The sequence below is a fragment of the Paraburkholderia panacisoli genome (assembly GCF_008369935.1).
Lineage (GTDB): Bacteria > Pseudomonadota > Gammaproteobacteria > Burkholderiales > Burkholderiaceae > Paraburkholderia > Paraburkholderia panacisoli.
In genome coordinates this window covers 1-45,463 of record NZ_VTUZ01000061.1, presented here as the reverse complement: position 1 = coordinate 45,463, position 45,463 = coordinate 1, and the positions used below count along the sequence as shown (strand labels likewise).

Genomic DNA, 45,463 nt, shown 5'->3' with positions numbered 1-45,463 from the left:
GGCCGCAAGGTGTACCCGGGCTTTTTGCAGCACACCGGTTTTGTCGCGATGAATCCGGAACGTCATGCGGCCTCGCACTGGGACTTCTACCAGAGCCTGCTGCGCGGCGACGAAGAAGATGCGCAAGCGCATCGCAGCTTCTACGACGAGTACAACGCGGTGCTCGACATGGACGCGGAGTATTACCTCGACACGATCCGCGTGGTGTTCCAGAAGTTCCGTCTCGCCGAAGGCACGTGGGACGTCGCCGGCGAGCGGGTGAAGCCGCAGGACATCACGCACACCGCCCTGTTCACGATTGAAGGCGAACTGGACGATATCTCCGGCGACGGTCAGACCTTTGCGGCGCACGAGCTGTGCACCGGCATTCCGGAGGACAACAAGCGCCACTTCACCGCGGAAAAATGCGGCCACTACGGCATCTTCTCGGGACGGCGCTGGCGCGCCATCATCTATCCGCAGTTGCGCGACTTCATCCTCGAGTACAGCAATGCACCGAAAGCCGTGAGGGAAAAGGCCGAAGCGCAGGCGTAGTCAAGCCGCTGGCGAGCGCACGGGGCGCGGCCGCGCAAGACGCACAACTGAACGACGTGCTTTCCAGCGAGTGAAACCAATAGTTGTGTGTACATCGCTCGAAAGCAGGATGCTCACCCGGCCATATCTGCCGGTAGCCCGACGGGGCAATCTGCAAGACCTTGCAGATCGGCTCGACCCCGAAGGCGTCGCGATGCTGATCAAGTTGGCGATGAAGCGCAAGCAGTTCTCGGTGGAGCAGATCGTCGCGGCGCGCTGCTAACGCTCGGACGAGGCTGAGTGGCGATAGCAGCCAGACAAAAGCGTGACGAGCTTGTCCCGGTCGCCGCCGCAAGCACGCGTGAGCGCATGTGTCGGACCGTGGATGAATTTGTTGGTGAGCGCCTGCGACAGGGCTTCGAGCACCGCCGCAGGGTCGTCGCCGCGAGCGAGCATTTTCTGCGCACGCTCGAGTTCGATGCGCCGCAGCGCGTCGGCCTGCGTGTGCATATGGCGGATCACCGGCACCACGCTGCGCTGCTCGAGCCACTGCATAAACCCTTGAACGCGCGTCTCGATGATTGCTTCGGCCTGGGCAACTGCGGCCTGACGCATTGCGGTGCCTTCGAGCACGATTGTGCTGAGATCATCGACCGTGTAAAGGAAGACGTCTTCGAGTCGCCCGGCTTCCGGTTCGACGTCGCGCGGCACTGCGAGGTCGAGCATGAAAATCGGCCGGCGCTTGCGCGCCTTGATTGCGCGCTCGACCGCTCCGAGGCCGATGATCGGCAACGAGGACGCGGTGCACGACACCACGATGTCGAACTCGTGCAGCCGCTCGGACAGGTCCGCAAGTGGAATCGCCTGACCGCCGAAGCGTTTGGCGAGCCTGCTGCCGCGCTCGGGGGTGCGATTCGCCACCACCAGAGCGCGCGGCGCCTGAGCCGAAAAATGGGCGGCGCACAGCTCGATCATCTCGCCCGCGCCGATGAACAATACGCGCTGGCTAGAGATCTTATCGAAGATCCGCTGCGCGAGACGCACCGCCGCTGCGGCCATCGATACCGAATGCGCGCCGACGTCGGTCTGGCCGCGCACTTCCTTCGCGGCCGAGAAGGTACGCTGGAACATCTGGTTCAGATACGTACCCATCGCGCCGGCTTCGGACGCGGTGCGCACGGCCTCTTTCATCTGGCCGAGAATCTGCGTTTCGCCGAGCGCCATCGAGTCGAGGCCCGACGCGACGCGCATCGCGTGGCGCACCGCCTCCGATTGCGGCAGCGCGTAGATATGGGGCGCCAGTTCGTCAGCCTCAATGCCGTGGTAAGCGGAGAGCCACGCAATTGCGTGCTCAGGCGCGGCGCGGTCATCTGTCGCGCAGTAGATTTCGGTGCGGTTACAGGTCGAAAGAATCGCCGCTTCAGACAGCGCGTCGCCGCTTGACGCAAGCCTACTCATCGCCGGCGCGGTATGCGCTGCACCGCCGCGCGGACTATTGTGCGTCTGCCACGCGGCTTTCAGTGTCTGCAGGGCGGGCCGGATCTGTTCGAGCGGGAACGCCACTCGTTCGCGCAAGGCGACTGGCGCGGTGTGGTGATTAATTCCGATCGAGAGCAGTTGCATGTTAGGACAATGAGTTGGCAGAAAGCTTGTCAGCAATACTATTGTTTGTGACACATGGCTGCAAATGGGTTGTCTTTATAGATCTGATAGAGACGGTGAGTCGTTTGCGGTAAATCGAAGCCCGCTGTCGCGGCCTCGCGAAGAACACCGCGCGCTCCTTCATCGCACTGGCGTTGAGCAACATCGACATGAGCCACGACCGGCTCATGGCACGGGTGCGTCCATAAGGGCGCAAAGCGGACCGAAAGACCTGCTCCCAGGTCCTTCGGGGCCGGGACTAAGGACCCGGTGCGCGGAACTTTTGGCGATACTGCAGAGGAGAAATACCCAGTCGACGTTGAAACGCTTTTCGCATGCGATCGGGGTCATTGAACCCGGACGCATCGGCGATCCTTTTCAATGGGGTCCTTGTGTTCTCAAGCATGCTTCGAGCGGCACTCATGCGGGCGTTCTCGACAAATTCTGCGGGTGAGATCTTTGCGTCACGCGTGAAGACACGGGCGAAGTTCCGAAGGCTCATCTTGGCAACCGAGGCCAGAGCGCTGGTCGACAGATCCCCCTTCAGGTTGTCCAACACATACTGTTGAACCTGCGTCACCGGTGAGACTTCTTGCCTGTACGGAGCCAGGTAACCGGTGAACTGGGATAGTCCCCCTGCACGCCGCATGAACACTTCGTGTCGTTTCGCGACGTTCAGTGCAACTTCGTTGCCTTTCTCCTGGGTGAGCATATACAACGAGAGATCTATTCCTGCGCTCACCCCTGCTGATGTGTAGAGTCGACCGTCCTGGACGTAGAGACGGTCGGTCTTGATCTGCGCAGTCGGACAGACAGAGGCAAGGGCGTGAGCGTAGTTGCCGTGTATTGTCGCGGTTTTCCCGTCCAGTAAGCCGGCACGCGCGAGAATGAAGGCTCCGCTACAGATCGAGCCGAAGTGCTGTGCCCGGGCGGCCGCGTGCCTTAGCCAGACGTAAACATCCGGGTCGAATTCCTGGTGAACCAGCTCGGGGCCGCCGGCTACCAGCAACAGGTCGTATGCATCGTGCGCTTCGCTGAAATGTCTGTCGGCGAGAATCGTTACTCCGTTCGAGCAACGCAGCGGACCGTGGTCGATTCCTAACACTTCGAGCTTGTAGTGCGACTCGGGCAACAGGAACCGGTTAGCTTCGGCAAAGACGTCCATAGGCCCGGCAACGTCGATCGATTGGGCGCCGGAAAAGGCGAGAAGGGCAACGTTAGTCATGAGGGTACCCGTTGGCCGGAAGCGCAATTGCGGTTGACATGTCTGCATCCTGAATCAGTGACCGATACGCTAGCCGACGTCTGAAGCCATCACACCGCGAGGTGGCCCATTCCTGAGTCATCGATTACAGGCCCGACGCGGGTGTCATCAAGTCCTTGCGTTATCATTTTCGCTGGCCGCGAGACTGCCCGCTGCCAGTACCGTGTTGTGTGTAAGGTACTTGGGAATCGCGACACAAGCTATGCAACAAAGGGATACCTCGTGCTACATCTCCGTTGGAATGGTTGATACTTTCGTCTAACCGGAGCAAACCGAGCCACGCCTTCGAGCCTGATACGTTCCGGCGCGTATCAAGGTGCTGTAGCCTCAGTCATGCAGCCAAAGGTTGTTAAGGGCGGCGTGCGAGGCCATCGTGACGACTGACTCGCGCGCCGGATTGAGGGTGACCGCGCCGATTGGCGTCCAGTTGCGTGCCGGCTGACCAACGTAAGCCAGCGACTCTGGCAAGAGACCGACCTCCGATTCGTGCCCGGGTAGGGTAGCGGTCAATCGTTGCAGGTCACGACGAGGATTTTTGCTGGCACTCATACGCTGCCTGTGAATAATTCAACAGTCGATGCACATGCAGCCCTCAGGCCATTCGCCGGCAGGACAAAGGAGAAGGATGCTCATCGCGAATTATCAGGCCCTTGAGCGGATCTGCTCGACAGCGGGTTCTGACCTCTACCGTGCCCGTCGCTTGACTGATGGCATGCCGGTGCTATTGAAACTCCCTACGGAACACGCCGACGCAGCCGTGCGCACCCGTTTGGAGCGTGAATACCTGCTGCTGCAATCCTTGAATGTCGCAGGCACGGCCAAACCACTCGCGCTGATCGAAGAGCGCGGAGCGTTAGCGCTGGTCCTGGAAGACTTCGCAGGCGAGTCGCTCGAAGCCGCTTTGGATCGTGAGCCGCATATGAACCTGGATGTTTGCCTGCGTATCGGCCGCCACCTGGCCGATGCATTGGCGGGTATCGATGCCGCGCAGGTCATTCATCGCGATATCCGAGCTGCCAATATCCTGGTCGTCCTCGAGACCGGCCAGGTTCTGCTGGTGGATTTCAGTATGGCTACGGCCCAGGGACTCAGCACGGTCTCGCCGGAGAACGTCGCCGTCCCCGTGGGCGATTGGGCGTATGTGTCCCCGGAGCAAACAGGCCGCATGAATCGTGCGATGGATTACCGGACCGATTGCTATTCGATGGGTGTGTTGCTCTATCGCATGCTGACCGGTCAGCTGCCGTTCCAGGCGAACGATCCGCTGGAATGGACGCATTGCCATATCGCCCGCATGCCGACGCCACCGGGGGAGATCGTCCCCGCAGTGCCGCAACCGGTGTCGGATATCGTGAAGAAGCTGTTGGCCAAGTTGCCGGAAGACCGCTACCAGAGCGCGTACGGGCTGCGCGCCGATCTCGACCGGTGTCTCGCGCAATGGCTGGCCTCGGGCCGGATCGAATCGTTCCCACTCGGCACGGAAGATATCCCGGAACGCTTCCAGGTCCCGCACAAACTGTACGGGCGCAGCCCTGAGGTCGAGCGGCTGCTCGGCGCTTTCGAGCGCATGGTTGCCACCGGACAGGGGGCGCTGGCAACCGTCTCCGGCTACTCGGGCATCGGCAAGTCGGCGCTGGTCGACGCGTTGCGCAAGCCGATTGTCGCGAAGCATGGCTATTTCATTTCGGGCAAGTTCGACCAGTATCAGCGCGATATTCCGCATGCCACCCTCACGCAAGCGTTTCGCGAACTGGTGCGGCAACTGCTGGCCGAAAGTGAAACGCACATTGCCGGCTGGCGGCAACAGATCCAGGCCGCAGTCGGGGTCAATGGCCAACTCATCGTCGATGTGCTGCCGCAGGTCGAGATCATCATCGGCCCCCAGCCGCCAGTTCCTGCGCTGCCGCCGACCGAGGCGCAAAACCGGTTCCGCATGGTGCTCCGCCAGTTCGTCACGGTGTTCGCGAGCGAGGCACACCCATTGGTCCTCTTCCTGGACGATCTGCAGTGGATCGATGCAGCCAGCCTGACGCTCATCGAGGGCCTGATCACACACCCGGAGACACGCTACCTGCTGCTGATTGGCGCCTACCGCGATAACGAAGTGGACGCATCACATCCGCTCGTGACCGCCCTCGAGACGATCCGCCACATCGGCGCGCCGGTGACGGATCTCAAACTCGCGCCGCTGTCGGTTGTGCATCTGAACCAGTTGGTCGCCGACACGTTCCATGCGTCACCCGGCATCTGCGAACCGCTCACGCGTCTGGTGTATGAGCGTACCGAGGGCAATCCGTTCTTCTTTGTCCAGTTCCTGGATGCATTGCACAAGGAGGGGCTGCTGCGGCGCGATGCGCCACACCGCGCCTGGCACTGGGACCTGGACCAGGTCAAGGCGAAGAACTTTGCCGACAACGTCGTCGACCTGATGGTGGGCAAGTTGAGTCAACTGCCGGTTCAAGCACAGCAAGCGCTGCGGTTGGCCGCATGCCTGGGCAACACATTCGAACTGCGCCATCTTGCGCTGGTCAGCGCGCGTGCGGGCAACGAGGCAGAGGCCTCAGCGTTGCAGCGCCCGAGCCAGGCCGAGGTTGAGCAACGGCTCGCGGCGGCCGTGCGGGCCAGTTTGATCGTGCGCACCGACGGCACCGGCAAGTTCCTGCACGACCGGATCCAGCAGGCCGCTTACGCGCTGATTCCTGAAGCGAAGCGTGCCGACGTCCATCTGCGCATCGGTCGGGTACTGTTGGCAGGCTTACCGGCAGACGAACTCGCCGAGCATGTGTTTGATATCGCGAACCAGTTCAATCGGGGTGCCGCACGGCTGATAGAGCGGGACGAAAAGGCGCGGGTGGCGGCGCTCGACCTGCGTGCCGGGCGCCGGGCCAAGTCCTCGGCGGCCTATGCGTCGGCGTGCGTGTATCTGGCGGCGGGCATGGGCTTGCTCGACGACGGCGAATGGGGTGGCCAGTACGGACTGATGTTCAGCCTGTGGCTCGAACGCGCGGAGTGCGAGTTTCTGACCGGTCGCTTCAACCTGGCCGAACAACTGATCGAGGAGCTATTGCGGCGCTGTGCGTCGAAACTCGACCAGGCGGCCATCTACCACCTGAAGGTCCAGTTGGATGTCGTCATGTCGGAAAACGCGCGGGCCGTTGACGGTGCGCTGACCTGCCTGCGGCTGTTCGGCATCGACCTCCCGGCCCACCCATCCCAGCAACAGGTTCAGGCCGAATACGAAACGGTCTGGCGCAACCTGGCCGGGCGCCCGATCGAGAGCCTGATCGACCTGCCGCTGATGACCGATCCGGAACTGCTGGCCGCGATGCGACTACTGTCGGCGCTGGTCGATCCCGCCCACTTTACCGACCTCCATTTCTTTTGTCTGCTTTTGTGCCGCATGGTGAACATCAGCCTGCAGCATGGGACGAGCGGCGATTCCGCGCAAGCCTGTGTCTTTTTCGGCCTTAGCCTCGGCCCGGTGTTTCACCGATACCGCGACGGTTACCGTTTCGCCAGGCTCGGATGCGACCTGGTCGAGAAGCATGGCTTTGTCGCCTACCAGGCCAAGGTGTATTTCGCGATGGAACTGGTTGCCGTCTGGACGCAGCCAATCTCGAGCACGAACGATTCCCATCGGGCTCTCTTTCGCACCGCGATCGAGACAGGGGCTCTGACATACGCTTGCTACAGCATGCTCCATTTCACCAGGGGCCTTCTGCTGCGGGGCGATCCGCTCGACACCGTCTGGCGCGAGTCGGAGATCGCCGAAGACTTCGTGCGCAAGGGCAGGTTCCGCGACATTGCGGACGCCATCGTATGCAACCAGCGCTTCATCGCGACCATGCAGGGCCAGACCGCGAATTTGTCCACGTTCAGCGACTCGCAGTTCGACGAGGCGGCGTTCGAGGCGCAACTGACGGAAGACCGGGTGAGCGAGCTGGCCTGCGAGTACTGGGTCCTCAAATTGCGCGCGTGTTTCCTGGCGGGCGACTACTCCGTAGCCTTCGCTGCTTCCCAACGGGCCGAACCGCTGCTGTGGGCCATAGTCGGCCAAATTCCGTGGCTCGATTACTTTTTCTACACCGCGCTGACGGCAGCCGCGCTCTACCAGAACGCGTCCGCCGACGAGCAGGCCGGCTGGCGTGACCTCCTGGCCCGGCACCGCGAACAACTGCACGAGTGGGCCGACACCTATCCGCCGACGTTCGCCGACAAGCACGCCCTCGTGTCGGCGGAGATCGCCCGCATCGAAGGGCGGGACCTCGACGCCATGCGTCTGTACGAAGAGGCGATTCAAGTGGCCCGTGAACACGGCTTCGTCCAGAACGAAGGTATCGCGCATGAGTTAGCCGCGGGATTTTGCATTGCCCGTGGATGGACGACCGCCGCCCGCGCCCATCTTGACGATGCGCGCAGCTGTTTTGCACGCTGGGGCGCCCACGGCAAGGTGAGGCAACTCGACGCGCGCATGCCGCGCTTGCGCGAAGTATCGCCGTCACGTGCCGCTGCTTCCCCCGACGATGGCGCACAACTGGATCTGCTTTCGGTCACCAAGGCCTCGCAGGCCATCTCGGGCGAGATCGTGCTCGACGATCTTGTCGACATGCTGATGCACATCGTGCTCGAAAGCGCGGGCGCGCAGAGCTGCCATTTGCTGCTGGTCCGCAATGAGAATCTGGTGCATGCGGCCGAAGCGAATGTCGAGCGACAGATGATCGACGTGCAGTGGCACTTGAATCGGGCGCTGGCCGTACCGGCGTTATCGGCAGCGGAGTTACGCGAATCGGAGGCGCCGGAATCTGCATTGTCCGGGTCGGCGTTGCCAGCATCGATCATCAACTATGTCCGGCGCAGCCATGAACAAGTGCTGCTGGCCGATGCGACGCAATCGAACCCGTTTTCGACAGACGTCTACTTCGCCCGCCGGCAACCGAAGTCGGTCTTGTGCCTGCCGATCACGCGGCGCTCTGAGCTGATCGGCCTGTTGTATCTGGAGAACCGCCTGGCCACGCATGCGTTCACGCCCGAACGTGTGACCGTGCTGGAACTGCTCGCCTCCCAGGCCGCGATCTCGCTGGAGAACGCATTGCTCTATGCCGATCTGCAGCGGGAGAACAGCGAGCGCAAGCTCGCCGAGGAGGAACTGCGCGAGCGGGAAGCCCGCATCCGGCGACTCGTCGAGTCGAACATCATCGGACTATTCTTCTGGAGCGTGGCTGGTGTGCCCACTGAAGCGAACGACGAGTTTCTTCGGATCGTAGGCTACTCGCGACAGGATCTGCTTTCAGGCCACGTCGGATGGGCCGACATGACGCCTCCGGAATATCGTGCCGCGGATGCCCATGCACTTGAAATACTTCGGCAAGGGGGGACGTGCCAGCCCTATGAGAAGGAGTACATCCGCAAGGATGGTCGGCGTATGCCGGTTCTCATTGGCACAGCGTTACTGGAAGGCTCGCAGGAAAACGGCGTGGCCTTCGTGCTCGACCTGACTGAACGCAAGAAGGCCGAGGCGGAGCTTGCAACACGGCGGTTCGAGGCGAAGCGGGCGGAAGAGCAGTTGCTGGCGTTGCAGGCGGAGCTCGCTCATGCAACGCGCGTGACAACCCTTGGGGAATTGAGTGCATCCATCGCCCACGAACTAGGGCAGCCGCTCGGGGCGATCGTGACCAGCGGCGAAGCCTGTCTGCGATGGCTCGGCCACCGGACACCGCGGCCGGAGGAGGTGCGGGCCTGCGTGGAGCATATGATCGCCGAAGGCAGGCGCGCGAGCGAAATCGTTCTGCGTGTCCGCTCGCTCACCAAAGGGGATGCCCCGCGCAAGACGCAACTGGAGCTCAACGAGGTGGTCAATGAAGTGGTGCTGCTGGTTCAGCGCGAAGTATCGAATCAGCGGATTTCGTTGCGGCTCAAGCTCGCCTCCGAATTGCCTCACCTGCTCGGCGATCGGGTACAGCTTCAGCAGGTGCTCATCAATCTGGTGATTAACGGTATCCAGGCGATGGCTGACATCGGCGGCGACGCACGTGACCTGCTGATCGAGACCCGTCGGGGTGGCGACGGGCACGTGGTCGTCGCGGTACAGGACTCTGGCCCGGGCATCGATCCGGAAAATGCAAATCGGCTGTTCGACGCTTTCTTCACCACGAAGGCCGACGGGATGGGCATGGGATTGTCGATCTGCCGTTCGATCATCGAAGCCCACGGAGGACAGCTGTGGGCATCCAGCAATGCCGGGCACGGTGCGACTTTCCAGTTCAGTCTGCCTTCGATTGGCGAGTGCACGTCGTGACGGGGGAGACTTCGCGCGAAGCAGGGCAACAATCGGCAATTCGTCTCGTGCCAGTCACCACCGAGGCAACAGGCCTGATGTCAGTGTCATTCTTTCCTCGTCTTCGGCTGTTCGGGCTGCGGGTCGCGTCCGCGTTGCACCGGCGCCCTCGTACACGCATCCGGGGGCGTCAGATAGGTCACGTCGTTGCAGCAGCACGCATAGACCGGAAATCCGTACGCATTCGTGCCGATGATTTTCGTTGGCCCGTGCAGTGGGCACACTGCGTTCATGTCGGCTCCTTAAACTCATGATCGACCGGCTCGACCTCGTAGACGCGGCTCGTCAGTTCGGGGCGGCCAAACACCGGTTCGACTCGTCGATCACGTCGGGCGAGAGGTAGCCCTTGCCGGTCCGGCGCTCGAGGAGGGCGCCTGAAAACGATCCACAGCACCATTCTACGACCCTCTCGACGTCGTGGGCACGATGGATGTATGGCGCAAAGGGTGCCCGCTCATCCATCCCAAGCGTTTTATCCACGTCGTTGCGCGGACATTTGAACGTCGGCCTCACACTGATGCTGTTGAAAGAGTCGCCGACTGTCTCTCTCCCAAGGTTTTCAGAAGCATTCTTGCCCTTACCCCGCGCTCGCGAGCGGTTTGCCGGCCGACTTGAGAGGTCAATGTTTTCACCGGCGGATTATTAATAAAGCAGAGTAGAGACTGTTTCAACGGCATCCCCTCTCAGCGGCCCTTCGTCGAACGATGCCAGCCGGCGGATCGTCGGCTTACGTGGGGATGGACACGCAATGAAGCCGCGCCCCGCGACGCTAGCAGACCGATCCCGGGAAAACCTATGGGGATCGGTCTCGCCATCCTTGTCGGAGGTCCTCTCGAATAGGGATCAATGGCCGAGGTGCTTGTCGAAGAATTGAGTGATTTCTGCGAATGCCGCTTTGTCCTCGGGCACGCGATCATCCATCTGGTACTGAGCGTGCGACATTCCGTCGAAGACTTCGAGTTGTGCATCGACGCCAGACTGCTGAAGCTTCTGGTGTACACGGACCGTGTTGCTGAGCAGCAAGTCGCGTGTTCCCGTGGTCAGAATTGCGGGCGGAAAGCCATGCATATCTCCGTAGACAGGTGAGAGCAGCGGGTCCTTAAGATCATGACCGTTCGCGTAGACAACCGCCGCGGCATGGCAGAACCCATTGGGCGACACCAGGACGTTGTCGACCTTTTCGTTCGTGTAGAACGAGTCGCCAGTCTTCGTCAGATCGGACATCGGCGTACCGGGTGCGATCGCACCCGGCATTTTCAGCCCCTCCTGCTTCGCGCGCAGCATCAGTTCGAGCACGAGCGCGCCGCCGGCCGAAGTCCCGAAAACACCCACATTCTTTGGGTCGTTCGCCTGGAGCACCGACTTGTACACAGTCTCGACGTCGTCGAGCGCCGCGGGGAAGTAAGCCTCTGGCGGCATGCGGTAGTCGACGGAAATGACCTTGTAGTGTCCAAGCCCCGCCATGATGATGGCCTCGCCCGTACCCGACTCGCCTGGGTACAGTTCATAGCAGCCGCCATGGATATGAACCAGCACCTTGTCGCGATGTTCGGGCGGAATATAGTTGGGCGTCACGATGTGCACCCTCACGCCGTTGATGATCGATGCCTGCACCGTCACGTCCAGACGCTCGCGCATGGCGGGGAGCGTTTGCATGACCTTTGCGGCCTGCGCGTCGGCAGCCGTTCTCCATTGCTCGCCCGTCGTCCACAACACGTCCCACGCGGGGTTGAGTGGCGCCGCGATCAGCTTTTGCAATTGGGGGCTGACTTCCGTCGGCACCGGAATGGTCTTCGCGGGCGCCTCGCGAGGCGCAAGCGTAGCGTCGTCGGCAAGCGCCACGCCGGAAACCGACGCGAAGGCGGCGCACGCGAGCAGGAGGAATCTAGTTAGCTTCATCGTAGAACTGTCTCCGGTTCTGGCTTAGACAGCCACCTCATAGACCTTGCGGCTGACTTCCGGCGTGACGTCGCCGTGCTCGCCCAATGCCGTCATCCCGTGCTCCGTCAGTTTCGCGATCAGCGTTTCGATGGAACCGCCGCCGATCTGGTAGTCGCGCAGGCGGGTTCCGACGGTCATTCTCTCGAAGAACATGCGGGTTGCCGTGATCGCTGCGTTGATGCGATCGTCCTCGCTGCCCTCGGTGATGTTCCAGACACGTTCGGCGTACTGCAGCAACTTCCCGCGTTTCTGTTCCTTGCGCACGGTCAGCATCGCCGGCAGCACGATCGCGAGCGTTTGCGCGTGGTCGAGTCCGTGCAACGCGGTGATCTCGTGGCCCAGCATGTGCGTGGCCCAGTCCTGCGGCACGCCCGCGCCGATCAGGCCATTCAGCGCAAGCGTCGCCGTCCACATCAGGTTGGCTCGCACGCTGTAGTTGTGCGGCTCGGCAAGCGCTTGCGGGCCGACTTCGGTCAGCGTGATCAGCAGCCCTTCGGCAAAGCGGTCCTGCACCTTTGCATCGACCGGGTAGGTCAGGTACTGCTCGACGATATGGACGAACGCATCGACCACGCCGTTGGCGATCTGCCGAGGCGGCAACGAATACGTCGTAGTCGGATCGAGCACCGAGAAGAGCGGATAGGTCGCGTCACTCGTGAAAAACAGCTTGTCGCCCTTCGCGCGGTAGCTGATGACGCTGCCATTGTTCATTTCCGAACCGGTCGCGGGCAGCGTCAGCACGCTGCCGAACGGCACCGCATCGCGCACCGGGGCCTGCCTGGCCAGAATGTCCCAGGGCTCGCCGTCGAACTTCATCGCCGCCGCGATGAACTTCGTCCCGTCGATCACCGAGCCGCCGCCCACCGCCAGCAAAAAGTCGATGTTCTTCTCACGGGCGAGCGCGACCGCTTGCATCAAGGTTTCGTAGGTGGGATTGGGTTCGATACCTTCGAATACGAACGAGGCACGCTCCCCGAGCGCCGCCTGCACTTGCGCGAGCACACCATTGCTCTTGATGCTGCCGCCGCCACAAGTGATCAGCGCGCGCGCGTTGCGCGGCACATTCGCGTCGAGCGCGGCAATCTGTCCTTCCCCGAAAATAATCTTGGTGGGGTTTTGAAACGTAAAGCTTTTCATGAAATGCCGTTCCTGTAATTTAGATGACCGGTCGTCTTAAACTTGATGAAAGGAAGGTGACGGGTCGAGACACAACGAGATCAGGGGGTTAGAGACGTTAGGGGGCGGATTTGAAAAACAGGTCGAACATCAGGTGCACGCAGGCTTTCAGCGGTTCGATCGAGTCTTCCAGTTTCATTCGCAACAGGCTGCCTTCCCACGCGTTCCAGAAGAAGTCCGCCAGCGCGTCGGCGGACAGATCGTCACGCACTGAGCCGTGTTTCTGGCCGCGGCGGAGGTACTCGGCGAAGCCGACGCGCCATTCGTCGACTGTCTGGCGCGCGGTCGTCCGGCAAAGCTCACTCGACTGCGCGATTTCGCCGGCGAAGTTGCCGAGCAGACAACCGTAGCGGTCGTCGCAAGCCTCGTAGTCTGCGACGATGCGCTCATAGATCGCGCGAAGCGCCAGCAGCGGGTCGGGTGAATCCGCTTCGCGCGAATACTGCTGCCATTCGGCTGCCTGTAAGTCCGCGTAGTGCCGCAGGATCGCTGCACCGAATGCTTCCTTGCTGTCGAAGTAGTTGTAGAACGAGCCTTTGGGTACGCCGGCGCGCTCGACGATATCCTTCACGCCAGTGCCGTGAAAGCCCTTTTCGGCAAACAGCGTGACGCCTGCTTCAAGCAGTTTGTCGGGAAAGTTTTCTGTACGGCGAGGGCTCATGCCGACAATTATATGACCGGTCGTCTCGAATGGGCAACCAGGAGGGGCGAGTCGGGATGCCTGGCTTTGTCGTCCACAAGCTCTCTCGCACGGAAAAGTGCAGGTCGGTATCGGGCGCTGGCGAGCGGCCGAGGAACTCCAGTATCACCAGCGCCGACACAGGCGTGATCGCCATCAGGATGTGAAGCATACGGAACGCACTGTCGTCTGCCCGAGTGAGGAGCGACTGCCCGCCGATACCCGGTAGCAGCGACTAGATGTCGCATGTTGCCGGTTGCCACGCGTCGCGCGGCTTCGGCGAGTTCATTGGGCGATTCGTGGCGATAGTTTGTTCGAGAACAATCGGCACACCGTCATCGCTTGGACGCAAAGTATAGCGACGATCGCAACCTGTCGAGATCGACTTGACCCGCTGATCGATCTCCTCGAAGGCAACAGGATGGACGCTCCAACAAGGCTTGTGCCCCCTTCGAGTGGACTGCGACAAAGCGCATTCTGGGCCGTTCTAACGACCATACACGGTAGCAACTCAAGCATGGATGCAGACAATTCGAGCATGCGCGCGCCGTCAGCTGCAGTCCTTCGCGCAAGAACGTGTGCCGATTGAAAGTACGGCCGATGTCAAATGCAAGCCACGCACCCCGGTCTGCCGGGTCACGCTTGATCGTGACAAAAAAACGGGTTGTTGAGCGACGCAACCGACGCGCGCACCACCCTCGCTACAGGCTCACACCTCGGACATGGTTGCCGATATGCCGCTACACTCGTCACCCTTTGCCAAGGAGAACACCGCATGTCCGAAATCCGTGTAGTCGCCGTCGTTCAAGGTAAACCGGGTACTGCTGATGCGATCGAGCAGGCGCTATTGCGTTGTGTGGCGCCGAGTCGTGCCGAGACGGGCTGCCTGCTCTATACGCCGCACCGCGACCTCGATCGGGCCGAGCGTTTCGTTTTCTTCGAGCGCTGGGCAAGCCGCGCAGCGCTCGCCGAGCACGAGCGCACCGAGCACTTCAAGGAACTGGTTCGCGAACTGGCACCGCTGGTCGCACAGCCGCTCGACGTGACGATACTCGAGGCGCTACTCGACGATTGAGCAGGTTCCGTCGCCCGAGAGTGATTGGCTCGTTGGGCAACTCGACGTGCCTCCCGTTCAACAGGACTCAGCGCACCGATGGACTGTCGCGGTCGCGGTGACAAGGCACACGTCTTCCTGGTCCACCGGATGCGATGATCTCGAGACATCGACTCTCCGCGTGGCGCCTTCAACGCGATTGCCGCGAATCTCGTACACTCGGACGCCACCGCGGTGGCGCATCGATCTGTGGTCCGGCAGCACGTGCTGCGTTACGTTGGACGCCATCGCGTGGACCGCTCTCTCACGGAAACTTCAAGCATGGGTAACAACCAATCTACCAGCATTACTCTTCAACAAAGCCGGGTCGTGGTGGCCGGGGGCACGTCAGGAATTGGCTTTGCCGTAGCCGAAGCCGCGGCGCATTCCGGAGCTGAAGTCATCATCGCCTCGAGCAGGCCGGAGCGCGTCGCGGCCGCGCTTGAGCGCCTACCTCAAGGCACGCGCGGCGAGTCACTCGACTTTACCGACGAGCAGCAAGTGCGCGCGTTTTTCGCACGCATCGGTGCGCTAGACCACCTCGTCTACACGGCTGGGGAATCACTGTTCCTGCAAACACTCGCTGAGCTTAGTATCGAAGCCGCGCATCGGGCCTTCGAGGTGCGCTATTGGGGTGCGCTCAAGGCCGTCAAATATGCGGCTCCGCTCGTTCGCGCGGGCGGCTCCATCACCTTGACGAGCGGAGTGGCCTCGTCACGTCCGTTGCCTGCGTGGACCATCCCGTCCAGTATTCTGGGGGCGATCGAGTCGCTCACACGGACACTGGCCGTCGAGCTTGCGCCGCTCCGTGTGAATGCCGTGGCGCCTGGCGTCTTGCGTACCGCGCTGTGGGACAACATGAGCAACGCCGACCGCGAGAGCCTCTACGACCATATCGCCGGGAAGATGCCGGTACAGCGGGTCGGGGAGGCGAGCGATGTCGCGCAAGCGTATCTTTACCTGATGCAGCAGGGCTTTAGCACGGGGCAGGTCATCGTTGTCGACGGTGGTCACGTGCTGGTTTAACGGTCCCGGAGACATAAACATGAGTTTCGATTTCAACGGTAAACGCGTCGTCGTCGCGGGGGGCTCGCGCGGTATCGGCCGCAGCATCGCGCTCGGGTTCGCGCAGGCAGGCGCCGCCGTGTCCGTCTGTGCACGCAACCTGGAAGGATTGAAAGCGGTCGAGGCCGAGTTGTCCGTCTATGGCCGTCCGGTCCATACCGCAGCTTGCGATCTCGCTGACGGCGAGGCGATCACCGCTTACATTGCGAGCGCCGGCAAGGCGCTCGGCGGTATCGACGTTTTGATCAACAACGCGTCCGGTTTCGGGAGCGGGGACACCGAAGCCGGCTGGGAGGCCGGCATCCAGGTCGACCTCATGGCAACGGTGCGTGCAGGTCATGCAGCACTTCCATTCCTGCGGCAGTCGGCCAACGCCGCCATCGTCAATGTGACGTCCATCTCAGCGCTGCGTCCGTCGACACGCACCCAGTCTTACGCGGCGATCAAGGCAGCGGTCGTGCACTACACGGCTTCCCATGCATTGACACTCGCGCCGGATCGGATCCGTGTCAACGCGGTTGCGCCCGGCTCGATCGAATTTCCCGGTGGAGTGTGGGAACAGCGCAAGACATCCGATCCCAAGCTGTATGAGCGGATACTGCGTTCGGTTCCGTTCGGCCGGCTCGGGACGCCCGCGGAGGTCGCGAGTGCGGTGCTGTTTCTCGCCAGCTCGCACGCGGGCTGGATCACCGGCCAGACCTTGGTGGTCGATGGCGGCCAGGTGTTGACGTAAGCACCCACGCGCACGGGGAGAGGCCGCGCGCCCGACCAACCGCTGCAGCCGGCGTTGCCCGGACGATCTACGCAGCGGCCCTGCCGACCCGGCGCTTGCGCTTTGGCAGATCGGGCGTCGCCGCCAGGGCACTCAGCGTATCGATTATCTTGCCGCGCAGCCAGGTGCTGGCCTCGTCCTGTTCACTGCTGCGATGCCAGTACAGGTGCCATTCCAGCTTCGGGAGCTGGAACGGCAGTTCGAGAATGCGCGCTTCGTGGCGTTGCAGAAGCTGGATGGGGGCGGTCAGCGCAAGGTTGGTGCGCAGGGCCACGAGCGGCGCAACCATGTAATGCTGCACACGCATCTGAATTCGCCTCTCCTTGCCGAGCTTCCTGAGCTCCGCATCCACGAAGCCGCTGCCCTGGCGGCGGCTCGATACCTGGAGATGGCCGAGTGCCAGGTAGTCGTCGATACTCAAGGTGTCGCCCCCGAACGGATGGTCGTGGCGCAGCATGCAGGCATAGCGGTCGCTGCCGAGCGGCGCCTGATGCAGTTGCGGGTCGTTGATGAGTGGCACGTCGATCGCGAAGTCGATCTTGCGCGTCGCGAGTGCGGAGGACACTTCGTTGCGCGGCGTGAAATAGCTCTCGATGCTCATGCTGGGCGCCTGCTGCTGAAGCACTTCGCCGAGTGCGGGCAACAGAATCGCCTCCGTCAAATCGGGCATGCTCAGGCGAAACGTGCGCCTGGATGTGGCCGGGACGAAGAGATCGCCTTCGGACGCGCTCGCCTCCAGCAATTGCAGCGCTTCGCACACGCGGCCGATGATGTTTTCGGTGAGCGGCGTGGGCACCATGCCAGACGGCGTGCTCACGAAGAGGGGATCGTTGAAGGCCCTGCGCATGCGCGCAAGCGCATTGCTGACCGCGGGCTGGGTGATGGACAGCGCCTCCGCCACGCGGGTCAGATTGCGCTTTTCGTAGATCGACTCGAATACGACGAACAGGTTCAGATCCAGCTTCGGTAAACGCATCGCACAGTCTCCGTTTGCACCACATCATAAGCGAGCGGCGCCGTGACGATGCGTTAACCTGGGGCCAGTGGCTTCAGTCTCGCGGCGGGATGTTTAGCCAGGCCGCCTTCGAGCCGAGCCTTTCCTTGCCATGCGCGATTTCCATGCGCGCAATGGCTTGCAAATGGACCTCATCGGGGCCGTCCGCGAAGCGTAATGCGCGGGCCCAGGTCCAGTGGTCGGCGAGCGGCGTGTCCGGGCTCAGACCCATGGCGCCGAAGACCTGCATCGCACGGTCGCATACCGCCGCATAGACTTGCGGGACCAGCGCCTTGATCATTGAAATTTCTTTACGCGCCGCTTTTGCACCCACTTCGTCGAGCAGCCACGCCGCCTTCAGCACGAACAGGCGGGCCTGATCGATTTCGATTCGTGATTTCGCGATCCATTCGCCGACCGTGCCGTGCTGATGGAGGAGCTTGCCGAACGTCTTGCGTTCCAGGGCGCGCTCGACCATCAGTTCGAGCGCGAGCTCGGCCGCGCCGATGGAGCGCATGCAGTGGTGGATACGGCCCGGCCCGAGCCGCGCCTGGGCCAGCGCGAAACCACTGCCTTCTTCGCCGAGCAGGTTCGACGCCGGCACGCGGACATTCGTGAACGTGATCTCGCAATGCCCTTCCGGCGAAACGTGATTCATCACCGGGATGTTGCGCACGACCGTCACGCCGGGCGTGCCCGCCGGCACGAGAATCATGCTTTGCTGGCGATGGCTTTCTGCATCCGGATCGGTCTTCCCCATGACGATGAAAAGCTTGCAGTTCGGATGGGAGGCATTCGTGATGAACCACTTGCGCCCATTGATCACGTAGTCGTCGCCATCGCGCCGAATGGAAGTCGTGATGTTCGTCGCGTCGGAGGAGGACACGTCCGGCTCGGTCATCGCGAAGGCCGAACGGATTTGACCTTCCAGTAGCGGTACGAGCCACGCTTCGCGCTGCGCGGGCGTGGCGAACATGTGCAGCAGTTCCATGTTGCCGGTATCGGGCGCATTGCAGTTGAAAACTTCGGACGCCCACGAGACGCGGCCCATGAGCTCTGCGAGCGGGGCGTATTCGAGGTTCGTGAGGCGTGTGCCGGGCTCGTCGTCCTTGAGATGCGGCAGGAAGAGATTCCACAGGCCCCCGGCCTTCGCCCTCGCTTTGAGGTCTTCCATGAACGACGCGGGGTATTGGCCCGCGTGCACTTCCTCGAGCCATTGCCGCTGGCGCGGCACGATGTGTTCGTCCATGAAGCTGCGCACCCGGCGCAGCAGGTCTTCGACCTTGGGGCTATTAGCAAAATTCATGATGTTCCTTCAGTTTGGTTGACTAGATCGTCAGCCCGCCATCGACGACGATGCATGCGCCGTTCGTGTAACTGGCCGCGTGGGACACGAGATAAAGCACGGTGCCGGCCATCTCCTGCGGCTCGCCATGGCGGTGCAGCGGGATCTCGTTGATGAGGCGGTCGTAGATCTCCTGGTTTTCGAACAGCGCGCCGGCGAACTTCGTCTTCGTGAAACCGGGCAGCAATGCGTTGACGCGAATGCCCAGCGGCCCGCATTCCCTGGCAAATGCCCTCGTCATGTGAGCCACCGCGGCCTTCGAGATCGAGTAGATGCCCTGCATGTCGCCGGGCTGCAGCGCGTTGACCGAGGCGACATTGACGATGGCGCCGCGACCCTGGGTCTTCATGAGCTTCCCGGCTTCGACCGACATGAAGAAATACCCGCGGATGTTGACCTCGACGGTCTTGTTGTAGGCGGCGAGGTCCGTATCGAGGATGTGGCCGAAATACGGATTGGCCGCCGCGTTGTTGATGAGAATGTCGAGGCGACCGTGCTGTTCGCGGATATGGGCGAACGTGGCGGCGATGTCTTCCATGCGGCCAACGTGGCAGGCGAGCGGCTCGGCGCTGCCTCCGGCCGCGCGGATGCTGGCTGCGACCGCTTCGCAGTCTTCGAGCTTGCGGCTCGACACGATCACATGGGCGCCCTGTTCGGCGAGCAGCCTTGCGATGGCTTCGCCGATGCCGCGGCTTGCGCCCGTCACGAGGGCGATCTGGCCCGTGAGGTCAAAGAGGTTCGTGCTCAATGTCGTTTCCTTGGTTCAGGTTGAATGGGCTTCGCGCGTGGTGCGCGTCGTGCAGGTCGTGCGTCAGGCGATCAGTTCCACGGCGAGACTGGCGAGTGGCTCGACCATCCCGCCCACCTCGAGCGCGCTCGCATTCGAAGCGTTGCCCTGCAGGGCGCGGGCCTTCACGCCTTGGGCAATCGAGGCCAGGCGGAAGAAGCTGAACGCCAGATAGAAGTTCCAGTTGGCGATGCCGGGCAGGCCGCGCAATTCGCAGTACTGCGCAACCATTTCCTCCTCCTCGGGAATGCCGAGCGTCGACCGGTCCTGGTCGCGCAGCCCCGTGATATCGCCCGTCGACGGCAGGCGCAGGCACATGCAGAAATACGCGAGATCCGCGAGCGGATTGCCGAGTGTCGACAGTTCCCAGTCGAGCACGGCGCGCACGCGCGGCGCGTCGTTGGTGAAGATGAGGTTGTCGATGCGGAAGTCGCCGTGCACGAGCGAGGGGCGCTGCGTGTCGGCGGGGCAATGTGCCGGCAGCCACTCGATCAGCGCTTCCATCGGCCCGATCTGTTCCGTTTCGGCGGCCCGGTATTGGCGCGTCCAGAGCTCGATCTGACGCTGGAAATAGTTTCCGGGGCGTCCGTAGTCGGAAAGGCCCGCCGCGTCGACGTCGACGTCGTGGAGCGCTGCGAGCGTCGTGACGATCGACGCGTAGTAGTCGCGGCGCGCGTCGCGGTCGATTTCCGGCAGCGCGGGGTTCCAGAAGATGCGCCCTTCTTCGTAGCTCATCAGATAGAACATGCTGCCGATGACTTCGCGGTCTTCGCACAGGTGCCATGCGCGTGCAACGGGCACCGGGGTCTGGCCGAGCGCGCTCAGCACGCGGAATTCGCGATCGACGGCATGGGCGGACTTGAGCAGCTGCCCGGGCGGCTGACGGCGCAGGACGTAGCGGCCGCCGGGCGTGTCGAGCAGAAAAGTCGGGTTGGACTGGCCGCCCGCGAACTTGGTCGCCTGCACGGGGCCATGAAAGCCGGGGACATGCTGCTGCAGGTAGCGGGCGAGCTTGTCTACGTCGAGAGCGGGGCTGGTTGATTCGCTGGTCATATCGTTTGCTGTCTGGCTGATGGGACTTGAGGGCGGGACTTAACCGTAGGTCTGAAACGCGTGGCGTTGCGGGTCGTCGAGGTGCGAGACCGTGTTGAAGCTCGACAGCTGGAACGTTTCGCGGTTGAAGAAGCAATGGGTGACGCTGCTGTTGCGGATCTGCATGTTGAGCGCAATGGCCGTCGTGGCCGGCGCGTGCAACGCCTGCTGCGTCAGCGCTCCGATCACGCCGCCCGAGGTGACGGCCAGTACGCGCTGCGCGCCGCCTTGCTGGATGGCCGAGCGCGCAGCGGCGACGCGCTGCTGGAAAGCGCTCCACGTTTCGGGCACGCGCTCGTCGAGTTCGCCTTCGGCCCACAGTTGCAGGACCTGGCGCAGGGCCTTGAAGAATTCACGCGGATCGCCCGCCACGGATTCGGCGAGGTTGCGATGTTCAGCGCCCAGCGCGCGAAAGAGTGCGTGGAAATCGTACTCGTCCAACCCAGGAAGGATTTCGCATTCGACGGGGACGTCGGGCAGCGCGCGACGGATCGCATCGAGCGTCTGCGTATGGCGCTGCAGCGTGCCGGTCACGACGCGATCGAAACGCAGGCCGTTTCGCGCGAAATGCTCGGCGAGCCAGACGCATTGCTGCTCGCCCTTTGCCGAAAGTCGGTCGTAGTTATCGGAGCCAAGCGACGCTTGCCCGTGTCGCACGAGGTAGAGTTCAGCCATCGCAAACTTTGCCAGTGAAGAGGGTAGGGCCAGCTTAGCGATGTCGGAGGTATTGATGAAGTTTATTTTTTTGATACGCCTGTATTCATATTTGTGATGGTCTCCGTGGACCAATGATCCCGGCAGCTTTCGCTGCAGTGGGCGCTACGAATCGGAGGCTTACAAGTGGAGGGCTGGCGCGAAGCGTTGACGGCATGCGGAAGCCGCCAGAGGGCTGGACGCCGCCTCGAGCGCTTCGAGATACGGGGGGAATTGCGAACCCGCGGCGTAGGCAATGGCTCGAATCCGACAATGTATTTGGATAACTAATCAAATTACTTTGCGGGTCGAGAGCGTTCAAGCATTGAGAAGTCGTACGTAACTATTTTGTGTGGGTTGTATGATCTTCGAACGCGGCGACAATGCCGTCGATCATTGCTGCGATGCGCGCGGTATGCCGAAGGTCTTGATGGGTGACCAGCCAGATTTCGTAGACCGCCCCACGTGCGGGTTCCGGCCATATCTGCACGAGGCCATCGAGTTCAGCCAGATGTATCGGAAGCTCACCGATGCCGATGCCGGCCTTTACCGCGGTACGCAGCATGAGGCTGGAGTTGAAGGTCGATACGATGCGCCCCGCGTGTATCGGTTCGCCAGCAAGAGTCGGCGATCGATTACCGGTCCAGTTTCCCTGATAGACGACAAGATCGTGGCCCGCGAATGCAGAGCCGGCGGCGGGCTTGCCGTGCTGCTCGAGATAAGCATTCGATGCAAAGAGCGCCATGGGCCAGCGAGCCAAACGCCGCGCGACAAGATCGGGATTGTCCGGCCTGACTGACCGGACCGCGATATCCGCTTCACGCTTTGCCAGATTTAGCATGCGCGTCGACGTGTCCAGCAGGACGCGCACTTCGGGATGCGCAGCATGCAGGCGTTCGATGGCGGGAAGCAGGAAATCGAGCGCGATCGAGTCGGTGCTGGTGACTCTGACGTCGCCCGCAAGCCGTGTATCCGTACCTTGAGTCCGTCTGACGAGTTCGTGTGCGGAGTGTTCCATTTTTTCCGCGGATCTCAGCGCGGCCTCGCCTGCGGCGGTCAACGCGTAACCCTCGGAGGTGCGCAGGAAGAGCGTTGCACGCAGGGCGTGTTCGAGTGCCGCAATCCGTCTGCCGACCGTCGCCTGATCGAGATTGAGCGTCCTGGCCGCACCACGGAGCGTTTTTTCGCGCTCCACCGCAAGAAACACTCGCGCGTCGTCCCAGTTCATCGTGCCACCCTCATGATGCAAATTTGCATCCCACGCCGCGAATAATGCTGCACTTATTCATCAATGTCGATGCCTATACTTGAATGCAAGAGTTCCTCGTTCAACGATCCGCCCGGATCCATCGAGTCTCATCTATAGAAGGAGTGGTATCCATGTCTGCTTCAACTTATCGTGTGCCGTCGTCCATGACGGCCATTGAGATCAAACAACCCGGCGGTCCTGAGGTCCTGGTGCCGACGACGCGCCCGGTGCCGGTGCCGGACGCCGATCAGGTTCTGATCCGCATCCACGCTGCTGCCGTGAACGGCCCGGACGTCTTTCAGCGCAAAGGGCTGTATGATCCGCCCCCCGGCGCTTCGGACATTCCAGGGCTGGAAGTGGCAGGTCAGGTGGTTGCCGTGGGTGCCGACGTGTCCCAATTCCGGATCGGCGAACTGGTGTGTGCATTGATTCCCGGCGGTGGCTACGCAGACTATGCGGTCGCGCACGCCTGCAACACGATGCATATCCCCAAAGGCCTGACGATGGTGGAAGCGGGGGCCATGCCCGAAACCTTTATGACGGTCTGGCTGAACCTGTTCCAGCGCGGCAAGCTGGTTGCCGGCGAATCGGTGTTGATCCATGGCGGCGCGTCAGGTATCGGTACTACGGCGACTATGCTGGCGAAGGCATTCGGCGCTGCGAAAATCATCACGACAGTTGGCTCGCAGGCGCATCGGGAGGCCAGCCTGGCGCTAGGCGCAGACCTCGCGATAGATTACCGCGAGAAAGATTTCGTCGCCGAAACGAAGCGGTCTACCGATGGAAGAGGCGTCGACGTGATCCTCGACATCATTGCCGGCGACTACGTGGCCAGAAACTATGACGCGGCAGCCATGGACGGACGGATCCTCCAGGTGGGCGTGATCAAGGGGCCGGCGAAGGATCTCGACGTCTTGCCGATGTTGACGAAACGTCTGACGCATATGGGCTCGACATTGCGATCGCGCACATCCGCGGACAAGGCGACCATCATCAATGAACTGGAGCGGCAGGTCTGGCCGCACATCGAGAGCGGCAAGATCAAGCCGGTTGTCTACAAGACCTTTGCGCTTGCCGACGCTCGCGGCGCTCACGAGCTGATCGATTCCGGCACACACTTTGGAAAGATTGTCCTTACGACAGGTGCCGATCTGATTGGCTGAAGCCTGGCTTGCCGCCAAAGCGGCAAGCCGTTTCCGCGCCGCGCCTTCGCGCAATGTCGGCTTGAAACGGGCTGCGCAGGGTCGGTGACGCTATTGCGCTGCGACAACAACGGCAGGCGCCCGATTGCGCAATGCCTCTGCACAGGCTTCTCCGCCCGCATTGGCAATGCATTACACGGCGAGAAAATTTTCGCACCTTATACCCGCTTTTCCTGTCAAAAGATAAGGCCGTCCGAACTGCCGTTCAGGGCGCCAAGCACGTCTGTGCCTACCGGCACGGGTTGTGCACGTGATCTCCTGCACGCATTCGACATTTGAAGAGCAAGGAGGGCGGTCATGACCACGACTGCCAGTTTTCACATCGGGTTTACGCGATATCTCGGTCCCGATAGCGAGCCCGTGCAGCCATTGCCGGCCTTTGCGCGGGAACCGGAGGCGCTGATTCCCCTCTATCGCGCGATGGTGCTGACTCGCACATTCGATACCAAAGCAGTTGCGCTGCAGCGCACTGGCAAGCTCGGTACGTTTGCATCGTCGGTGGGGCAGGAGGCGGTCGGCGTGGGCGTCGCGAGCGCGATGCAGGCCGACGACGTGCTGTTCCCTTCGTACCGCGATCATGCGGCGCAATTGCTGCGCGGCGTCACGATGACGGAGAGCCTGCTGTATTGGGGCGGCGACGAACGCGGCAGCGACTTCAGCGTGGCGCGATTCGACTTTCCAAATTGCGTCCCCATCGGCACGCAGGTGTGCCATGCCGCCGGTGCGGCCTACGCGTTCAAGCTGCGCGGCGAGCCACGCGTCGCCGTTGCGATCTTCGGCGATGGCAGCACGTCGAAGGGCGACTTCTACGAAGCGATGAACATGGCGGGCGTCTGGCAGGCGCCGCTCGTGCTCGTCATCAACAACAACCAGTGGGCGATCTCGGTGCCGCGCAGCGCCCAGAGCGTGGCGCAGACGCTCGCGCAGAAGGCAATCGCGGCGGGCATCGCCGGCTTGCAGGTCGACGGCAACGACGTCATCGCCGTGCATCAGGTGATGCATGCGGCGCTCGCGAAGGCGCGGCGAGGCGACGGCCCGACGTTGATCGAAGCGCTCAGCTATCGCCTCGGCGATCACACGACGGCCGACGACGCAACGCGCTATCGCGATTCCGATGACATTCAGAAGCAATGGGAATACGAGCCGCTGCTGCGTTTGCGCAAGTATCTGATGCGGATGGGCGTCTGGGACAAGGCGCAGGACGAGCAACTCGGCAAGGCGTGTCACGCGCAGGTCGAAGAAGCCGTCGAAGCGTATCTCGCCGTGCCGCCGCCCGATACAGCCGCGATGTTCGACCACTTGTACGAAACCCTGCCGCATGCAATGCGTGAGCAACTGGAAAGCGCGCAGCGATTCGCGCCGATAGCAGGCAATGGCCGGAACGGGGGCAACGGGGGCAACGGCCATGGCTGATCTGAACATGATCGACGCGCTCAATCTGGCGCTCGCATACGAACTCGAACACGATCCTGCAGTGGTGCTGCTCGGCGAGGACATCGGCGTGAACGGCGGCGTGTTTCGCGCGACGGTCGGCTTGCAGGCACGCTTCGGCGCGCAACGCGTGCTCGATACGCCGCTCGCCGAAACAGCGCTCGCGGGCACGGCGATCGGCATGGCGGCGATGGGACTGAAGCCCGTCGCCGAGATCCAGTTCAGCGGGTTTCTGTATCCGACGATCGATCACGTGCTAAATCATGCGTCGCGTCTGCGGCATCGGACGCGCGGACGCCTCACCTGTCCGCTCGTGATCCGCGCGCCGTGCGGCGCAGGCATCCATGCACCGGAACATCACTCCGAAAACCCCGAAGCCCTGTTCGCGCACATTCCCGGCTTGCGCGTTGTCACGCCTTCGTCACCGGCGCGCGCATACGGGTTGTTGCTGGCCGCGATTCGCGATCCCGACCCGGTGATCTTCTTCGAGCCGACGCGGCTCTATCGCCTGTTCCGGCAGACAGTGGAAGACAACGGCGAAGCGATGCCGCTCGACACCTGCTTCACGCTGCGCGACGGCTCGGATGTGACGCTGGTGAGCTGGGGTGGTGCCGTGCAGGACGCACAGGGCGCCGCCGATCTGCTTGCGCGGGAAGGCGTGATGGCCGAAGTGATCGACGTCGCGACGCTCAAGCCGATCGACATGAACACGATCCTGGCGTCGGTGGCGAAGACGGGCCGCTGCGTGATCGTGCACGAGGGCTCGCGCGCGGGCGGCATCGGCGCGGAGATCGCCGCCAATATCGCCGAGCGCGGACTTTATTCGCTGCTCGCGCCTGTGCAGCGCGTGACCGGCTACGACGTCGTCGTGCCGCTGTACCGGCTCGAGAATCAATACATGCCGAGTGCCTCGCGCATCGTCGCCGCGGTGAGGCAGGCTTTGGAGGCGTCGTAAAGCCATGAAAATCTTCAAACTGCCCGACCTGGGCGAAGGCTTGCAGGAAGCGGAGATCGTCGAGTGGCATGTGAACGATGGCGATGAAGTACGCACGGATCAACCGTTGCTGTCGGTCGAAACGGCGAAGGCGATCGTCGATATTCCGTCGCCGCAATCGGGCCGCATTGCGAAGCTGTTCGGACGGACGGGCGATATCGTGCATCTGGGCGCGCCGCTCGTCGCGTTCGAAGGCGACGGCGATGATGCGGACGCGGGCACTGTAGTCGGCCATATGGAAGTTGGCCAGCATGTCGTGCAGGAAGCGCCTGCGTCGCTTGGCACGGGCGGTGGCGGCGTGATCAAGGCGATTCCGGCGGCGCGCGCGCTTGCGCGCAAGCTGGATGTCGATCTGGCGATGGTGACGCCGTCCGGCCCGGAAGGCGTCATCACGGCGGCGGACGTGCAGCGCGTCGCGAAGGTACTTGGCGAACTCGGTCCGCCCGAAGTGCTCCGCGGCGTGCGGCGTGCGATGGCGCAGAACATGGCGCGCGCGCAAAGCGAAGTGGCCGCCGCGACCGTGATCGACGATGCCGATATTCACGCGTGGCCGCCGCACACCGACGTGACGATCCGCCTGATCCGCGCGCTGGTCGCGGGCTGCCGCGCGGAGCCGGGACTGAACACATGGTTCGACGGACATACGGGGCGTCGTCACGTACTGGAGAAAATCGATCTCGGCATTGCCGTCGATCTGCCCGATGGGCTCTTCGTGCCCGTGCTGCGCGATGTCGCGCATCGCGATGCAGCGGATCTGCGCGGCGGTCTCGACCGGATGCGAGCCGATATCCGCGCGCGCAAGATTCCGCCGGAAGAGATGCGCGGCAACACGATCACGCTGTCGAACTTCGGGATGATCTCGGGGAAGTACGCGGCGCCCATCGTCGTGCCGCCGACCGTCGCGATCCTCGGCGCGGGGCGCATCCATGAGCAGGTGGTCGCGGCAGACGGCGCGCCTGCCGTGCACCGGATCTTGCCGCTCAGCCTGACGTTCGATCACCGCGTCGTGACGGGCGGCGAAGCGGCGCGTTTTCTGGCGGCGACGATCGCGGATCTGCAGAAAGCGCAATAGCCGTTAGCCTCCTCAATGCGCGGCGCTTGCAACGAGGCGCTTGGCAGCGCCTTTGTGCATCGATCGTCAGGCCGCTGATCGCAAGCAAGCCGTGAGTGCGGAAAATGCGCCGCGCCACCTGATCATCAGCGTACCGGCCGTCGAGCATTTGCCGCACGCCAGGATTTGTACTCGCTGCAATTTGCTCGTCCGTTCTCTATAAATAAATGAGGACGAACGCTGCGTTCTTCGCATCGTGCGAGGCCGGAAAAGGCGCGCGTGCGAGCAAACCGTTCACGTCCCGATTGTCCATTGCGGGCAAACATGCAGGCTGATCTCACGTCGACTTCGATCCATCGAAAAACGTATAGCGGATCGATCGCATCCATACGCGCTCGCGTATGGAGTGCTCAACGCTATCTCGCGCGTTGGCAGCGACGCTTGCTTTCCTTTTCGAGTTCATTGGTGTGCTGCGTAACAGTCGACGACTGTCATACACGAAATAGTTCCTTCACAGTGCCAGGCATCACGACCGCCATGGAGGTGCGCTGTGCTTTACTCAACCCGCTCGACCCACTCGGTCCTATCCCGCACCTGGTTCTACACCGCCGTGACAACGGCATGTCTGACCGGCTTGCCCTGCGCGTACACGACCGCGCTTGCCGCTTCTCATGCTGCGTCTCTCGCCGCCGCGTCCGCAACCGCGCCTGCCACGGCGCCAGCGAAAGACAAGCGCGTCGCTTCCGACAGCTCGAGCGTGCCGATCGACTTTCCCGCGGTCGTCGAGCGTTATGGGCCGGCTGTCGTGAACATTCGCGCGACGGTGCCGGAGAAAGCGCCAGCGGGCGCGGCGCCCGCGCCGGCTTCGGGGCCGGGCTCCGAAGCCATCGACGGTGACGACCCCATCTTCGCTTTCTTCAAGCAGGCGGTGCCGCAATCGCAAGACGGCCAGGGCAGTTCGCCGCGCGCGATGTCGGGCGTCGGCTCGGGTTTTATCGTGAGCCCGAACGGTCTCATTCTGACGACGGCGCACGTCGTCGATCAGTCGGATGACGTCACGGTGCGCCTGACCGACCGGCGCGAATTCAAGGCAAAAGTCGTGGCCGTCGATGCGCAAAGCGACGTCGCCGTGATCCAGATCGACGCGACCAAACTGCCGACCGTCAAGCTCGGCGATTCGGCACGCGTGCGCGTCGGCGAGCAAGTGCTGACGATTGGTTCGCCGGACAGTTATCAGAACACCGTCACGGCGGGCATCGTCAGCGCGATCTCGCGCACGCTTGCCGATGGCTCGACGTTTCCATTCTTTCAGACGGACGCATCGCTGAACCCTGATAACTCTGGCGGCCCTGTGTTCAACCGCGCGGGAGAGGTGGTCGGCATTGACGTGCAGGTGTATGCCGGTGGCGATCGCTTGCAGAGCCTGACGTTCGCAATCCCGATCAATATGGCAAAAAAGGTGCGCTCGCAATTGGAAAACCCGCGAGGCCAGCAAGACCAGCAAAGCCTGGTTGGGAACGCGCGCGGCAATCTCGGCATCCAGGCGCAGGACGTCGATCCGAATCTGGCGGGCGCATTCGGTCTGCCGCGCGCGGCAGGCGCGCTGGTGATTTCGGTCGATCCGGGCAGCCCCGCAGCGGCGAGCAAACTGAAATCCGGAGACGTGATCGTGCAACTCGCCGACAAGCCGATCGACCGCGCCGCCGATCTCGCCGAGCAGGACGCGGCGCTACAGTCCGGAACGAAAGTCCCGCTGAAGCTGATCCGCAATCACGTCCAGCTGACGGTGATGGTGAGCGTCGGCGCCTCCGCGCAAAACGCAAATGCGGGCGCGGGCGCTGCGACGGACTCAGGCGCGGGCTCAGGTGCGGGCGCACTTGGCGCGCTCGATCACCTCGGTCTGACGATGCATCCGCTGACCGACGACGAGCGGCGCACCACGGGCCTTGCTGAAGGCCTGATGGTCGATGACGTATCGGGGACGGCGGGCAAAGCCGGCATCAAGCCTGGCGATGTCGTGCTGTCGCTCAACGGTACGCTGGTCGCGTCGCAGGATGAACTGGCGTCGCTCGCGGCCAAGGCTGGCAAGAAGGCGGCTTTGCTGATCCAGCGCGATCACGCGCGCAGCTTCGTCACCGTCGACCTCAAGTAAAGCTGAAGCGTTGCATCCACGGCGGGCAATCGATGCATGATGCCCGCTTCGCGCGCGTGCGGTTTGGGTTAGGGCGATGCCCGCGTCGTTATCGATGTGACCGGGGCAGGTTGCGTTGCACCCGCTCCATGCGAACGCGGCCACACTTCGCACATATCGGCGCTGGTGAACGTGTCGGCATTTGCGGCGTAGTCGTCATCCGGGCCGCAAAAGAAAACGCCTGCGCTTATCACACAGGCGTTTCCGTGGCCCCGCTACCGCGCCCCAATGAACGATTTCTCGTCCGCTTCTGCATCAGGCGCCGGCTTCCGCGCGGCTCCCTTTCAGTATAGGACGCGCAGCGGGATATCCAAGTCGGCGAAACTAGCGCAGAACGCAAGTCCCGTTTCGCTACGCGAAGTAGGATGTCTGAATTTGACATTACTAAAGTCAATGAATTTTTGACGTGTCTGGGCCAGATTCAGATGTCCGGCACCGCCGGCGATGCGGGGAGGGCGCGATAACCCCCGTTATCTGACTAAACTTTCGGAAGCGAACCACCTTCCTCCACAGCCTGCGGCAGAACCCGGGTTGCTATTATTCGGTTTGGCTACCGGATCCCCACCATGCTTCATGAGTTGACCGCGACTGTACTGCTGATTGTCACCGCGCTGCTGCCGATCATCAACCCGCCGGCAGCCGCTTTTATCATCCTCAGCCTGGTGCCGTATGCGTCGCCAGCCGAGCGGGCGGAAATGGCCCGCCGCATCGCGATCAACAGCTTTGTGATTTTGCTGGTGTCGCTCTCGGTCGGCGCCTATCTGCTGTCGTTCCTCGGCATTTCCATTGCCGTGCTGCGTGTGGCCGGCGGCGTCGTCATTGCCGCGGCGGGCTGGAATCTGCTACAGGCGTCGGATGACGAGAGTGGCGAGGCCGCGAGACCAGAGGCACTGAGTGCCCGCGAGGACTCGCTGCGCCGCAAAGCGTTTTATCCATTGACCATGCCGGTAACGGTCGGCCCGGGTGCGATCTCCGTTGCGATTGCGCTCGGCACCGGTTCGCCGCGAGCCGGTCTGCAGCCGGTTCATTTCATCGGTGTCGGCGTGGCTCTGGCGCTGGTGTGCGTCAGCATCTATCTGTGCGTGCGTTTCTCCGCCCATATCGCGCGGCTGCTCGGCCCGTCGGGCACACAGATCGCCATGCGGCTCTTCGCTTTCGCGATCTTCTGCATCGGTGTGCAGATTTTCTGGCTGGGTCTGTCCGAACTCCTCAACTCGTTGCATTTGCATTGACCTTGCGCGCCGCTCGGGGTTGGGCTGATTGCCGTCGGGCGACGACAGCGTCCGTTGCATGCCGCGCCTTCGGCAGGCACGCTGGGGTCATCACCAGCACGCGCGTGCGACAACGCCGCACCACGTCCTTCTGCATGTTCTGGAGATAGAGGAGAAACCAGCCCGGGTCGTTGCTGCCGACAACCACGAGGTCCGCGCCCAGTTCGTCGGCGGCGTCGGCGATGACCTGCCCGACGGTTACATCTCCGAATGGCAACATCCGCATTTGCGCGTCGCCCGGACATTGCGCTTCGTCGAGGGCGCGCCTGCTCCGGTCGACCACCGTGCGCCCAAGCGCTTCGAACGTCCGGAGCGTGGCGCAGAAGGTGCGATCGGCCAGCCCGGGGAGATGGGCTGCCGGGTTGACCACGTGCAGCGCGGTGACGCGGGCGCCGGATTCCAAAGCGATCTCAATAGCGGATTTCAACGTCGTCAAGTCCGGGTTGAGACCCACGGCGACGAGAATATGTTTGTACATGCTGGTCTCCTTGATTTGCGTAATGAACGCGGCGCGTCAGGGTGCGGCGTTCAGGAAGCCGATTCAATCGGCCGATGCTAAGTGTGCTGGTGCGTTCGGGCGCGGCCGGCCCGCAGCCACCCCACGTTGGCCAGCCGGCTCGATCCCAAATGTCTGACGATATGTTTGTGCGCGACAGCAATCTGACCGATCAGCAACGCGAAGATCGAACCGGTGGCCGCTGCGCTGACTACCGCTAGTGATATGTCGAAAAGTAAATCAAGCACTTCAATCATGATGGGCATCCTCCGTGATCGGCTGAGTGCGTCGCTTCAATGCAACGCATCGTATCGGCCGAAACTTAGCGATGAATGAGCGTGACGGGCGTCGCGTGCGTCGGCATCGGACTGGAACGCATTGTCGTCACATGCGGCAGCCATGCCGAGCATGATGTAAGGCAGTAGTTCATCGCGGGAATCTGGCTGCTCACTGGCGGGCGCGCGTTGTTCCGGCGGCTCAACTGCGGGTGCTGCGGTCATTGCTGCTATAGCCCGCAGCGCCCGAGCGACGACGTCTGCATGGCTGCTGTCGCTAGGCTGTTTGAACATGGTGACCATCCTTATCGCTTTGGTTGGCGTGAATCGCTGATTCGCCTGCACTCATATTCGTTCAGCAAAGTGAGTTGAAAATGAGCAGCGGTCCCACGGCCGGGTTCTCCTTCTGTCTCCTGCACGAGCCCGCCGCGCGGTGTCCCTGCGGCAGCGGTCGTCTACGATAAAAATCCCAAACGACTGCTGACTCGAAAGCGACGCGGCTGGCCCTTCAGTCATTTCACTCGATGCGAGCCCGCGAGTCTGATCACCTCGCGTGGATACGCTGCCCAATCCGCGTGCTCCGGCAACTCCCACGCAGCGCGCAGCAAACAAAGAAATCTGGCTTCTCCGCTGGAGATATGCCGGTCCGCATGAATGGCTTCCTTGCATAGGCAGAGGACGTCACGCCGCAGTTGCCAGTCCTGCACGTCGGCCGCGAGTTGCGCGACGATGACGGGATCGAGCTTGCACGCATCGCCCCAATTCAGGTAGGCGGCGCAAGTCAGGTCTTCGCACAACGTCTGCACAACGGCGAGAAACTGACGCGGGCGCAACGACAATCGCTGTTCGATGCCTTGGCGCTCGAGCGCTTCGATCTCATCCGCTCCTACGTGTCCGTCCGCCAGTAAGCAGGCCGCGACGATGCGTGCCGCGGCTTCGGGGCTGTCGCATTGATAGTGACGCATGTCGATTCTCCTTGTCCGTTGATCGCTCACAGTTCGTTGTCGCGCGGCATGGCGCTCGAATGCAGACTGAACGCATAGCCTGCGCTGTCGAGATGGCGCATGCGGCGTTCGAGATCAACGAGATCGGACGATGACGCCAGATACGCTTCCCGTTCGTCGTAGTGGGAAGGCAAGAACAACGACCCCAGTTTTTCGGAAAATGCGGCAAACATGATGTGCTCCTTGAGTGGCGCGGCGCATGTCGGGCCGGCGGTCCGCATCGTCGCTTCAGTCCGATGCGTGCCAGACGCGCTTGCGCTTCTGACCGGCGGTTCGAACTCGAACCCGTGCATCGACGAGCGAATCGTAGGCGCCGTGAATTAGGCGGAAATGAGGTGCGTGCGCTCACTGCGCAGATCAATCACGTTGTGATCCATCGCCTGTTTCATACGACAACAGCCGCTCATTTTTTCCTCATTCTCCGCGACCAGGATGCACGTCAACCGATGCAGCAATTCGTTGCGCCGGAGGTCAAGGAGAAAAACATGAAAGGGATTCGCCAGGCGGGAGTCGCCGCCGTATTGAGCGTCGGCCTCGTGAGTGTTGCCGAGGCGCATGTGTTCGTCGGTGTCGGCATCGGGGCGCCGGTGCCGGTGGTGCCGGTGGTGGCCGCGGTGCCCTTCGCGCCCGTGCCGGTCTATGCACCGCCGCCCGCCCCCGTGTATTACGCTCCGCCGCCTCCCGTCTATGCGCCGCCCGTGATCGTTGGTTATTACGGTCATCCGCACGGGTGGTACAGGCACTACGGATATGGATACGGCTACTGGCGCTAATGCAGGCGCCTGGGTCAAACGCTGACTCAATCGCCATGGGCAGGCGGGATGCCCGAACACGGGACGTTCATCACCTCAATGGAGCATGCATCATGAAGCAAAGACAGTTGACGATGGTTGCTGCCACCGCCGTCGCGCTTTCCCTGATCTCGGGCTGCGCGGTCGCCGACGACGGTTATTTCATGAGCCGCCATCCGAATATCGAAGCCGCCGACTTCAACGCGCAGCAGGCCATCGAACGGATGCGCGCGGCGCAACGTGCGAACGACTACGACATGGGAGGCCACGCCGGACGCGCGATCCAATTGATGCAGGAAGCGCGCTACGAAATGCAGGCCGCTGCCGCGGCGGCGACCCCCTGACGCACATCCGAACGGCTGCTCATTCTTCGCTAATTCTTCTTCTTTACAGTGCAGTCGATGGCAGAGGACGCCCGACTTACCGGGTGACCGAAAACACATCTGGAGGGAAACATCATGAATTCGCTGGTCCAAACCGCTGCTCTTGTCGTTGCTCTTGCGTTGCCGATCGCTTCGTTCGCCCAGTCGAACGAGCCGGCGACGCACGCGCAAGTGCAGGCTCAACTCGCGCAACTCGCACAGGCCGGCTACGACACCGCCGGCGACTCTACGCATGACCCCGCGGGCATTCAGGTCGCCGAAGCAGGCGTCGACCGGCAACGCGACGCATCAGCCGGTTATGGTGGTGGTGCCGATGGCGCGTCGCAAAGCGGCGCCGGGATGCATCCGCTGTACGACGTCGGCTTGAAGTCGATCTATATCAAGCACTGAGCGAAGTGAAAGCCGTTCTCTATCACTCGTTGCAAGCGGTGGGCGCGCAGCAAAGGCTGCGCGTCGTTGCCGTCGATTCGACGCCAGAAAGCGCCAGGTCGGGGGTGTAGAATCGTTTCACAACAAAAGCCTGTCTCACCCGTCTCTCGCGATGCACTGAGTGTCCCGGCGTCCACGAATCACCGGCTGGACGAAACACTTTTCCGCGTCTCTATGATCAAGTCTCTAAGAAACCAGCTTGTCTTTGCGCTTTGCGTGCTGGTCAGCATCGTCGGCGTGGTGCAGGGCGTCAGTTCGTATCAGCTCTCGAAAGCAGGCATGAGTGCGCTGCTCGACCTTCGGCTCGAACAGGTCGCCGGCCGCATGCGCGGCGGCTTCGCGGATTCGCTGCCGGCCATTCCCGCGCGCGGCTCGCAACCGGAAGGCGACATTGTCATCACGATCTGGAAGGACGATCAGGTCACCCCTTACCGGTCGACCGAACCGACCCTGGCGCTGCCGCGCGAGGCGCCGGCGGGTTTCGCGACGAGAGCCGTTAGCGGCGAAGAGTGGCGCATCTACACGCTACGTGAGCCGTCGATGGCGATTCAGGTCGCGCAACGCTCGGCGGTGCGGCACGAGCTTGCGGAAGAACGTGCAGTCAAGACGCTGTGGCCGATGATCGTCCTCGTGCCGCTGGTATGGATTGCCGTGCTGCTCGTCGTGCGCCGCTCGTTGCGCAAACTAAATCGTTTGGGCGCGCAAGTGCAGGGGATCGACGTCAGCCACTTTCAGCAATTGTCGACGTCGGGCGTGCCGATCGAAATACGTCCTTTCATCGACTCGATCAACCTGATGATCGAGCGGCTCGCACAATCGATCGAGTCGGAACGAAAGTTTATCTCCGACGCCGCGCACGAACTGCGCACGCCGCTCACCGCGCTTCAATTGCAGGCGGACAATCTGCAGCCGCATATCGCGCCCGGCAACCAGGAGCGTTTTCGCGAATTGCGCAGCGGCATCACACGCAGCGGCGGTCTGATCGCGCAACTGCTCAGGCTCGCGCGTGCCGACGCGGTTCTGCAAACCGATACGCTGGAGCGCGTCGACGTGCCCGCTGTGGTCGTCAATGCAGTGGCCGAAGTATTGCCGATCGCGATGAAGCGGGGCATCGACATCGGCGCCGACGAAATGGCTAGCGCGTTTGTCCGCGCGGTCGAAGCCGATGTCGGCATTGCGGTGCGCAATCTGGTCAGCAATGCGATCCGCTACACGCCGGACGACGGCAAGGTCGATCTGAGCGTACAGATACGCGACGGCATGGTATGGATCGACGTGACCGACACAGGGCCCGGAATTGCGGAAGAACTGCTGCCACGGGTGTTCGACCGCTTCTTTCGTGCGAATACGCAAATCGAGGGCAGCGGCCTCGGACTGTCGATCGTCAAGGCGATCGCGAGTAAATACGGCGGCGTGGCGAGTTTGCGCAATCGTCATGACGGCCGGTCGGGGATCGTCGCGTCGATCGGATTTCCGTCCGGATCTTAGGTCGCGTCGACTTACTCGTTCGTTTCCGGTGCGCCGCGTTTAACCTGAGGTCGCTGAAGCAGATCCCTCAGGTACAGGCACGTCGATCGGTGCAAGTCGGAACCCTTTGGCCAATCGCATGAGCGGTCGGCCTTTTTTTCGTCTGGCTTGCTGGCAGGATGGCGTGCACCGCGTGCGCGGTGGCCGCCACGGGCGCGCGTCAGTTATGATGCGATCTGACCCGTGCCCGCGTGGCGGCTGCACTGGCGGGCTCCGGCCAGGAATCGTAGCCCGTACTTCGTTCCTGGCGCCGCGGCCAACGACACTATGCGTTGCTGTGGAAACGACATCATGCGAGTTCTACTGGTTGAAGACGACCTGCAGATCGGACAAAGCCTGCTGCGTGCGTTGCAGGACGCTGACTACAGCGTCGATTGGGTGCGCGACGGCAACGCCGGCAGCGCGGCGATCGCGGCCGCTGAATACACGGTCGTGCTGCTGGACCTCGGCTTGCCGGGCATGAGCGGAATCGACTTGCTGAAAGCGTCGCGAGCGGCCGGCAACAAGGTGCCGGTGCTGATCCTGACGGCGCGCGACGACCTGGAGGCGCGCGTGCAAGGCCTCGACGTCGGCGCCGATGACTACGTCCTCAAACCCTTCGACGTTCCCGAACTGCTTGCCCGCATTCGCGCGGTCTTGCGCCGCAAGGCGGGCTATGCGGTGTCACGCCTTGGCGACGATTCCTTCAACCTCGATCTCGACAAGCGCACGCTATGCTGCAATGGCGTGACGTCGGTACTGTCGGCGCGCGAATTCGCGTTGATGCTGGCGTTTCTCGAGCGCCCCGGCACGATCCTGTCGCGCGATCAGCTGGAAGATCGCTTATACGGCTGGGGTAAGGAGGTGGAGAGCAATGCGGTCGACGTGCTGATTCATTCGGTGCGCAAGAAGTTCGGACAGTCAGTTATCCGCAATGTGCGCGGCCTCGGCTGGACTGTCATGCTGAGCGATTCCGCCAAGGCTTGAGGTCGTTCCCTCATGCTTTTTCCTCTCATGTCGGCGATGCGCGGGATCGGACGACGGTTAGGGCGAGTCGTTCCGCTAGCGCCACACGGCTCGCGATGACATGCCGCACGGCCTTGCGCGCTAAAGCGCCGCTATGCCGTCGTGGCTACCCGGCAAGCGTCGAGGTTGATTCGACGCCTTTAGCCGGCGCCTCGAATCGGACCATTCCTATCGGACAGGCGTTTTGCAGCAGTGGATTCGATGTGCGAACCGACGAGCACATGGCGGACGACTGCCGCATCTAGCGCGTATGCTTCGAAAAGCATCGCAGTGAAACCGTAGCTCGTAGTAAAAGAAAACCGTAGCACTCACGGTCTTGGGAGGTCGGCATGCTTTCCTTCATTGGTACGGTGATTGTAGGGCTCGTCGTCGGGTTGATTGCGCGGGCGGTGAAACCCGGAGACGACAGGATGGGCCTCATTATGACCATCATCCTCGGCATTGCCGGCTCGCTGATTGCGGGCTATGTCGGGCGTGCGCTGGGCTGGTATCAACCAGGCCAGGCGGCGGGCTGGGTCGCGTCGGTAATTGGCGCGATCGTCCTGCTGGTCATTTACGGATTGGTGCGCCGGCGGAGTTAATCTGCGCGCGGTGACGCGCCTACTGTGGCGATAGAAGAGTGGCGCGCTCGCATGAAAGTGGATCCAGTGCGTTAATCGGCTCAAAGATGTTCGCCACCTGATTGAAGTTCGCCGGCGTTCCCTCCTGGGACCGAAACGCGACATTCGCGCGACCTTCTCCGCTGTACGGGACGTGGCGCGTATTGCCGATCGCTACCTTGCGAGAAGCGGTCGAAGCATGCCGTTTGCTTAGGGCAGTACCGGGCCAAACTGAGACACCCGCTTTCGTTCAGCGAAGCGCTCGTTTCGAGCCGGCAAGGGACATCGGGTAAGCCTTATGGTGCGTGTGTTTGTTTGCAGTTCTGCAAAGCGAGCGCAAATGGATGGTTCAGATCTGCGAAGACTCGTCTAGATCAGTCATCGTTTGCTCGCATGCTCCAGGCCGCCGACGCAGGCCCGTTTGACGGGTCAACGACCGTATCTGGACCAGGTGCTGGCTAGTGCACTAATCTGCTGGACCATTGTATGTTGGCCTCATTCCTTCGTCTTCCTATGGGACCAAGGTCCCATGGTTTCGCGAGGAAAATTGGAACAGACTGCTATTTCAACAATCGCGCGGTTTCGCCTGTGCTGACTTGCGAGCCGCCGCCCTTGAGCGTGGCCAACGGCCGTGTCATGGCGGACCCACGATCCCTCGCGGGATTTGTCGTGGCTCTTGACAACTGGAGCGAGCAATGAAAGTCAACAATATCCTGAAGTTTGCTAGCGGCGCATTGATCGTGATCGCATCGGTCAATGCGTGGCCCCAGACCAGCGAATCAGCCGATACGTCGACAGCGCCGGCGGCCGAGGGAAGTGCTAAAGCCGCCCGACAGGCGAATCGCGCACTAAGCAAAAAAGTGCTTCGCGCCCTCTCGAAGGGCGGCGTCAGCACTTCCAGAATCAATGTCATTGCAAAAGGCGGCGCAGTGACCCTCGCGGGATCCGTCACTGACGCCAGTAATATCGACAAGGCGGCCGAAATTGCAAAGACTGTGCCCGGCGTGACGTCCGTGAAAAATGCGCTGACATTTAAAGAAGTGGGACAGTAACACTCTGCGGGGCAGTCGGCCGGGGAGCCTCGACCGGATGCCTCTTGTGGGGGCAGGCTGAACGCTACCGGCGCAATTCCACCTATCCCGCTCACATGCGATGCGCTACAGCGCATATCTTCGTGCGCATCGGACGCAACTTCGGGCAGCAACGGCCTGCGGAACAGTCATCCCGCTTGCGCGGCCCGACGGGCGCATGAGGGTCGAACACGGACGGTCTTGCCTGAAAACTTCGGGGGCGGGTACCGCCACACGACTCACCATCAGGCTGTTTGTGCAGTGATTGACGATACGACACGCCGGCAGATTCCTGCCGGTGGGGAAGGTTCCCTGTCAGCCTCATTCGCCGTCTGCTTAAACGTTCACCGCAGTCCCGCAGACCGGTCGACCCATTTTGCGTCGACCACATCGAGCATTCCGACATCCGGCACGCTGCCCAGCAATGACAGCGAATGCTTGGCGAGTTCCCGGGGAACATGACCCGTCAAGTGCGCAAACCGAGCGCCGTTGTCGGGGAAGACGTCAAAGATGCCGAAGTGACCCTCGTCGAGGCGGATGGCAAACCAGGCAACGGTCTTGGGTTCCTGCTCCACGAGTGCCTGCGCGTCGCGAAGGAACTGCGCAACTTGTGACTCATGGCCAGCCTTTGCCTTGAACGTGAGGAGCAGCGCCTTCGTGACGGGCTCGCCCGATGATGTGGCAGGAAGCTTGCTGGCCAGGACATCGAACTCCTGAATCAGCGGCGCTCCGGTAAACACGCTGCCGCCGGCATCCAACAGTGCTTGTGTAACGGGCCCCGCCAGATGCGCCTCGCGGCCGGCAACGTCTGGGAACACGTCGAAGATACCGTACTCCGATCGCCCGAATCTGATCGCGAACCACGCGGTCGTTGCGGCTTCCGCCCGCCCCATCGCGAGAGCCGAGCGCAGGACGTCTTCCGCCATGGCGTCGTCGGTGCCGGATTTGACTTCCAACCTGACGAGCAGACCTTTAGTGTCCATGAGACACCTCCATTCGTGATCGAGCGACCGTGAACGCGTCGAGCGTGCAATCTTTCGACGCTAACAAGCCAGCAGCGCCCGCAGCCAGTGCCCCCCTCCAGAGGACACCTTCGGTCCTGCGATCGTTGCCGGCGGCATCGGGCGAGACATCTCGCCCGGCGATCATGCGCGTGTGCAATACACCTCAACTGACACGATAGTGGATTTCGGCTCGCCGTTCCAGGCGGGTCCGCCGGAACCGGCTTGCCCTTATGACTCTGGCATGCCGAGTGAGCAGATCCGATCCGGAGCGCAGAGGCCGGTGTAGCAGATGCTTCAGTTTGCCAATCTCATCCAGGCTGAGAAGGCATCGATCGCCGCCTGCCGGGGGTGGTGAACCATTGATACGAGGTAAAAGCCATAGCCTTGCAGAGACAGGGAATGCGCCTTGACCAGCGCTCCAGACCTCAGTTCGCGACTAACTACGACATCACTGCAGATGGCGATCCCTTGTCCTGCGACAACGGCATCGATCGCGTGCAATTCTTCCCGGAAGCTTAAATCGCACTTCTTATCGGTTTCCATCAAACCTGGGTCGATCGTGCCTGCGGTCGCAAGCCATTTTCGCCAGGTCGGTGCCTCCGGATCGTGGTTCATCCAGTCGAAATGGATCAACGGAAACTGCAGCAGGTCGGCAACACACTTGATCGGGCCGTCCTTCGTTGCAAGCAGCGCCGGACTACAGATCGGAAAGAACGCATCACGATAAATCTCCTGCGCTGCAAAGCCAGCAGGCATCACGCGGGCATAGCGGATCGCGAAGTCGGCATCGCCCGCGCGCAGATCGAGGACAGCGTCGGTCCCGATGATCTCCAATGGAATATCCGGGTGCATCTCCCGCCATTTCGGCAGACGCGGAACCAGCCATCGGCTTGCGAAAGCATTGGGACTCGTCACGCGAAGAGGGGGTGGATCACGCGGCGCAGCGAGCGACGCCACTGCATGTGTCAGCGTGTCAAAGCCGTTTCGCAACTGGGGGAACAATCGCTCGCCCGCAGTCGTCAGCGCAAGAGGTCGTGGATGCCGCTGGAACAGTCTTTGACCGCACAGGTCTTCCAACAGCCGGATTTGATGGCTGATCGCCGTTGGCGTCACCCCGAGTTCCGCCGCCGCACCCTTAAAGCTCCGGTGTCGCGCCGCAGCTTCGAATGCCTGAAGGGACCGCAACGGAAGCAGCTTCCTCATGACATGCCTGGATGAATTAATGTCATCCGGTAACTGAGATCTTTGATTTTGCCACAGGCAGTACCCTATGAGAGGATCCTCGGCGGGTAGACGGGCAACTGCCCCCGTACCGGACACGAGGAGGCGTTTCGATGGACGTGCGTCAGACTAACCAGAGTTCCGGTGTCAGCCTCGATCCGCCGGAATGGGATATCACACGACTTCGCCAGAAATTACGCGGCGAAGCTGTCATTCGGGGCACCCCTCGTTACGACGACGCTCGCAAGGTATGGAACGGCATGGTCGACAGGCGGCCGGCGATGATCGTCTATTGCGCCGATGCCAACGACGTTATCGAGACGGTTCGCTTCGCGCGGTCAGGCAACCATCTCGTGGCGGTTCGCAGCGGAGGCCACAATGTCGCGGGTATGTCAGTTTGCGACGGCGGCGTCGTGATCGACCTGTCGCGTATGAGGCGGATCGAGGTCGATCCGTTGCGCCGTGTTGCACGCGCCGAAGCCGGTCTTCGCCTCGGCGAGTTCGACGCTGCGACGCAAGCCCATGGTCTGGCGACCACGATGGGTGTCAACAGCGATACCGGCATTGCCGGATTGACGCTCGGAGGAGGGTTTGGCAAGCTCGGCCGAAAATGCGGGCTGACCTGCGACAATCTGACTGGCGCCGACGTCGTCACCGCTGACGGGCTCCCGCTGAGGGCAACGCGCTTCGAAAATCCGGATCTGTTCTGGGGCCTGCGCGGCGGAGGCGGCAACTTCGGCATCGTCACGGCGTTCGAATATCAGCTTCATCCGGTCGGGCCGCAACTGCTGGCGGGGTCGGTGCTGCATCGCTACGATCAGGCGCGTGATGCAATGCGGTTCTATTCCGCATTTTCCAGCCAAGCGCCAGACGAACTCAGTCTCGACGCCGCACTCGTCACTGCGCCGTCTGGTGAGCGGTTCTTCAGTATTTCGGCATGCTACACCGGGTCCGTGGAAGCGGGCACTCGGGTCATCAGGCCAATCAGGGAATATGGCACGCCGGTCGAGAACCGGTTTGCCGCGATCCCGTATCTGCAAATTCAATCAGGTGGCGACAGCATTTTTCCGCGCGGCCGCCGTTACTACTGGAAGGCGCAATTTCTTCGTGAACTCACCGACACGGCGATCGACACGATGCTGAGGGTCTACGCGACCGCGCCTACCATTGCATCGATGCTCGTGTTGCAGCAGGTCGGCGGCGCGATCGCCCGCATACAGAAAACGGAGACGCCGTATGTGAACCGGGATGCGCTCTACGACTGCTTTCCAGTTGCAATCTGGGACAATGCGGCGGACGACGACGCGGCTATCCGATGGGCGAACGAGGTGTGGGACGCAATCAAACCGTACTCGACCGGCGGCGTCTACGCGAACAACCTCGGCGAGGAGGGCGGGGAGCGGCTACGCTCCGCCTACGGCGAAAATTATTCGCGCCTCGTGGAAGTAAAGAACAAATATGATCCAACCAATTTCTTCCGTCTGAATCAAAACATCCGACCGGGGCCATCTGCAGCCTGGCGTGCGAGCCCTTCGCAGCCTCAATGCGGATGACGATATTGCGTATTCACCGTGAGCACTTCCTGCCTGCCCAGACCTCGCCGGCATGCTCCAGCACGCCGGGCCACAGACATTTGTGCTCCGCCGGCGGTTTTCTTTGCCCTCACACCGATGTACGTAGATACATACGTAGCGGGGCGGGTATTTGGTTCCTGCCCGGATCGAGCGCACACACTCGCAAAGTCCTATCCGAGAGTCGTCTATCGGATAGTCGAACACGTGACAGCATGACCCGAATTTCCCGGAGGATCGTCAGCAATGGCACACGGCAACTGGGACGTCGTCATCGTGGGTGGCGGTCTGGGTGGCGCGGCGCTGGGTCGCTCGTTGGCGATGCAGGGAGTCCGCACGCTGGTCGTAGAGCGCGAGGCAGCATTCAAGGACCGCGTACGCGGGGAGGGGATGCATCCGTGGGGCGTCGCGGAGGCACGTACGCTGGGCATCGATGGCCTGTTGCGCGACAGTGGTGCCCATGAGGTGCGCTGGTGGAAGCGTTACTTTGGACCTGTGCCGCGCGACTGCCGCGACCTGGTCGAAACAACACCGGCGCACTGCGGCTGCCTTAACTTCTATCATCCTGCGATGCAACGCGCGCTGCTCGACGCAGCCGAAGCGGCCGGCGCGATCGTGCGCCGGGATACGGCAGTCGTCGGCGTCGAGCCTGGGGATGCACCGGCCGTGCGGTTGCGCACAGTCCAAGGCGAGGAGCGTGTGTCGGCCCGCCTGGTGGTCGGCGCAGACGGTCGCCGGTCGATGGTGCGCGGTGCGGCGGGCTTCATCGTGAGCCAGGACCCGCCACGGCTAGTCATTGCGGGCGTACTGCACGAAGGGCTCGGTGCGCCGGAAGATGCGGTCCACTATTTCCAGAATCCGTCGTGCGGTCAGGGCGCTCTAATTTTTCCGATCGGCCAGCAACGGTTCCGGTCCTATTTCGTGTATGGGGTCGCACAGCGGCACCCCGTTAGCGGTAGCAGGCATATCGCCGAATTCGTCGATGGGTGCGTCGCAACCGGCGTGCCCCGCGATTGGTACGCTGGCGCCAGCATGGCTGGCCCGCTCGCGGCCTATCCGGGCGCCGATTGTTGGGTTGGTCATCCATATCGTGACGGGGTGGCGTTGATCGGCGATGCAGCCGCCGCCAGCGACCCGTCGTGGGGATGCGGATTGTCGCTGACACTGCGGGATGTCCGGGTGCTACGCGACTGCCTGCTCGGCACCGACGACTGGCAGGCCGCCGCACACTGGTACGCGCAACAGCACGACCGTTATTACGGGGCACTGCACCGCGTCGAAGACTGGCTCACCAGGTTGCTGTACGAGACCGGCCACATGGCCGACATGCGCCGCGCACGCGTATTGCCGCAACTCGCCAACGAGCCGGATCGCGCGCCGGATCTGTCGGGGCTCGGGCCAGATACACCAAGCGACGAAGCAGCACGTCGCCGCTTCTTTGCTGAGGACGTTGATTTAGCCACACGCCAATGAAAGGCGACGAGTCAGAAAGCCGCTTTTCTGTCATGGACTTTGGGATGGCTATGCAACGCGGTCGATCAATGGTGGCTTTGTTGGACGCGAAGGCTTGACCCCAAAGACCTCTACTACTTCTCAGGGGCGTCGAGAAAAAGACATTTCGACCACTCCTCCAGCCGCTGACCCGCCATCCCATGCAAGGGATGGGTGGCCGGTACACCGCAGAAACGGCCGTTGCGTCAACGCAATCGCGTAAGGCTACTCAGGGTCGATAGCGCCAGTTCGCGACCGTGCGACAGCGGTCATTGCCGAATGGCTCCAATTTGAAAGGCATGAATGGCCGGTCTGGGCGCGAGCTCCCGTCGGCCGACGTGTCCACGCGAAAGGCCGATGTGGCCTGGTGACTGCCATCGAAGTGTCGCTGGGGCGAGTGACGGTTGCGAGTTGCAAGCTCAACTGAAAGCGGAAGGCAGTATGACTTTGAGTGAGGCAGGGCTGGCCCGCCGTGGGGAAACTGAACGCGGGTTAGCATTGCTGCCAGAGCCGCACGGGCGTGGACTGAGCCGCGCCGGCAAGGCAGCATTACCAAAACCGGCAACAGCTACGCCCGAAGACTGCTCGTCGAAGCGGCCTGGAGTTACCGCCATCCTGCCCGCGTCAGTCCCGAAATCCAGGCCCGTCTCGAAGGTCTGCCCAAGGCCATCATCGACCGCGCCTGGGACGCCCAGGTACGGCTGTGCCGACGATTCCGCCGGCTGACCGCGCGAGGCAAGCCCATCAACATCACGGTCGTGGCTATTGCCCGCGAACTGGCCGCGTTCATCTGGGATATCAGTCGACTGGCCATGTCGCTTGCAATACCTCGCAGCAAACTGCCCGCGGCCTGTGTGTGATTGTCCAAACAACGGAAGGAGTTTCCTGAAGGCGGCGCAGCCCGGCATCCGAGCAACCCGCGATGGTATTACGCAACGGGCATCACCAACTTGCGGCGGAAGTTAGCGGCAGGCTCATGAGGCGGACCTCTGTAATGCGGTATCCAACCCGCGGATATCAGATCCTATGAAGCGAGGGCCTCGACGTGCTGACGCCTAAAATCAGCTTGCCGAGGTTTGCTCACAGGAGAACATCATGCGTACCGATCAGGCATACACGGGTCATGGTGACGTACTCGTGCTGGCAGTGTCGCTGGAACTGGCGGCGGCCAAATGGAAAGTCGCGCTTCACGACGGCCGGCGCGAGAAGCCGGCCGTGCACACCCTCGCACAACCACAGGCCGCGGCGCGCCTGCAGGCGGTCCTGGACCTGATCGAGGCGCACAAGGAGAAGTGGTCGCTGCCGGCCGGCATACGCACGGTCGTGAACTACGAGGCCGGGCAGGACGCATTCTGGATCTGTCGCGCGCTGCAGGTGCACGGCATCGAGTGCTACGTCATCGATCCGGCCAGCACCCCGGTTGAACGTCACAGGCGGCGCGCGAAGACCGACCGGCTCGATGTAATCAAGCTGGTGATCAATCTGCGCGCATGGCTGCGCGGCGAGCGCGACCGCATGCACGTCGTGCACGTGCCGTCACCGCAGGATGAGGCATCGCGCCAGCTGATGCGCGAGCGCGGCCAACTGCAGAAGGAAGTGCTGCAGCACCGCGACCGGATGCGTAAGCTCCTGGTCACGCTCGGTTGCTGGGATGCGGTCGATCACCGTACCTTCGCCAAGCGGCTCGAACGCGAGGAAGTGCGCTGCCATGACGGAGCGCCGTTACCGCACGAGCTGCGTGAGCGGTTAATGCGCGAGTGCGAACGGCTCGCACTCGTCGAACAACAACTTGCGGCGCTGGAGAAGATGCGACAGGCAA

The 45,463-nt window shown here is 62.2% G+C and carries 38 protein-coding genes, 3 pseudogenes and 1 other annotated feature; of the genes and pseudogenes, 23 read left to right on the top strand and 18 right to left on the bottom strand.

Translation table 11 applies throughout. The annotated features are described in order from the left end of the window. Window positions 1–534: pseudogene (locus tag FVF58_RS45300) on the top strand (polyhydroxyalkanoate depolymerase); the annotation flags it as partial. A 109-nt stretch (window positions 535–643) separates the two neighbouring features. Beyond that, window positions 644–796, top strand: coding sequence for a hypothetical protein (locus FVF58_RS52035; RefSeq protein WP_188131158.1), 153 nt, complete (start codon window positions 644–646; stop codon window positions 794–796). After that, window positions 677–738: a sequence feature (AL1L pseudoknot), on the bottom strand. It overlaps the preceding gene by 62 nt. Here the strand turns inward: FVF58_RS52035 and hemA are convergent. Both hemA and FVF58_RS45285 read right to left on the bottom strand, forming a co-directional pair. Further along, complete coding sequence (hemA, locus tag FVF58_RS45290; protein WP_149676092.1) at window positions 793–2,136, bottom strand: glutamyl-tRNA reductase; 1,344 nt, start codon at window positions 2,134–2,136, stop codon at window positions 793–795. The genes FVF58_RS52035 and hemA overlap by 4 nt on opposite strands. Window positions 2,137–2,413: 277 nt before the next feature. Beyond that, window positions 2,414–3,379, bottom strand: a complete 966-nt coding sequence (locus tag FVF58_RS45285) for a GlxA family transcriptional regulator (RefSeq protein ID WP_223191226.1) — start codon at window positions 3,377–3,379, stop codon at window positions 2,414–2,416. Window positions 3,380–4,043: 664 nt separating this feature from the next. Between FVF58_RS45285 and FVF58_RS45280 the strand changes: the two genes are divergently transcribed. Further along, window positions 4,044–9,713: a trifunctional serine/threonine-protein kinase/ATP-binding protein/sensor histidine kinase gene (locus tag FVF58_RS45280; RefSeq protein ID WP_188131156.1), complete on the top strand. Its 5,670-nt coding sequence runs from the start codon at window positions 4,044–4,046 to the stop codon at window positions 9,711–9,713. A gap of 882 nt (window positions 9,714–10,595) precedes the next feature. Here the strand turns inward: FVF58_RS45280 and FVF58_RS45270 are convergent. The 3 genes from FVF58_RS45270 to FVF58_RS45260 all read right to left on the bottom strand — a co-directional run bounded on the left by FVF58_RS45270 (window position 10,596) and on the right by FVF58_RS45260 (window position 13,530). Next, a complete protein-coding gene (locus FVF58_RS45270) occupies window positions 10,596–11,651 on the bottom strand; it encodes an alpha/beta hydrolase (protein WP_149676088.1) in 1,056 nt (351 codons plus the stop codon). A 24-nt stretch (window positions 11,652–11,675) separates the two neighbouring features. After that, window positions 11,676–12,830, bottom strand: coding sequence for an iron-containing alcohol dehydrogenase (locus FVF58_RS45265; protein ID WP_149676087.1), 1,155 nt, complete (start codon window positions 12,828–12,830; stop codon window positions 11,676–11,678). A 97-nt stretch (window positions 12,831–12,927) separates the two neighbouring features. Continuing rightward, window positions 12,928–13,530 (bottom strand): TetR/AcrR family transcriptional regulator, encoded by a 603-nt coding sequence (locus FVF58_RS45260; protein ID WP_149676086.1) that lies wholly within the window; start codon window positions 13,528–13,530, stop codon window positions 12,928–12,930. Window positions 13,531–14,323: 793 nt separating this feature from the next. Here FVF58_RS45260 and FVF58_RS45255 point away from each other — a divergent pair. From FVF58_RS45255 to FVF58_RS45245, 3 genes are all read left to right on the top strand, one after another. Next, entirely contained in the window at window positions 14,324–14,623 is a 300-nt protein-coding gene (locus FVF58_RS45255) for a putative quinol monooxygenase (protein WP_149676085.1), read from the top strand. Between the two features lie 300 nt (window positions 14,624–14,923). Beyond that, entirely contained in the window at window positions 14,924–15,667 is a 744-nt protein-coding gene (locus FVF58_RS45250; protein WP_149676084.1) for an SDR family oxidoreductase, read from the top strand. A gap of 19 nt (window positions 15,668–15,686) precedes the next feature. Further along, window positions 15,687–16,439, top strand: a complete 753-nt coding sequence (locus tag FVF58_RS45245; RefSeq protein WP_149676083.1) for an SDR family NAD(P)-dependent oxidoreductase — start codon at window positions 15,687–15,689, stop codon at window positions 16,437–16,439. 67 nt (window positions 16,440–16,506) lie between these two features. On the opposite strand, the gene FVF58_RS45240 is transcribed toward FVF58_RS45245, so the two are convergent. From FVF58_RS45240 to FVF58_RS45215, 6 genes are all read right to left on the bottom strand, one after another. Next, window positions 16,507–17,454 (bottom strand): LysR family transcriptional regulator, encoded by a 948-nt coding sequence (locus FVF58_RS45240; protein WP_149676082.1) that lies wholly within the window; start codon window positions 17,452–17,454, stop codon window positions 16,507–16,509. Between the two features lie 73 nt (window positions 17,455–17,527). Next, window positions 17,528–18,778 carry an acyl-CoA dehydrogenase family protein gene (locus tag FVF58_RS45235; RefSeq protein ID WP_149676081.1) on the bottom strand — a complete coding sequence of 417 codons (1,251 nt, stop codon included), beginning with the start codon at window positions 18,776–18,778 and terminating at the stop codon, window positions 17,528–17,530. Window positions 18,779–18,800: 22 nt separating this feature from the next. Continuing rightward, a complete protein-coding gene (locus tag FVF58_RS45230; protein WP_149676080.1) occupies window positions 18,801–19,565 on the bottom strand; it encodes an SDR family oxidoreductase in 765 nt (254 codons plus the stop codon). A 63-nt stretch (window positions 19,566–19,628) separates the two neighbouring features. Beyond that, window positions 19,629–20,657, bottom strand: coding sequence for a phosphotransferase (locus FVF58_RS45225; RefSeq protein WP_149676079.1), 1,029 nt, complete (start codon window positions 20,655–20,657; stop codon window positions 19,629–19,631). Between the two features lie 39 nt (window positions 20,658–20,696). After that, window positions 20,697–21,371, bottom strand: coding sequence for a histidine phosphatase family protein (locus FVF58_RS45220; protein WP_149676078.1), 675 nt, complete (start codon window positions 21,369–21,371; stop codon window positions 20,697–20,699). A 361-nt stretch (window positions 21,372–21,732) separates the two neighbouring features. Further along, window positions 21,733–22,617, bottom strand: coding sequence for a LysR family transcriptional regulator (locus FVF58_RS45215; protein ID WP_149676077.1), 885 nt, complete (start codon window positions 22,615–22,617; stop codon window positions 21,733–21,735). Window positions 22,618–22,769: 152 nt separating this feature from the next. On the opposite strand from FVF58_RS45215, the gene FVF58_RS45210 reads away from it, so the two are divergent. The 6 genes from FVF58_RS45210 (at window position 22,770) to FVF58_RS45185 (ending at window position 30,739) form a co-directional block, all read left to right on the top strand. Continuing rightward, entirely contained in the window at window positions 22,770–23,801 is a 1,032-nt protein-coding gene (locus FVF58_RS45210; RefSeq protein ID WP_188131157.1) for an NAD(P)H-quinone oxidoreductase, read from the top strand. A 336-nt stretch (window positions 23,802–24,137) separates the two neighbouring features. Continuing rightward, window positions 24,138–25,253: a pyruvate dehydrogenase (acetyl-transferring) E1 component subunit alpha gene (gene pdhA / locus FVF58_RS45205; protein ID WP_149676076.1), complete on the top strand. Its 1,116-nt coding sequence runs from the start codon at window positions 24,138–24,140 to the stop codon at window positions 25,251–25,253. Next, entirely contained in the window at window positions 25,246–26,226 is a 981-nt protein-coding gene (locus FVF58_RS45200; RefSeq protein WP_149676075.1) for an alpha-ketoacid dehydrogenase subunit beta, read from the top strand. The genes pdhA and FVF58_RS45200 overlap by 8 nt, the downstream gene beginning before the upstream one ends. Window positions 26,227–26,230: 4 nt before the next feature. Beyond that, on the top strand, window positions 26,231–27,337 hold the full coding sequence (locus FVF58_RS45195) for a dihydrolipoamide acetyltransferase family protein (protein ID WP_149676074.1): 1,107 nt from the start codon (window positions 26,231–26,233) through the stop codon (window positions 27,335–27,337). A gap of 529 nt (window positions 27,338–27,866) precedes the next feature. Continuing rightward, window positions 27,867–29,468 (top strand): trypsin-like peptidase domain-containing protein, encoded by a 1,602-nt coding sequence (locus tag FVF58_RS45190; protein WP_246217511.1) that lies wholly within the window; start codon window positions 27,867–27,869, stop codon window positions 29,466–29,468. Window positions 29,469–30,073: 605 nt separating this feature from the next. After that, window positions 30,074–30,739: a MarC family protein gene (locus tag FVF58_RS45185; protein WP_149676073.1), complete on the top strand. Its 666-nt coding sequence runs from the start codon at window positions 30,074–30,076 to the stop codon at window positions 30,737–30,739. On the opposite strand, the gene FVF58_RS45180 is transcribed toward FVF58_RS45185, so the two are convergent. The 5 genes from FVF58_RS45180 to FVF58_RS45160 form a co-directional block, all read right to left on the bottom strand. After that, on the bottom strand, window positions 30,717–31,256 hold the full coding sequence (locus FVF58_RS45180; protein WP_149676072.1) for a universal stress protein: 540 nt from the start codon (window positions 31,254–31,256) through the stop codon (window positions 30,717–30,719). The genes FVF58_RS45185 and FVF58_RS45180 overlap by 23 nt on opposite strands. 77 nt (window positions 31,257–31,333) lie before the next feature. Then, complete coding sequence (locus FVF58_RS45175) at window positions 31,334–31,531, bottom strand: hypothetical protein (protein WP_149676071.1); 198 nt, start codon at window positions 31,529–31,531, stop codon at window positions 31,334–31,336. A gap of 36 nt (window positions 31,532–31,567) precedes the next feature. Next, complete coding sequence (locus FVF58_RS45170; protein ID WP_149676070.1) at window positions 31,568–31,894, bottom strand: hypothetical protein; 327 nt, start codon at window positions 31,892–31,894, stop codon at window positions 31,568–31,570. A 167-nt stretch (window positions 31,895–32,061) separates the two neighbouring features. Continuing rightward, window positions 32,062–32,514: a tellurite resistance TerB family protein gene (locus FVF58_RS45165; protein WP_188131155.1), complete on the bottom strand. Its 453-nt coding sequence runs from the start codon at window positions 32,512–32,514 to the stop codon at window positions 32,062–32,064. A 26-nt stretch (window positions 32,515–32,540) separates the two neighbouring features. Next, window positions 32,541–32,726, bottom strand: coding sequence for a DUF3563 family protein (locus FVF58_RS45160; RefSeq protein ID WP_149676069.1), 186 nt, complete (start codon window positions 32,724–32,726; stop codon window positions 32,541–32,543). Window positions 32,727–33,038: 312 nt separating this feature from the next. Here FVF58_RS45160 and FVF58_RS45155 point away from each other — a divergent pair, with 312 nt between their 5' ends. The 7 genes from FVF58_RS45155 to FVF58_RS45125 all read left to right on the top strand — a co-directional run bounded on the left by FVF58_RS45155 (window position 33,039) and on the right by FVF58_RS45125 (window position 38,339). Continuing rightward, window positions 33,039–33,326, top strand: coding sequence for a hypothetical protein (locus FVF58_RS45155; RefSeq protein WP_149676068.1), 288 nt, complete (start codon window positions 33,039–33,041; stop codon window positions 33,324–33,326). 92 nt (window positions 33,327–33,418) lie between these two features. Continuing rightward, window positions 33,419–33,688, top strand: coding sequence for a hypothetical protein (locus FVF58_RS45150; RefSeq protein WP_149676067.1), 270 nt, complete (start codon window positions 33,419–33,421; stop codon window positions 33,686–33,688). Between the two features lie 114 nt (window positions 33,689–33,802). Next, entirely contained in the window at window positions 33,803–34,117 is a 315-nt protein-coding gene (locus FVF58_RS45145; protein WP_149676066.1) for a DUF4148 domain-containing protein, read from the top strand. A gap of 213 nt (window positions 34,118–34,330) precedes the next feature. Beyond that, the gene (locus FVF58_RS45140) at window positions 34,331–35,644 is read left to right on the top strand and encodes an ATP-binding protein (protein WP_149676065.1); all 1,314 of its coding nucleotides are present in this window, start codon (window positions 34,331–34,333) and stop codon (window positions 35,642–35,644) included. Window positions 35,645–35,974: 330 nt separating this feature from the next. After that, on the top strand, window positions 35,975–36,649 hold the full coding sequence (locus FVF58_RS45135) for a response regulator transcription factor (protein ID WP_149676064.1): 675 nt from the start codon (window positions 35,975–35,977) through the stop codon (window positions 36,647–36,649). A 368-nt stretch (window positions 36,650–37,017) separates the two neighbouring features. Further along, on the top strand, window positions 37,018–37,269 hold the full coding sequence (locus tag FVF58_RS45130; protein ID WP_149676063.1) for a GlsB/YeaQ/YmgE family stress response membrane protein: 252 nt from the start codon (window positions 37,018–37,020) through the stop codon (window positions 37,267–37,269). Between the two features lie 713 nt (window positions 37,270–37,982). After that, window positions 37,983–38,339: a BON domain-containing protein gene (locus FVF58_RS45125; protein WP_149676062.1), complete on the top strand. Its 357-nt coding sequence runs from the start codon at window positions 37,983–37,985 to the stop codon at window positions 38,337–38,339. Window positions 38,340–38,701: 362 nt separating this feature from the next. Here the strand turns inward: FVF58_RS45125 and FVF58_RS45120 are convergent, their stop codons facing one another. Together FVF58_RS45120 and FVF58_RS45115 are read right to left on the bottom strand one after the other, a co-directional pair. Next, the gene (locus FVF58_RS45120; protein WP_149676061.1) at window positions 38,702–39,340 is read right to left on the bottom strand and encodes a putative quinol monooxygenase; all 639 of its coding nucleotides are present in this window, start codon (window positions 39,338–39,340) and stop codon (window positions 38,702–38,704) included. Between the two features lie 315 nt (window positions 39,341–39,655). After that, the gene (locus FVF58_RS45115) at window positions 39,656–40,564 is read right to left on the bottom strand and encodes a LysR substrate-binding domain-containing protein (protein ID WP_149676060.1); all 909 of its coding nucleotides are present in this window, start codon (window positions 40,562–40,564) and stop codon (window positions 39,656–39,658) included. A gap of 131 nt (window positions 40,565–40,695) precedes the next feature. Between FVF58_RS45115 and FVF58_RS45110 the strand changes: the two genes are divergently transcribed. The 4 genes and pseudogenes from FVF58_RS45110 to FVF58_RS45095 form a co-directional block, all read left to right on the top strand. Beyond that, on the top strand, window positions 40,696–42,135 hold the full coding sequence (locus FVF58_RS45110; protein WP_149676059.1) for an FAD-binding oxidoreductase: 1,440 nt from the start codon (window positions 40,696–40,698) through the stop codon (window positions 42,133–42,135). A gap of 264 nt (window positions 42,136–42,399) precedes the next feature. Further along, window positions 42,400–43,626: an FAD-dependent oxidoreductase gene (locus FVF58_RS45105; protein ID WP_149676058.1), complete on the top strand. Its 1,227-nt coding sequence runs from the start codon at window positions 42,400–42,402 to the stop codon at window positions 43,624–43,626. Window positions 43,627–44,177: 551 nt separating this feature from the next. After that, a pseudogene (locus FVF58_RS45100) lies at window positions 44,178–44,504 on the top strand (IS110 family transposase); the annotation flags it as partial. 235 nt (window positions 44,505–44,739) lie between these two features. Further along, a pseudogene (locus tag FVF58_RS45095) lies at window positions 44,740–45,463 on the top strand (IS110 family transposase); the annotation flags it as partial.

Bases quoted from the DNA above. Each gene is read 5' to 3' on its own strand.
- FVF58_RS52035 (WP_188131158.1), top strand. From the start codon at position 644: ATGCTCACCCGGCCATATCTGCCGGTAGCCCGACGGGGCAATCTGCAA.
- hemA (WP_149676092.1), bottom strand. From the start codon at position 2,136: ATGCAACTGCTCTCGATCGGAATTAATCACCACACCGCGCCAGTCGCC.
- FVF58_RS45285 (WP_223191226.1), bottom strand. From the start codon at position 3,379: ATGACTAACGTTGCCCTTCTCGCCTTTTCCGGCGCCCAATCGATCGAC.
- FVF58_RS45280 (WP_188131156.1), top strand. From the start codon at position 4,044: ATGCTCATCGCGAATTATCAGGCCCTTGAGCGGATCTGCTCGACAGCG.
- FVF58_RS45270 (WP_149676088.1), bottom strand. From the start codon at position 11,651: ATGAAGCTAACTAGATTCCTCCTGCTCGCGTGCGCCGCCTTCGCGTCG.
- FVF58_RS45265 (WP_149676087.1), bottom strand. From the start codon at position 12,830: ATGAAAAGCTTTACGTTTCAAAACCCCACCAAGATTATTTTCGGGGAA.
- FVF58_RS45260 (WP_149676086.1), bottom strand. From the start codon at position 13,530: ATGAGCCCTCGCCGTACAGAAAACTTTCCCGACAAACTGCTTGAAGCA.
- FVF58_RS45255 (WP_149676085.1), top strand. From the start codon at position 14,324: ATGTCCGAAATCCGTGTAGTCGCCGTCGTTCAAGGTAAACCGGGTACT.
- FVF58_RS45250 (WP_149676084.1), top strand. From the start codon at position 14,924: ATGGGTAACAACCAATCTACCAGCATTACTCTTCAACAAAGCCGGGTC.
- FVF58_RS45245 (WP_149676083.1), top strand. From the start codon at position 15,687: ATGAGTTTCGATTTCAACGGTAAACGCGTCGTCGTCGCGGGGGGCTCG.
- FVF58_RS45240 (WP_149676082.1), bottom strand. From the start codon at position 17,454: ATGCGTTTACCGAAGCTGGATCTGAACCTGTTCGTCGTATTCGAGTCG.
- FVF58_RS45235 (WP_149676081.1), bottom strand. From the start codon at position 18,778: ATGAATTTTGCTAATAGCCCCAAGGTCGAAGACCTGCTGCGCCGGGTG.
- FVF58_RS45225 (WP_149676079.1), bottom strand. From the start codon at position 20,657: ATGACCAGCGAATCAACCAGCCCCGCTCTCGACGTAGACAAGCTCGCC.
- FVF58_RS45220 (WP_149676078.1), bottom strand. From the start codon at position 21,371: ATGGCTGAACTCTACCTCGTGCGACACGGGCAAGCGTCGCTTGGCTCC.
- FVF58_RS45215 (WP_149676077.1), bottom strand. From the start codon at position 22,617: ATGAACTGGGACGACGCGCGAGTGTTTCTTGCGGTGGAGCGCGAAAAA.
- FVF58_RS45210 (WP_188131157.1), top strand. From the start codon at position 22,770: ATGTCTGCTTCAACTTATCGTGTGCCGTCGTCCATGACGGCCATTGAG.
- pdhA (WP_149676076.1), top strand. From the start codon at position 24,138: ATGACCACGACTGCCAGTTTTCACATCGGGTTTACGCGATATCTCGGT.
- FVF58_RS45200 (WP_149676075.1), top strand. From the start codon at position 25,246: ATGGCTGATCTGAACATGATCGACGCGCTCAATCTGGCGCTCGCATAC.
- FVF58_RS45195 (WP_149676074.1), top strand. From the start codon at position 26,231: ATGAAAATCTTCAAACTGCCCGACCTGGGCGAAGGCTTGCAGGAAGCG.
- FVF58_RS45185 (WP_149676073.1), top strand. From the start codon at position 30,074: ATGCTTCATGAGTTGACCGCGACTGTACTGCTGATTGTCACCGCGCTG.
- FVF58_RS45180 (WP_149676072.1), bottom strand. From the start codon at position 31,256: ATGTACAAACATATTCTCGTCGCCGTGGGTCTCAACCCGGACTTGACG.
- FVF58_RS45175 (WP_149676071.1), bottom strand. From the start codon at position 31,531: ATGATTGAAGTGCTTGATTTACTTTTCGACATATCACTAGCGGTAGTC.
- FVF58_RS45165 (WP_188131155.1), bottom strand. From the start codon at position 32,514: ATGCGTCACTATCAATGCGACAGCCCCGAAGCCGCGGCACGCATCGTC.
- FVF58_RS45160 (WP_149676069.1), bottom strand. From the start codon at position 32,726: ATGTTTGCCGCATTTTCCGAAAAACTGGGGTCGTTGTTCTTGCCTTCC.
- FVF58_RS45155 (WP_149676068.1), top strand. From the start codon at position 33,039: ATGAAAGGGATTCGCCAGGCGGGAGTCGCCGCCGTATTGAGCGTCGGC.
- FVF58_RS45150 (WP_149676067.1), top strand. From the start codon at position 33,419: ATGAAGCAAAGACAGTTGACGATGGTTGCTGCCACCGCCGTCGCGCTT.
- FVF58_RS45145 (WP_149676066.1), top strand. From the start codon at position 33,803: ATGAATTCGCTGGTCCAAACCGCTGCTCTTGTCGTTGCTCTTGCGTTG.
- FVF58_RS45140 (WP_149676065.1), top strand. From the start codon at position 34,331: ATGATCAAGTCTCTAAGAAACCAGCTTGTCTTTGCGCTTTGCGTGCTG.
- FVF58_RS45135 (WP_149676064.1), top strand. From the start codon at position 35,975: ATGCGAGTTCTACTGGTTGAAGACGACCTGCAGATCGGACAAAGCCTG.
- FVF58_RS45130 (WP_149676063.1), top strand. From the start codon at position 37,018: ATGCTTTCCTTCATTGGTACGGTGATTGTAGGGCTCGTCGTCGGGTTG.
- FVF58_RS45125 (WP_149676062.1), top strand. From the start codon at position 37,983: ATGAAAGTCAACAATATCCTGAAGTTTGCTAGCGGCGCATTGATCGTG.
- FVF58_RS45120 (WP_149676061.1), bottom strand. From the start codon at position 39,340: ATGGACACTAAAGGTCTGCTCGTCAGGTTGGAAGTCAAATCCGGCACC.
- FVF58_RS45115 (WP_149676060.1), bottom strand. From the start codon at position 40,564: ATGAGGAAGCTGCTTCCGTTGCGGTCCCTTCAGGCATTCGAAGCTGCG.
- FVF58_RS45110 (WP_149676059.1), top strand. From the start codon at position 40,696: ATGGACGTGCGTCAGACTAACCAGAGTTCCGGTGTCAGCCTCGATCCG.
- FVF58_RS45105 (WP_149676058.1), top strand. From the start codon at position 42,400: ATGGCACACGGCAACTGGGACGTCGTCATCGTGGGTGGCGGTCTGGGT.